Origin of the sequence: Pseudovibrio sp. Ad13, from assembly GCF_001623225.1 — a bacterium.
Lineage (GTDB): Bacteria > Pseudomonadota > Alphaproteobacteria > Rhizobiales > Stappiaceae > Pseudovibrio.
In genome coordinates, this window is the sequence record NZ_LMCC01000002.1 from 1 (window position 1) to 57,447 (window position 57,447).

Consider the following 57,447-nt stretch of genomic DNA (forward strand, 5'->3'; position numbering starts at 1 on the left):
AAATCTTTGGTGTTCTGAAAAACGTAAACTAAGTCAGCTATTCCGTAACAGCGTCTTGTTACCAAGACACTCGCGAATAACCGCCGTCCACGTTTCTCTTTCTTCTTCCGTATTCAATTGTCAATGAGCGGAGACTTTCGCCTCAATATCCAGACTTACAAGACCTCTTAAAAAACCCGTAAATCCTTCTGTTTTTGTGCCTCCAGAACCGCGCCTCAGTGGCCCGCCCCGGTGGCGTGAAGCGGGTTATAGGGATACCAGACCGACCCGTCAACACGCAAACTCCAAAAAAACAAAACAATCGGGCAAAAACTAAAATTCAAACAATTCAATAACTTCATATATCAACCCATACACCACCACCAACACCACAAAAACCCCAGAAACAAGCCAATAACAACCAGCCAAAACATCAAAAATTAACAAATCCAAAATTTACACAGACACTTGGAAAACACACCACTCAATCAGGACCGCCCAGAACCCTCAAAAGCTGGCTAAGAAAGAGCTCCGCCAAACAGCACAGCACTCCAAGAGCAACAATGAGAGATGGAAACACACAGAAGAGCCTGACGAAGATGCAAACAGAGACCCTGGCAGCAAAACTTCTGCACCCTCTACTCTGACAGCTAGCGCCAAAGTGCTGAGCAAGCCAAAGCAACCGTCATAGAGATGAGCGTCACCAATCATAGGCAACTCTTAAAGGACAGACACTAGAGAAAGGATGAGATAGCTTTTCGGCCTTACAACAATGAGCCGTGAGCCGTGAGCCGTGAGCCGTGAGCCGTGAGCCGTGAGCCGTGAGCCGTGAGCCGTGAGCCGTGAGCCCAAAAGCCAAACCAACACACAAAGCGCAACAACAAAAACCACCTTCAGCGACCTAAAAACACCACAACGCCAGATTTGAGAGGCTTTGCGTTTTTTTGCGTTCAAACCTGCAATGTTACGTTGCTATGTAAAGCCAGCAGGTCAAACAGCGGAGTAAGGCCACAAAAGACCTCACATCAAGACAGTCCAAAGAAGCAACCAGAAGCAAGGCCCAGAAGCAGACTTATTCCCCATCTGCCAACATCTATTCCCGCTCCAGAAAAACATATCCCCGAACTCAGCACGACAACACCGGCATCGGCATCGGCATCGGCATCGGACAAACCGTAAAGCCGTCACCTTAAATCAAATCAGCAAACATTTAACTCAGCACACCCAGGTCCAAGAGAACGCTCAATTCAACCCGGCACCGCACCCATCACAACAAGAAGGTTCCGTTTTAGCCCGATACTGCACGCACCACGACAAAAGCGGGTTCGCATCAGCCCTGCACTTCACCGCATCCCCTTGCTCCAACATGCAACAAGCACAAACAACATCAACACCCAAAGCAAAAGGCCAAACTCAAAGCACCTCAAGCCTTCAAATCAAACCAGCTCCAAATATCAACCCAATCTCGGCAACCAAATCACCGCCAACAAAGACTCAAGGGGAACATTACAGGAATGGACCGAGATCAAAACAAGCCTCACTATCAAAACCAACACAGACAACCCGACTATCGGTAAAGCCCGAGTTCTTTGATAATCGAATAATGAATTTGTTAAGCGCCCTGTGCACCGCTGCTGGCTAATTTACACTTCACCAAGCTGGAATGCACCATCCGGCTTTCACCTAGAAAGGAGGCAAGGGCCAATCATCGAAGTAAAAATTGCTCCAACAGGTAGCGCCCGTCATAGTCCCAATGAGACAACCGGCCAGTATGCCCCATCACTAACAACCCCATGCAATGCGCAATCGCACCAGCCGTCCATTCCGGAGACCTTCCTCCAGCACGAGCGCAGCCCTCAATCAAGTCAATCACCCCACTAACTTGCACGTTAAGAACACCATCAAGCTCACGCCCCAATCCAACCCGCTTCAATCCACTGAACACATACAAACCCAAAGCAAGTTCATCCGGGCGTTCATTATAGAAATCAAAGAATGCAAGTACACCAGCCTGAGCCTTCTCTTCTATAGACAAGCAGGTTTCAATGGCCTCGGTAACGTTGATATGCAGCTGCTCTAGCGCTTCTTGTAAAACAGCACAGTAAAGCTCTTCTTTGCCATGAAAATAAGGGTAGATCGCACCGGTCGTACATCCGGCAGTTCGGGCAATGGAGCGCATCGAAGCCCCGTCGAGACCTTCTTTTGTGAAAACATCACGTGCAGCATTCACAATGAGTGACCGGCGTGCCCCTCTCAGGTGATCTGCCCGCATTTGGCGGGCATCAACCTTCGTGCTTTCTTGATCATGTAAATCAGGCATCGTTTCTCACATTAAAGAGGCGCATTAATCGGGCGATTAGCGGTCCAATCAAATGTGCCTTGATCACGCTCGCGAACAGCCTGTTTCCAAGACACGTCTTCCGCCCGCTGTTTAAAATTCATGCCTTCAGGGCTATGGCGCGTAATACCATCAAAGAGCGTCGCTATCATTTGCGTCTGGTAAAGCCCCATGGACTCAATCGCCTGGTTGATCATGAGTTTTTGCATCATCAGCTGGTTCACCGGAATACCAGCCATCCGCTCAGCAAGCTTTTCAACTTCCTCATCAATTTGATCTAAGGGCACAGCTTTATGGATCAGACCAATTCGCTCTGCCTCTCGGCCATCAATTTTGTCGCCAGTCAACAGCATGCGTTTTGCACGTTCCGGGCCAAGCCGATAAACCCACATTGCAGTTGTAGGACATCCCCACACTCGGACCGGCATGTAACCAATATGCGCATCCTCTGCCATAACAATCATGTCAGAACACAATGCAATGTCGGAACCACCTGCAACGGCGTGGCCGTGCACTTTTGCAATGACAGGCCGATAACTGCGCCACAACGACATAAATAGATCTGTGTTTTGTTTCATGAAGGCATAATCCTTCATAGGGTCCCAAGGCATTTCCTGAACACCCGGATTACTTCCCTCCGTTTCAGCATAAGCCGTCAGGTCATATCCCGCACAAAACGCAGGCCCATTACCGCCAAGCACAATGACATGAACACCGTCATCTGAGTTCGCCCGTGCCACACAAGCCGCCAGCTCTTGCGGAATATCCATATCAATAGCATTCATCATCTCAGGCCTGTTCAGTGTAATGCGTGCGATACGGCCATCTTTTTCATAAAGTACCTTAGTCATAGTTCCCTCCCATAACGACTCAATAAAAATATAACACCGTTATATTTGAGGGAATTGGCCAATGGGAGAATCCAGCAGCCCAATCAACCTCTGGAATTTTCAGCCCTTAAAGTTGCTCTAAGTTCGGTTGAGCATTACGGCCCAACAGCAATATGGGCGTAATCCGCCGATCTGGATGAATATATGCTCTCGCCAATTCAGAAATCTCGACAAACAGCGCGCATTCTAACTTAGCTACAGGAGAGCACTAGAAAGTTATAAGAGGCGGAAACAACTGCTCCCACCTCAAAACGTCAAAACCACATCATGAAAAAGTTCGTCTAGAGCTCAAGTCGAAGCTCGGCGCCCTCATTCTTCGCCCGGGAACAGCACAGAACCAGAGTGTCTTCTTTTTCTTTCCCACTCAGCACGAAATCACGATGCTCCACTTCGGCACCTTGATATTTGGCCGTGCAGACCCCGCAGATGCCATCCGAGCATTTGGTTGGCACGGAAATTCCCTTCTCATTCAGGACATCAGCTGCGCTCTTGTCCTCCGGTATCTCAATACGCTCACCAGTTGACGCCAGTTTTACAAAAAAGCTTGTGTTGACATAATCACCCTGATCTGGAACCGAGAAATACTCTTTATGCAAGCTCTCCTCAGACCAGCCTTGAGCAGCAGCAGTCTCCAGCACTCCATCCATAAAGACATCCGGACCACACGTGTAAACATGATAGCCGTCTTCAAAGTCAGCCAGAATTGTACTCAGATCTGCCCGCGTTCCTTCACTAGAACAATGAATGAAAGCCTTATCCGCCCAAGGTGCTCGCTGAATTTCATCGATGAACCCAGCCTTATGGCGATGACGGAAACAGTAGTGCAACTCAAAAGGCTTCCCAAGCACATGCAAACGATGCGCCATTGCAATCATTGGTGTTACGCCAATTCCACCGCCAAAGAGTAGGGTTTTCTTTGCATCTTCACGCAACGGAAAATGATTGATCGGCTTGGAAATGAAAACCCGGCGTCCTTCATCGAAGATCCGGTGCATGAGCGCTGAACCGCCGCGCCCCTCTTTTTCTTCCAAAACACCAATCACATATTTACTGCTGTCTGCCGGATCGCCCGCCAGTGAGTATTGGCGCAAAAACTCAGGAGCCACAACTACATCAATATGCGCTCCGGCTTCAAACACAGGCAACGGCGAGCCGTCGTCCAGCATAAACTCGTAGCGGGATACACCTTCCGCTTCCACATCCACCTTAGACAGGCGAACTGCTAAGACCGGAGACGAACTCGCACTGACCTCATAAACAGGAGCCAGGTCATTCGACCCAGCAGCAAGGCGGGCTTTGTATTCTTCAGCTGAAATCATACCCTGATAGGCCTTGATCCCAGCTTCCCGGTCCATCATGAACGGAAATGGCCATGGATGCGGCGCAAGATTGGCTGGATACACCGCCAGCGTCTGATCTTCATATTTAAGATCGAGGTCGAGCTGCAATTCGCGCGCATTGGTCTCTTCAGCGATCACATAATTACCATCACCGCTCGCAACCAGATCCCACCACCACTTTTTGACAGGGTTTATGGATCCGTTGCCAAGCTTGTCATCCAGCTTGGCAAGAACTTTGGCAGAAGATGGCATCTTCATTGCTGTCCAGCGGAACGGAGCTTCGCTGAACAATCCTTCAAGATTCCACGGACATGTTTTCATGCAGCGACCACACAAAGACCCAGCAGGCTGGGACACACGGTAACGCGCGCACTTCTCAGAGTCTGACTTCCAGATCTCGTAGCCATTGAACATACGTTTCGGCCCAGCTGTGATCGCCCCAGATGGACACTCACGCGCACATTTATTGCAGCTTTCGCAAAAGCGTTGCAGGCCAAAATCAATTGGCTTGTCGTAGGTGAACGGCATATCCGTCGTCACCACGCCGGACTTTAAGCGCGGGCCAAGATAAGGGTTCAAAATAACCTCGCCAATACGGCTCACTTCACCAAGACCAGAAAGCAGTAACAGCGGTGGCTGAAGAACTTCACCATCAACGACAGAATGACAGCGGGCCGGATACCCCAGGCGGCGGATTTGCTCGGCAACGATACCGCCAATAATGGAGGTTCGCAGATACGCTCGCATCGACTGTGCGCCGGAGATCCAATCATCCCCGCTTGCGCCCTCCATCGTCTCATGCCCTTGATCCACCAGAATGGAGATCGCGTTTTTATGGTAGGGCGTAATTGGCTCACCGCGTGCATCGTGAGAATAGTAGGCGTGATCTGGGCAGCGGGATAGGCCAACTGCATCAGCACCAAGGAAGTAGAGTGCCGACTTTACGTTGGCCGCGTTTTTATCCGGGTCTACCGCACTCGGCGAAACTTCAGAGGCGGTCTCACCATCTTGCAGCAAGATCAGCGCGGCAAGCGCGCGGCGGGCGCAGTACCCCATCGGGTTTTTGGCGAGATACCCCCCATTTTTAGCAGCTTCCTGAAGGGGCTTACCCATGTCACCAAAAAGAGCACGCGCAAACATGTCCGTCCGTTTGGGGACACGCGGCACGCGCGGCTCATCGATAAAGGTCGTTGTCTCATCAACCCGCTTGATCTTCTCAAACGGGAACGCCCCCATGTGGTAATCGCGGTTCTCAAACGGTTTGCGATTAAAGGCATTCTTGAATGTCCCCATTCCCAGCTGCCATGCAGGGCCGTGAGAACTCCAGATATCCGCTAGTTTCCGTGGTGCAAGCGGCTGATCAGGTGTCAATTCAAGCGTGGTCGTCACAGCTGCCAGTGTAAACTCGCGGCCAACATATGGATTGGTAACGACTGTTTCACCGTCTTTCTCAAGTACTTCCACCAATCCGGCAGAAACCGCCAGCCGGTTCAGATCCACATCAGCACTGCTCGTGGTATGCGCACGCGCCTCAACACCCAACAGGCGCAGATAGTTGGCCAGAACCACAGCCACTTCAGCCGCACGAATAGCAGAACGCTGTTCACAAGTACCCACAATCCAGTCGCCACCTGGCTCATCAGCTCTCGGCTCACGCGGATGCTCCATCAGCACCACCAGCGCAGAGCCATGATGTGTCACAGGTCCGGGGGTGGATGCGGCACTGTCGCGGACATCAGCCATGGTCACGTCAATGCCAGCTGCCAGAGTCTTGGGCTGAAAGGTCTGAAGATCTTTTGCGAGCTTATCCAGATCAGGATTGCGCAGTGATCGCTCAAGAAAATGATCAGGAACCAGATCACAGGTACCCATCGTCGTGGCATCGAAGAAGTAGCCAGCAGCTTTGAGGTGATTGGCTCTCTCCTGCGGATCATCCGGGATCTCTGAGAGCTTGGCGTTGTGTGCCCCATCACGGATCGCATCCATGATCGCGCTGAAGGATGCCATCGAGTTGCTCAGGATCTCTGGATTACCGGCCTGTGAGAAAACCGTTGGCATCACCTCGGGCACACGCCTCAGATCAACCGCCTCATGCGTCCGCTTCAATCGTTCAGAAGGATATGGTCCAAGATGAACCTTTCTGTTTTTGTAGGAAAACAGACGCATATTACTCTCCCCCGGCCGGCTAGTTTGGCGATACTATTATGTCCCGGCTTTTTAGTTCTTGCAGCGGCTCAGTCCTCCCCGACCAAACCACTACGAAAATTCATCAATTAACTCTTAGGCATTGCTGAGCTCATGTCAACATTAAGCGCCTTCATCACTACGACTTGAAAGAAAACACGCAGCCAGACGACAATATAATTGCCATCAAGATGATCACAATTGAGTTTTTCACTCAAAACACCCAGAATATGAGGATATACTGCCAGCTATCTAAACCACTCCGACAGACAAATCAGCCTCAATGAAATTCATCCGCGTACGCAGTCATAACGACAGCTTGAACCCATAAAAAACCGCTCGGTAATGATGAACCGAACGGTTGCTCATGCGACAGTAAGACGGACTGCTACTTAATTTCGATCTCATATGTGTTCCCACCAGATATGACACGTCCTGCCGAATACATCCGAAATTTGGTCACGACCTTATCTGTGCCCCGAAAGTCTTTATCCGGCGAATAGTACAGGATCAAATCGTTCGTTTGTTTACCCGCACATTTGCCGGCTGTCTTTGGCAGTGCAGATCGGGACTGCACAAAACGAACGACACCATGCTCCGGTTTCTTAACAAAAGAGACTTTTGGTAAGGTCGCAGAGCTGCATGTTTCAGGAACGTAATAGCTATAAACGTTAAGTTTTGCAGTACGGTTTGCCGCAACCTGAGACCTGATCAACTCAGCATTTGCGCTGAATGAGAACACCACAAACAGGAAGACACAAATGTATTTCATCGCAATTCTCCAAAAATTTAAATCAAAATTATATAAACTAGAGAATCGACAAAGCACAATCAAACACATGTAATATTCATATTGAACACACAAGTAGATCTACTCTTTAATTTCACACCTATCCTTTACGTAAATCTACATTCATTCAAATAATCGCGGTGACATTTTAGAATATAAAATCTATTTTTATCTACAAAAGCCCATAAACTATTGATTATGCAATGCTCATGCAGATGTTTGCAGTACTTTTGCAACCAGATCATCACGCTCTAATCTTCCATCAAGACGCAATACAGGCATTTTGCATTCTTTCAGCCAGGCTTCATGCCTATGCCGGCTCCTGCCAGAAAAGTCGGGTTGCTCATACTGCGATGCCCACTGAAAGAAAGCCTCGTGCGTCTCAAACATGTCGCCACCTTCAAGAATACGATCCCCAAAACGTTCCATTTCTCGTTTTTTCAATCGCTGCAAGCGCTCGTCTTGCGGTACACTGATGAAAACAACAAGCGTGCTTTGAGAGACAAGCTCCTTCGCCCAGCCCTCACAAGCTCCACTCAAAACCCAACCACCTTCGCCCATCGCTGGTTTCATGAGCGCAACCCGCTCTTCTTGAGGCTGTTTTACTGCGAAGGGTGGTTCTGTTTGCTCCCAAAAGTAATCATCAGAATCCACATGAGGAACTGGAAGAGCATGAGCAAGTCGATGGCCAAGCGTGGTCGAACCTGCGCATGAAGCTCCGAAGACATAAATACGTTTATGCAATGCAAGAACCTTTATTGCTTAGACAATGAGGATGGAACTCGCGCAGCAAAATCACTGGCAATGCGAACAAGCTCACTTTGAGACCCAAAGCCAGCCTTTTCCGTTATTCGTGCCATATGATTGCGCGCAGTATTGTAGCTGATATGCATTTTGTCAGCTGTCTCCCGCATAGACAAGTCAACAACAAGACACAGTTCCGAAAACACTACATCTGAACACCAATCAAATCCTCAGGCACTGTCATCTCACGTTCTGTCGCGGCACCCTTGCAGCCAGGTCACTTGCAAGTCGAACCAACTCACTTTGAGAATTTACAGAAACCTTGTCGGCAATTCGCGCCATATGATTGCGTGCAGTGTTGTAGCTGATCTCCAGAGCGTGAGAAGTCTCTCCCACAGATGCCCCGCGAACCAGATACTGAAGCAACTCAGCCTCACGTTTAGAAACCCCAAAATAACGTTGAAGGTTGTCCAACTCCGCCAAGGGCTGGTCACCCGGATCCATTATCATGCAAAGGAGTGGCTGCGGCCCGCGTACAAAGGGCGCTAGATAAGCAGGCGTCTCTGAAAGCACATTGATAGGCATCACAACAAAGAACGGATTGGGCGCCGCCTCACCATTCAGGACCAGTGGCCCCAGAGGCTTACCAGAAGTCCGGCACCGTAAAATCGCATCCTCAAACAACTTTCGATGCTCATTATGGCGAGAGGAAATCTCTCCACGACGGTCAATAAAGAAGCTCTGGCTGGAACTGAAAAATACCTCTGCCTGCTTGTTAGCAAAAGCAACGTGATGCCCTTGATCCAAAATAAACGCCGCACTTGGAATACGATCTAGCCAGAAGGAGTAGGCGTCAGTCAAACCGCGTCTTTGCTCAAGATGCAACGCAACCGAAAACGCATTTTGAAAATGAGGTCTGACAGTTTCAAGAGTTTTCTCAAGCTGCATTGCATCAGGACCATCAAAATCAGATTGCACCGCTACAGAAACCATGGCCGCATCCATTCCTTGACGGTGGATCATGAAGCCGCGCACGCGATCAAACACTCCATAATCTCTGAAGACCAGATCAAAGAAATCAGTATCTCGAATTTCATCTTGGCTGATGAAATCCTCGGTATGAATTAAGGCATTCAATGGGGCAAATTTAGCGAATCGGGGCAATGGATTGCTCTGGCCCGCAGCAAGTATCTTTGCTTCCATGTCCTCTTTTGTATTGAGGAAAGTCATGTGATGATATTCAAGCGAGCTGAGTGAGACGATCTTGTAACAGAGCATGGTCTCACGAAAGGACGATGCTATAGGCTCAAACGCCTGCCCAATATCCTCACCAAGAGCGATATTGGCATAAAGCCGCTGGACCATTTCATCGTGTATGCTTTGCATCACCCCACCCGAATCGGACAAATACCCCTTCTGTCTCTACGTAAATTAAATAGTAAAATTTTCAGATATCAATAAAATTGAAGAATATTTTCTTTGAACCGCCATAAATGGAAGATTCAAACTAGAAATACCCTTGTAATATCATGGGGTATCTCAGTTATTCATGACAAATACAAATAATTGAAACTACTCTCTACCAGTATCAGCAGGTCTCAAAACCAGACGTGTGATGATGGCATCCTGTTGTTCTTCAAGAGTAAAATCCCAGCCCATCCGTCGTGCTATGCGTTCGCAAAGTGAAAGGCCGAAGCCAAAGCTTTCCTCATAAACAGAGGTAGCATCCGCTTTGGTGCCAGCTGAAACGGGGTTTTCAATCTCAAAGACCCCATTTTGATAACTAATTTTGATCTCACCCTTTTGGGCATGTTGAAACGCGTTACGGATCAGATTGCCAAACAGGATCAGCAAAGGTGCTTTAGGCAGCTCGGCCTCATCCTCACTCAAGTCCAGCACTTCTGTGAGCGGTTTATTGCCCTTCAGATAAGACAGTTCTTCAATGCACCCTACAATTAGCTTTGCTGGCACGAGCTTCTCAACTCGCGGCGGTGCAGAGCTTTCCCTGCCCAGCCAAAGCAAAGTCTCTACAATGATGCGCATGTTCAAATTAGCCCGCTGAATACGCTCCACGGGCACAGTATCCTCAGAACCACTTTCCTGGCTCTTCAGCAGCGCAATATTGCCGGCAATCACCGTAATCGGCGTCCGCAACTCATGGCTCGCATAGCGCAGGAAAGTCTGTTCACGTTCAACAAATTCAGAAATACGGGACACAGTGTATGTGAGCTTCACAGCGAGATTATTCAATTCGCGGAACCTGAAGTTGGGCGGTGTCTCACCCACATTCTCAGCATTCAATGACTGAGCCCAATTTTCCAGATTCTGGATCGGCCGGATCAACCGCTTAGATAAAATGCGCGCACTCACAAAGGTGGCGAGTAGATTGACGATCCCTACAATTGCAAAGGCAAGAAGGACCACCTGATCCTCCTCGGAGCCCTCCAGATACTCTTCTGTACTCTCAAGCGTGATGTAAAGGTTGCGGCCATCTTCCAGCGGATAGATGTACAGATAGAGATAATAGGTCTCCTTGCAGTTTCCCTCAGCATCACAGCCTCGATCTTCATCATCGTAGTACAGCTCCAGCGGCTCCAATGGCTCCTCTTTGAAACGACGAGACATTTCAGCAGGCAGCGCTTCAAGCGAAAAGGCACTCTGAATAAGGTAGGTCTCTGGCAGCGGAGCTTCAGGATTTGCCTTTACGGCCTCCTCGTAACTTTCGCCCAGATCCTCAAGTAGGTAGATGATGCTCTCATCTGAGCCAGCTACAAAGAAGATTGGCAGTAAAAACGTGTAGACCAGCAACAGCAGAATAACGCCCAGAAAGAAAGCGATACCAAGTTCACGAAATATGCTGCGTCCGCGCGCACTGGCTGCTTTCTTACTCACCATCCACTTTCTCCCTCAGGCTATAACCCCCGTTTGCATCTCGGCAGATAATTTCAGATTCGGCAGGGCGTTGGATTTGCTGACGAAGTTTGTACAAATGCACATTAAGGCTGTTGCTCTCCGGTGGTTCATCCCCCCACAATCCACGCTCCAATTGTTCTCGGCTCACCGAGGCTGGGCTATGTTTGCTCAAAATACCCAGGATCTTCCAGGCCGTCGGAGAAAGGCGCAGAACACGATCTCCACGCTTTGCAATATTTCGGGCAAAATCCACCTGCAGATCAGCAACCTCAAACAGCTTCGCCTTCGCGCTCCGCCGTCCGGAAAGCGCTCGCAGCCTCACAACCAGCTCCTCAAACGCAAAGGGTTTGACCAGATAGTCATCCGTCCCGGCTTCAAATCCAGCCAACTTGTCAGAAAGTTCATCACGCGCAGTCAGCATCAGAACTGGGCGGTCAATACCTTCCCGGCGCAGCGTTTCACAAACTGTAAGACCATCCATCTTAGGCAATGTCAGATCAAGAATGATAACGTCAAAATAACCCTGCCGCGCAAACTCAAGACCCGCCTCACCATTGTAAGCGTGATCGCAACTGATACCGTGGATTTTCAACACATCAGCAATCGTTCCAGCCAAATCCAGGTCATCTTCAACCAGCAGCGCAAGCAGGTTTTCAGTCTCATTCGTTGCCATCATTTTTCCTGCCAAACTCGCCAATCAATTCTGCCAATTGAACACATCCATACTGTAGCAGCATGCGCCTCACACCCACCCACATTGTGTTTACAACATATTCCTGTAGAGCAAGCCCAATAACCAACGAGTGAACGCTGCTGTATTTTTCACCCATGCTGCATATTTACGTAAGCCGCGAGTTACTCGTATACATGCCAGACCAACTGCAAACTCCGAGAACTCTTGAGACGTTATTATGCCGATAAAAATGAAACCCAAGTCCTATGGCCCGCTGACGGTCGCGTCGCATGAGTGTGGACAGTTCTGGGTGACCAATGAGTTCGGTCATCAATACTCGGCAGGCTACGGAGACTCCGATGAGTTCTCTGCCCCCTCAGACCTGATCATGTCTGCCCTTGGGTCGTGCATGGCAATCTCTTTGGAGATGGTAGCCAGGCAACAGAAGGTCTCACTCGGAAATGTCTACATCACCGTAAAGGCTGAAAAAGCATCCACGCTGCCTCACCGCTTTGGCAGCTTCCACTTGGAATTTGCTCTCCCTGAATTTGAGAACCGCGAGAAAGCAGAGATCCTGATCAAAGCCGCCAAAGAAATATGTACGGTTTCCAACACACTAAACGCAGAAATCCGCCTCTCACTCGTCTAAGGAAGCCTTCGCCACAGCAAAAAGCCCAAGGCAGGCTGCCTCGGGCTAAAAGTTCCACCGTACCAAGAGAATGCGTTAGATCATTCGCCGTGCACTGCCAGCAATGCGGATAGAGCTACCGGCCTCAGCAGGAATTTCTGCCGAAATGAGTGACTTCGCTCCCATATCTTCTCCCTGCACAATCCGGATTTCACCACCATGTGCCCAGCCAATATCCCGCAGGTAACCAGAAAACGCCGCAGCAGCAGCACCCGTGGCCGGGTCTTCAAACACGCCAGCTGACGCAAACGCATTGCGCACATCAAACTCTTGAAGCCCGCGAACATGAACCAGCATGATGGTCACAAGACCCTGCTCAAGCATAAACTGCTTCATGGCTTCCAAATCATAAGCCATGCCCGCCAACTTGGCTCTATCAGTCAATGCCAGCACCAGATGATCCGCACCACCATGAATACGCGCAGGTGGAATGCAAAGATCCAGATCGCCTTCACTCAAACCAAGCAGATCAAGCAGCTGGACTTTCACGTCATTTTCCAATGCGGCGCTCTTGGTCTGCGGAGATTGCAGAGCTGCTTGCAACTGCCCGTTCTCCTGCCAGCTCTCCACTGAAATCATAGTTTCATTCAACGCAAGGCGATGGACTTTCCGGCCATGCTGCTGAGCCAGAACCGCGCCCAGCGCAATCGTTGCGTGCCCGCAAAATGGCACTTCATTCTCTGGAGAGAAGTACCGCACGCGATACCCCTCTTCGTTGGCCAGAGGCACCGCAAACACGGTCTCGGAATATCCGAGATCAGCCGCAATAGACTGCATCTGCGCATCAGGAAGCATCACATCCCCCACCAGCACGCCAGCAGGATTGCCACCTTCCTCTCCATGAGAAAACGCCGAGATATGTTGAAGCGCTAAAAGATCTGTCTGCATAAGAACCTCCAATCGTCAGGATTGAAAAAATAACCAGCAACAGCTCTATGCAATATAGAAAAAGAAAGGCAAATTACACTTTCTACCCTCATAAAATAAAGCGATCAGACGAAAGCACCTGAAGAAATGAAACAGCTGGATGAAACTGCCTGCAAAATCCTTGAGATCCTGGAGCGAGACGGTAGAATCTCTATCAGTGAACTGGCCAGCCGCATCGGCCTCTCCGCCCCCAGCACCACAGAGCGTGTCCGCAAGCTGGAGCAGGACGGCATCATCACAGGCTTTACGGTAGAGATAAACCCAAAGGCACTCGGCTATAGTCTGGAAGCAATCGTCCGCATCCAACCAAGCCCCGGCAATCTGCACGTCGTAGAGCAACTCATCCTCAACGAGCCCCGCTTTACCTCCTGCGACAAGGTCACCGGAGAAGACTGCTTCGTCACCCGCATCTACCTAAAAGACGTCAGCGAACTAGACGACCTACTCGACCCCCTCCACGAAAAAGCAATGACCAACACCTCAATTGTGAAGGCTTCTCCTATTAAGAACCGAATGGTACCACTACGATGAGTGCTTACCACTCTTAAAACGCAGCTTATTCTCAGTACCGGAGAGCAGTCTACCAATATTCGCACGGTGCTTGGCAACGACCATAAACGCTATCACAATCGCGAAAATCTGGAAGTAGATCGTGTGACCAAACACCGGAATAAAAGAAAGCACAACGAACAGCAATGCAGCGCAGATCGAGCCAAGAGAGACAAAACGGGTCGCGGCCACAATAACCACGAAAGAGCCAAGGCAGCTTAGCGCTATAATCGGATCCAGCATGAACAGCACAGCAGCAGCCGTCAGCACACCTTTGCCGCCTCTGAAGCCGAAAAAGACCGGCCAGTTGTGGCCAACTATCGCCCCAGCCCCGGCAAGCAACATGCTCACACTGTCCACCGTAACACCTGAACCAGCGTATACCCCCAGATACAGACCCACCAGACAAGCAACGATGCCTTTCAGGATATCTCCGACAAGAACAAGCAGCGCAGCAGGTTTGCCAAGCACGCGCAGTGTGTTGGTGAGCCCAGCAGACTTGCTGCCATGCTCGCGGATATCCTTGCCGTACATCTTCCCAACCAGCACTGCCGTGCTGATGCTGCCCAGCAAATACCCCACCCCAAGAGCTGCAAAAAGCTTAATCAGATCAATCACGGGAATAGCCCCTAGCCCACAACGCCCTGCAGCACCAGCTTCTGGTGCACCTCGATAATCTCATCGATACTAAGACGACCATCAGGGCGATACCAGAAGCAAACACCAGTCAGCATGGCGATGATCGCATAAGCGGCAACTTCCTGATCCACTTTGGGAAACACTTCTGCCCTAACCCCATCGGACAAAATGTTCCGCAAATTGGCCTCATACTGGCTGCGTTTGGTCACCACATCAGCACGATACTCTTCACCCAGCGAACGCAGCTCCAGATTGGCGATTACAACGTCCGCCCGGCGTTCAATGTGGTAGCGAATGTGAAACGCAACAAACGCTTTGAGACGGGAAACCGGGTCGTCCCCCTTGCCCTCCAGCTTCTCCCAGTTCTCAATCAAGCTGATCATGTGCAGGTTCATCAGCGCCTGAAGCAGTTCGTCCTTACTCTCTACATAGCGATAGACTGACCCCGGCTGCACTCCCACCTCAGCTGCAAGCTGGCGAAGCGTCATCGCCTCAAAGCCCTTGGCTTCAATCAGCTTCTTTGCTGCTGCATAAATTGCAGTTTTTGTATCTGCGCCAACGGAGCCTTTGGTTCGTGCCACGATCTGAGCCTTTTCATTCTACATAAGAGACGCAGTGTTTCAGCGCATGCCCGAGCGATGCCTAGCAGTTTTCGGGAAAGAATACGCAACAGGAAATGCGCCCTAAGGGTTATTGCATAGTAACTGAGCCTCTGCTATTAATCAAACGAACGTTCGTTTAATTAATTTACGATCCACTGGGAAGCTCGTTAAAGAGCGTGGATCGCAGAGCTTCGGTAGCAGGAGGAAGCGCCGTGTTTGACGCTGTAATGAATTTTGGTCTTGGTGAAGATATTAACGCTCTGCGCGAAACCATTCGCCGGTGGGCACAAGACAAGCTCGCACCGCGCGCCGCTGAGATCGACGAGACCAACGAGTTCCCCAATGATCTCTGGAAAGAGATGGGTGACCTTGGCGTGCTTGGCATGACAGCTGACCCGGAATACGGCGGAACCGGCATGGGCTACCTCGCCCACGTTGTTGCGGTCGAGGAAATCTCCCGCGCCTCCGCATCTGTTGGCCTCTCCTACGGCGCGCACTCCAACCTGTGCGTGAACCAGATCAACCGTCACGGCACACCTGAGCAAAAGGCAAAGTATCTGCCAAAACTCTGCTCCGGTGAGCATGTCGGCTCTCTGGCCATGTCCGAGCCGGGCGCAGGCTCTGACGTTGTTTCCATGAAGCTGCGCGCTGAAAAGCGCAATGACCGTTACGTGCTCAATGGCAACAAAATGTGGATCACAAACGGCCCTGACGCCTCCACTCTGGTTGTCTATGCAAAAACGAATCCTGATGCTGGCCCAAAAGGCATGACAGCTTTCATCATCGAAAAAGGCATGAAGGGCTTCTCTACAGCGCAAAAGCTGGACAAACTCGGCATGCGCGGTTCCAACACGTGTGAGCTGGTCTTTGAAGACTGCGAAGTCCCATATGAGAACGTCCTCGGTGAAGAAGGCCGCGGTGTAAACGTGCTGATGTCCGGTCTGGATTATGAGCGCGTTGTTCTCTCCGGAGGTCCACTTGGCATCATGGCAGCAGCTATGGACATTGTGGTTCCTTACATCCACGAGCGCAAACAGTTCGGCAAAGCCATCGGTGAGTTCCAGCTGATGCAGGGCAAAATCGCAGACATGTACACCCTGATGAACGCCTCCCGTTCCTACGTGTACGCCGTCGCAAATGCGTGTGACCGCGGCGAAACCACCCGCAAGGACTCCGCTGGCTGCATCCTCTATTCTGCAGAAAACGCAACCAAACTGGCGCTGGAAGCAATCCAGTCCCTCGGCGGCAACGGTTACATCAACGAGTACCCAACCGGTCGCCTGCTGCGTGATGCGAAACTCTATGAAATCGGCGCAGGCACATCTGAAATTCGCCGTATGCTGATTGGTCGTGAGCTCTTTCAGGAAACCAAATAATGGCTGTCATCAAGTCTCAGGCTGCAACGGGTTCGGAAAGTTACAAAAACAACCGCGCCTTGCATCTCGCCGCAATGGATGAGGTGCGTACAGCAAGCCAGCAAGCCCTTTTGGGCGGGGGCGAAGGCCCTCGCGAACGGCACGTCTCCCGTGGTAAGATCCTCCCGCGTGAGCGCGTTGCCCGCCTGATCGATCCGGGTTCTCCATTTCTGGAAGTTGGCCAGTTTGCCGCCCACAACATGTATGAGGGCGCCTCGCCTTCAGCTGGCATTGTCACCGGCATTGGCCGGGTCAACGGCATTGAGTGCATGATCGTGGCCAACGATGCCACGGTGAAGGGCGGTACTTATTATCCGCTGACAGTCAAGAAGCACCTACGCGCCCAAGAAATTGCCATGGAGAACAATCTCACATGCATTTACTTGGTGGATTCTGGCGGCGCTAACCTGCCCCAGCAGGATGAAGTGTTTCCGGACAAAGAGCACTTTGGCCGCATCTTCTACAATCAAGCCAACATGTCTGCAAAAGGCATTCCGCAAATCGCGGTGGTTATGGGCTCCTGTACCGCGGGTGGCGCATATGTGCCAGCCATGTGTGATGAGACCATCATCGTGAAAGAGCAAGGCACCATTTTCCTCGCCGGTCCTCCACTGGTGAAAGCCGCCACGGGCGAAGTGGTTTCTGCTGAAGATCTGGGCGGTGGGGATGTTCACACCCGCCTCTCCGGTGTGGCAGACCACTTGGCCCGTGACGATGCTCACGCTTTGGCACTAGCCCGTCAGGCTGTGTCCAATCTCAACCGCCGCAAGCCAGACCAGCTTCAGCTGCAAACGCCGGAAGATCCGCTCTACGATCCAGAAGAAATCCTCGGCGTCGTCCCTGCGGATCTGAAAACACCATACGACGTGCGCGAAGTCATCGCCCGTGTGGTAGACGGCTCTCGCTTTGATGAATTCAAAGCCCGCTACGGCACCACGCTCGTCACCGGTTTCGCTCACATCCACGGCATGCCTGTCGGCATCATCGCCAACAACGGTATTCTGTTCTCAGAAGCCGCGCTTAAAGGCGCCCACTTTGTGGAGCTGTGCTGTCAGCGTAAAATCCCGCTGGTCTTCCTGCAAAACATCACCGGCTTCATGGTCGGGCAAAAGTATGAGGCAGGCGGCATCGCAAAAGATGGCGCTAAGCTGGTAACAGCCGTGGCATGCGCAAAGGTTCCAAAGATCACCATGCTCATTGGCGGTTCCTTCGGCGCTGGCAACTACGGCATGTGTGGCCGGGCTTACTCACCGCGCATGCTCTGGAAATGGCCAAGCTCCCGCATCTCCGTCATGGGCGGTCCGCAAGCTGCTGGCGTGCTGGCAACAGTGCGCCGTGACGGCATTGAGCGCAAAGGCGGTGAATGGTCAGCGGAAGAAGAAGCAACCTTCAAACAACCGATCATTGATCAGTTTGAAGAGCAAGGCCACCCGCTCTACGCCTCCGCACGCCTCTGGGATGACGGCATTGTCGACCCGCGCAAAACTCGTGACGTCCTGGCACTGTCCATCGCAGCAAGCCTCAACGCACCAATCGAAGACACGCCATTCGGCGTCTTCCGCATGTAAGGGGCTCGGTATGTTCAAGAAAATCCTTATTGCGAACCGTGGTGAGATTGCTTGCCGTGTTGCAAAATCCGCCAAAGCCCTCGGCATCAAGGTTGTTGCAGTCTATTCAGACGCTGACCGCGATGCCCGTCACGTGCAAATGGCTGACGAGGCTTACCGCCTTGGCCCAGCACCAGTGGCAGAGAGCTACCTCAACATTCCTGAGTTGCTCAACGCTGCCAAAACCAGCGGCGCAGACGCCATCCATCCGGGCTACGGTTTCCTTTCAGAAAACCCAGAGTTCGTGGAAGCGGTTGAAGCAGCTGGCCTTGTCTTCATCGGCCCACCAGCGGATGCAATTCGCGCCATGGGCCTGAAGGATGCCGCCAAAAAACTCATGGAAGAGTCCGGCGTTCCAGTCGTGCCGGGCTATCATGGCAGCAACCAGGACGCTGAGTTCCTAAAAAGTGAATCCGACAAGATCGGCTATCCGGTCCTCATCAAAGCCCGCGCAGGCGGCGGCGGCAAAGGCATGCGCCGTGTTGATGATCCGGCAGACTTCTTTGAAGCTCTGGAAGGCGCTCAGCGCGAAGGTCAGTCCAGCTTTGGTGACCCACGCGTCCTCATCGAGAAGTACATCCTGTCACCACGCCACATCGAGGTGCAGGTCTTCTGTGATGGTCATGGCAATGCAGTACACCTGTTCGAGCGCGACTGCTCCTTGCAGCGTCGCCACCAAAAGGTGATCGAAGAAGCCCCTGCCCCCGGCATGACCGAAGAGATGCGCAACGCTATGGGCGATGCTGCCGTCAAAGCAGCTCAAGCTGTAGGATATGAAGGCGCTGGTACGGTTGAGTTCATTGTTGATGGCTCAGAAGGTCTCCGTTCTGACCGCTTCTGGTTCATGGAAATGAACACGCGTCTTCAGGTAGAACATCCGGTCACAGAAGCCATCACCGGGCAAGATTTGGTCAACTGGCAGCTCTCCGTCGCAGCGGGTGGTGAATTGCCTCTGATGCAGGACGAGCTCACCATCTTCGGCCATGCATTTGAAGCGCGTATCTACGCTGAGGATGCTGAAGCAGGCTTCCTGCCAGCAACCGGAACGCTGAACGAGTTGAAACTGCCGGAATTGTTCGCCCGCATCGACAGCGGCGTACGCAAAGGCGATACGATCACCCCTTACTACGATCCAATGATCGCAAAGGTGATCTGCCACGGCGAAACCCGTGAAGCTGCTCTGGCGAAAATGTCTCTGGCCTTGGAAAAGAGTCAGGCAGTTGGCTGCACCACCAACATCACTTTCCTGCATCGCCTGTGTAACCACGACGGCTTTGCAAAGGGTGAGATGGACACGGGCCTTATCGACCGTGAACTGGAAGCTCTCACTAAACCGACAGCTCCAACCAAACACGCTTTCGCAATGGCTGCTCTCATCGAGCTCGGCTTTGCAACTGAAACTGCACTGGTCCATAACGATCCGTGGGCGAGCCTCACAGGTTGGCGTCATTGGACGGCAGCCCAGCAGATTGCGCATCTGTCATGGCGCGATGAAGTCACCGAAGTTGTGGCAAACCGCCATCATGATGGCAGCCTGACCATTGCTATTGATGATGAAACCTTCAATTTGCAGATCCTCTCCGTAGACAACAACCACATGCGCGTGGATTTTGCCGGTCAAATCACCTCAGCTGATTTCTTCGCAGAAGACACCAGTCTCACCCTCTTCTCCGGCGGTGTCACATGGCGCTTCGATCTGCCGGATCATCTGGCAGAGCAGGATGACAGTGCAGCCTCAGGCAACGCCATCACATCGCCAATGCCGGGCCTTGTGCGTGCTGTAAACTGTAAGCCGGGTGACGAGGTTTCTGAAGGCGATACGTTGATCGTGACCGAAGCCATGAAGATGGAACACTCTCTCAAAGCACCGCGTGACGGCGTTGTGGCTGAAGTGATGGCATCTGCGGGTGACCAAGTGGAAGAAGGCGTTATACTCCTCACGCTTGAGGAGGAGGAATAACCGTTGTTGCCATCTGCGAAATCTTACGAGGAGCTCCGAGAAAAGTTTCAGTGGGACATCCCGGAGTTCTTCAACATTGGCGTAGATATCTGTGACAAGTGGGCGGACAAAGACGCCGCCCGCGAAGCACTCATCTTCGCTGAAGAAGACGGGCCAACAACCACTTACACGTTTGGTGACTTGAAAAAGCTGAGTAACCAGCTGGCCAATCTGCTCCTATCTCAAGGCATCAGCCAAGGTGAGCGCGTCGGCATCCTACTGCCACAGGCACCTGAAACAGCCTTCTCCCATATTGCAATTCACAAGCTTGGTGGCATCTCCATTCCGCTCTTCTCGCTGTTTGGCGAAGAAGCACTGGAATATCGGCTAGAGAACTCTGGTGCGAAAGCTCTCATCACCAACAATGCAGGTGCTGAGAAGCTGGCAAAGATCCGCGACAGCCTGCCAGAGCTTGAGCTGATCCTGAACATCGAAGGCACAGACTTCGGCACTCGCTCACTCCATGCTGAAATGGCAGGGCAAAACGAAGGCTTCACACCAGTGAAGACCAAAGCCGAAGACCCCGCCATTATCATCTACACCTCCGGCACCACCGGCCAACCCAAAGGCGCGCTCCACGCGCACCGCACACTGCTCGGTCACCTGCCCGGCGTAGAGATGCCGCACAACATGTTCCCGAAAGAAGGTGACCGCTTCTGGACACCAGCAGACTGGGCATGGATCGGCGGTTTGATCGATGTTCTTCTGCCAAGCCTACATCACGGCATTCCTGTCGTTGCTTGCCGTTTCAAGAAGTTCAGCGGCGAAGCAGCCTTCCAGCTAATGCAAGACCTGAAAATCCGCAACGCCTTCATCCCGCCAACCGCGCTGAAAATGATGCGGCAGGTAGAGAACCCGAAGGACCGCTGGAACTATTCCCTCCGCTCCCTCGGCAGTGGCGGCGAAGCCCTTGGCGCAGAGCTGATCCAATGGGGTCAGGACACGTTCGGCCTGACAATCAGCGAATTCTACGGCCAGACCGAGTGCAACCTCGTTGTCTCCACCTGCGCAGAACTGATGGAAACCCGTCCTGGCGTCACCGGCAAAGCCGTGCCGGGCTTTGATGTGCAGATCGTGGACGACAAAGGCACCGTTCTCGAAGCTGGTCAGCTTGGCAACATCGGCGTTCGTGCACCAAACCCTGTCATGTTCCTCCAATACTGGAACAATCCGGAAGCCACGAAAAAGAAATTCTCTGGCGACTTCCTCATCACGGGCGACAAAGGCGTGATGGATAAAGACGGCTGGATCCAGTTTGTTGGCCGCGATGATGATGTCATCACCTCATCCGGCTACCGCATCGGCCCTGGCGAGATTGAAGACTGCCTGTTGAAACACGACAGAGTTGCCATGGCAGGTGTCATCGGCAAGCCAGACAAGTTACGCACCGAGATCGTCAAAGCCTACATTGTGCTGAAAGAAGGTGTTGAGCCATCCGATGAACTGGCCAAGGAACTTTCTGATTTTGTGAAACAGCGATTAGCTGCGCATGAATATCCACGTGAACTGGAATTTGTCGAAGCCCTGCCAATGACAACAACCGGAAAGGTTATCCGCAGAGAACTTCGTGCCCGCGCTATCGACGAGGAGGTTTGATAAGCGATGAGCAAGAAACTAAACATTTTTGAGATGGGCCCACGCGACGGCCTGCAGAACGAAAAAACGCTGATCCCGACAGCAAACAAGATCGAACTGATCAACCGCCTTTCCGAGTGCGGGTTTGAGAAGATCGAAACATCCAGCTTTGTTTCACCCAAATGGGTGCCGCAAATGGCGGATGCTGCGGAAGTCTTTGCAGGCATCACGCGCAAACCCGGCATTCGCTATACAGCGCTGACGCCAAACATCAAAGGCTACGAGCGCGCCAAAGCATCCGGGGCGGATGAAGTCGCAATCTTCGCGTCCGCATCAGAAGGCTTTTCTCAAAAGAACATCAACTGCTCTATTGAGGAAAGCTTCGAACGCTTCACTCCAATCGTGGAAGCAGCAAAAGCTGACGGCATTCCAGTCCGCGGATACGTCTCCTGCATCGTTGAGTGCCCATACGATGGCCCAACTCCAGTCCAAAACGTAGCAATGGTCTCAGAACGTCTGCTGCAGATGGGCTGCTACGAGGTTTCCCTTGGCGACACCATTGGCGCAGCCACTCCGGAAACCACGGAAGCGATGCTGGATGCAGTCCTGAGCGTCATCCCGGCTGAGCAACTCGCAGGCCATTTCCACGACACCAAAGACCTGGCTCTGGCTAACATCATGTCCAGCATAAAAATGGGCCTGCGCACGTTCGATTCAGCCATCGGCGGTCTCGGCGGTTGTCCGTATGCACCGGGCGCAAAAGGCAACGTCAGCACACTGGCCGTCGCAAAAATGGCAAAATTGCTGGACTACAACACCGGCCTCGACATTGAGAAGCTGGAACAAACGCAAGAGTTTATTCTCTCCATCAAAGAGGCGGCGGCGGCATGACCTATCAGAACCTTCGCATCGAAAAAGCGGACAACGGCATCACCACACTCTTGCTGGCACGCGCTGAAAAGCACAATGCTATGAATGCTGAGATGATGGATGAACTGGTTGCAGCAGCTGAAGAGCTGGACAACTGTGAGCAGACCCGCGCAATCATTCTGGCAGCGGACGGCGAAACCTTCTGTGCTGGCGGCGATCTCAAGTGGATGCAGGCGCAGGCAGAGAAAGACCGCATCGGCAAAATGCAGGAAGCCAATCGTCTGGCAGGCATGCTCAAACGCCTCGACAGCATGAAAAAGCCTCTGCTCGCTCGTGTTCATGGCCCTGCTTACGGCGGCGGAGTTGGCATTCTCAGCGTCTGCGATCTGGTGGTTGCTGCTGACAACACCAAATTCGCTCTGACTGAAACCCGCCTCGGCCTGATCCCGGCAACCATCGGCACTTATGTTGTACGTCGCTTGGGCGAAGGTCATGCTCGTCAGGTCTTCATGAATGCCCGCCCATTTGGTGCGCAAAGAGCACATCACCTCGGTCTTGTCTCATTGGTGACAACACCAGAGGACCTGCACGCAGTAACGCAGAAAGAAGCAGAAGCTTATTTAAATTGCGCACCGGGTGCCGTAGCAGATGCAAAAGCTCTTTGTCAGAATTTAGCGCGTATGCCTGCAGAAGATCAGATCGACTACACAGCAAATGCCCTAGCGGACAGATGGGAAACCACTGAAGCACAGGCCGGAATTTCTGCATTCTTCGCTAAAGAAACACCGCCGTGGCGTAAATAGATCTTCACCCTGTTTTTTTGACCTGCGGCATATGCACAAATGCTGAGTTTTTTCTTTACTTGCTGGATCGCTTTGTTACATAGCATTTAGCGAAAAACGAGAAAAGAATGCTGCTGGCACTACAATCCATCAGGTCAAAACAGGACTTTCATACCCTTGTATTCATTGCAGGGACTGTTTTGCTGAACGCGATTGGTGCCGGATTGATCATTCCGGTGACCCCGGCACTGGTCGCAGAACTCAGCCAAACCACCATCGCAGATGCAGCTCTCTGGGGCGGCTACATCGCAGCAAGTTACGCTGCTATGCAGTTCCTCTTCGGTCCCGCTGTTGGGGCGATATCTGACCGTTTTGGTCGACGCCCAATCCTCTTGATCTCCCTTGCTGTCCTGACAGTCGACTACCTGATCATGACCTTCGCAGGTTCGCTCTGGGTTCTGTTCATTGGCAGGCTCTTGGCTGGAGTTGCCAGCGCAACCTACGCCACCGCCTATGCAGCAGTCTCCGATATATCGCATAACGGCAAACGCGCCACCCGCTTCGGCATGGTTGGTGCGGCAATCGGTTTTGGCTTTGTCATCGGTCCGGTTATGGGCGGAACACTTGCCCTCTTCGGCGTCCGTGTACCCTTCTACATCTCTGCAGTTCTGATTGCGATGACCTTCGCTTACGGCCTGTTCTACATGCCGGAAACCCTGCCAAAATCGGCAAGAAAGGCCATTCGCTGGCGCAGAGCAAACCCTGTTGGCGCAGCCATGGATATTGCCCAGTCTCCTGTTCTGGTGTGGCTCTTCATTGCGCTCTTCCTCTTTGAAATGGCAAACTTCGTGTATCCGGCAATTTGGCCGTACTACACAATTGAAGCCTTCCACTGGACCACAGCTCAGGTAGGTCTCTCACTCGCTATCGTCGGTATTGGTTTCTCCAGCGTCAAAGGCGGTCTTATCCGCTGGATTATTCCGCGCAAGGGCGAAGCGAAAACCGTGCTTTACGGCTTCTTCTTCGCCGTAATCGCATTGCTAGGCTTCGCATTTGCGCCAAACACACTCACAGTCATTCTGCTCCTGCCACCAGCAGCGCTTGGCGCGATGATCCCACCTGCCATGATCGCCCTGATGAGCCATCACGTCTCACAAGACAAGCAGGGCCGTCTGCAAGGTGCGCTGACAAGCATCATCGGGCTCACACTTGTGCTTTCCACTTTGATGATGACACAGCTCTTCACCAGCTTCACAGCAGACAGTGCAGAGCTTTACTATCCGGGTGCACCATTCCTGCTGGCCGCATCATTCATGCTGCTTGCCATTGGTCCATTCTGGGTTGGTCTGAGAAAGATCAATATCAGCGGCTGATCACAAACACCTGAAATCAGACCCTACGCCGGAGAATGTCTCAGAAGATATTCATTTGTGGAGACAATATTGCTGCAAATGAACGACAGCGAAGCCATAATCGCTGCTTGCACAAACTCTTGCTGAGAAGACGTATCACAGGACCCCGGCTCCCGCGTCGCGCAGGCATCGTAAATAATCGTAATCGGATATCCAAGTTCTGTCGTCGCATGTGCTGCAGCTGCAATGCAATCCTTACTCATCGAACCACAGATAACCAGCTCCTCAACATTCTCATCATCTAGGATCTGCTTGAGGTTATTGTTGAGGAAGATGTTAGAGGTATACTTCGTCACGATTGGCTCGTGCGGCAACGGTTTCGCCATGTCGTGGATTTCAGCACCAATCGTGCCTTCAACCGTAAACGGTGCATCTTTCTCTTTAAAATGATGTTGGATGTGAACGATGGTTTGATCCTGAACGCGCGCATTTGTCAGCAACATCTGAATGTTCCCCGCAGCCTCGAACTGCCCTTCCAACTCACATTTCCCACCGGGAAAGAAGTCGTTCTGACAGTCAATTATCAGCAACGCCGTTCTCGTCATCTTACGCTCAACACCTCACGTGACAGACCAACTGCGTAATAGTCTAATAGATATCGATTGACGGAACTCAGCTAGAAAAACCCGCATTTTTCATAAAACCTAGGAGTAAACACCAGACCTGATAAAGCCCGCACAGAAAACCTGCTCAGTGACCCAGATATTCCTCAGTCGAAATAACCTTACCATAGGCGAACGAAAGCGCTGCCATAATCGCCCCTTGAACATATTTTGCTGGAACGATTTCCCCTTCAAACTCAAGATCACAGGTCGCACAGGCATCGTAGATAACAGTGATGGGATAACCAAGATCAACAGTCGCACGCGCCGCCGCATCAATGCACATATGAGACATGCCCCCGCAGATCACGATTTCCTCAACACCCACATCCTCTAAAATCTGCTGAAGGTTCGTGTTCAGGTAACTGTTAGCGGAATACTTGACCACCACATGCTCCCCCTCAGCGGGGCTGCAACTATCATGCAGTTCTGCCCCGATGGTTCCCTCAACAAGGAACGGAGCATACTTATCTTTAAAGAAATGCTGGATATGGACAATGCAATCGTCGTTATCGCGAGCGCTCTTAAGCAAACGCTGAATGTTCGCAGCAGATTCAACCTGACCCTCGAGTTCACACTTCCCCCCCGGGAAGAAGTCGTTCTGACAATCAATGATGATTAGGGCTTTCTTGGCCATATCCCCTCAGGAGGTTGGTCATCCAAAACGTCGATTATGCTCCATTCAACGAATGCAGGAATTCATCGGTAGAAATCACGTTGCTATGCGCAAATCTTAAAGACGCCATCATAGCAGTGTGAACATGATCCGCTGGGACGGTTACGCCATTGAACTCAAGATCCTCTGTGGCGCACGCATCGTAAATGATGGTCAGCGGGTAACCCAGATCAAGGGTCTGACGCGCAGTCGCATTCACGCAGTTCTGGCTCATAGAACCACACATGACGATCTCATCAATACCAGCCTCAACAAGGATCTGCTGCAGATTGGTGTCCTTATAGCCATTCATGTAGTTTTTAACGACAACAGGTTCCCCGTTCACGGGTCTCGCACACTCGTTAATCTCCACCCCTGGCGATCCCTCAACCAGATAAGGCTCTGTTTTATCTTTGTACATGTGTTGAAGGTGGATGACGTTTTCGTCGTTGTCTCGCACCATCTCAAGAAGACGGGCAATATTTTTTCCTGCTTCCACCTGCCCCCCTAAAGGACAGCTACCACCAGGAAAATAATCGTTCTGGCAGTCGATAATGATCAGGGCCCTTTTAGGCATAAGCACACCTCAGTCCTATTGGTCTTATTTGAGCAAACAATAAGGCCAACACGTTTAAGCATGCCGGATTTTAAAAAGCAGATTTTATAAAATCCCGAGCTATCCCTAATCAGAAGCCGGCCTCAGGAGCCGGCTTCTGAAAGCAGTCAAAGCCTGAGTTATGCAGCCAGATACTCATCTGTGCTGACAACTTTGCCATACGCAAAAGCCAGGGATGCCATGAACGCACCATGTACGTATTTCGCAGGAATAGTCTCGCCGTTGTGTTCCATATCCAATGTCGCACAAGCATCACCAATAATGGTTGCTGTGTATCCCAGATCAACCGCGGCACGAACTGTCGCATCAATGCAGTTGTGAGACATAGAGCCAACGACGACCAGATGCTCAATGCCCTGCTCATCCAGCAATTCTTTCAGGTTGGTTTCCAAAAAGCTATTTGCAAACTGCTTGGTTACGAGCGGCTCACCATCCTGAGGCAACACATCATCATGAATTTTAACACCTTCAGTGCCTGCGTTGAAGAACGGCGCATTACCTGCTTCAACCACATGCTGAATGTGAATGATCGGAGTTTTCTTGCTGCGGCTGTCTTCCAACAAACGCTTTACATTCTGAGCAGCTTCAACCTGCCCATCCAGCTCCCAGGCGCCACCGGGGAAATAGTCGTTCTGAACGTCAACAATAACCAGTGCGGATTTAGACATTTGTGCCTCCATAGATTTGCTCTTGTCGGCAACAAACCTAATCAACACCTCCAATCAGCTCGATTGGCATATACGACATAAAACATGCTATAATTGCCATATGATCAGATCAGAGACACATCATCCTATCGGCATACTGTCCTACACCGGCGCACAACTCTCAGCGGTTTATGGGCTAATCGATATGTTCCACGCTGCCAGCAAAAGCAATGCCAGCAGCATTGAGGCAACCGTGCTTCACGAAGATCAGATCAGCTCAATCGGAGCCACTACCTTCTCGGCGATAATCCTGCCTCCCTGTCTGGTCGATGATCACCCGACCGTCTCACCAGCACTCGTCCAATGGCTCAAACACCAACATGAGCATGGCGCCATTCTCTGCTCAATCTGCGTCGGCGCGATGTTGCTGGCCGAAACGGGCATTCTTGACAACAGGCCCGCCACAACCCATTGGGCAATCACCGAGGATTTTGCGAAGAAATACCCTTTGGTACAGCTCGATACTGACAAAATGATCGTCGATGAAGGCGATGTCATCACCGCAGGCGGCATCATGGCATGGACCGATCTGGGCCTCAGGCTGATTGACCACTTCATCGATCACACAACCATGCTCGAAGTCTCCCGTAGATTTCTCATCGATCCAGCCGGAAGAGAACAAAAAAACTACAGCCGCTTCTATCCCAACTTCTCACACGGTGATCAGGCGATTTTGAAGGCCCAACATTGGCTTCAGACCACCTATAAGAAAAAATTGACAGTACCCGAAATGGCAGAAAAAGCCGGACTGACAGGACGAACCTTCCAAAGACGGTTTGAAGTCGCGACAGGGCACACGCCAAACACTTATTTACAGCAACTCCGCATAACCGAAGCACGCCAGCAGCTGGAGCAAACCAAACGGTCCTTCAACGAGATCGCATGGGACGTTGGTTACGAAGACCCAACAGCTTGTCGCCGCGTATTCATCAAAACCACAGGCCTCAGCCCTGGTCAGTATCGCCAAAAATTCGGATATCAAAGCGCTGCAGCTTAATGAGGTTGGGTCAAAAACTCATCCGTCGAAACAACAGCCGCATTGGAAAAGATGAGAGAAGCCATAATTGAGGCCTGCACATCATCCACGGACACTTCACGCCCACGGAACTCCATACAGCTCGCAGCGCAGGCATCGTAAACAACAGTAACCGGATATCCGAGGTCTAAGGTCGCTCGTGCAGTCTCAACAATGCAGTACTGGGTCATGGAACCACAAATCACCAGATCATCTATTTTATGGTCTGTCAGCAACGCTCGCAGGTTCGTCCCCTCCAGAGCATTGAAATTGTACTTGGTTACGACCGCCTCATCAGCTTTCGGCCAGACCATCTTGTTGATCTCAGCACCAAAAGACCCTTCTGCCATGTAAGGCGATTTTGGATCTTTGTAGACATGCTTGATGTGTATTACGAACTCGTGGTGCTCTCTGGCGTCTTTCAAAAGCTCAACAATATTCCCGGCAGCTTCCATTTGCTTAGGCAATTCAAACTTGCCACCTGGAAAATGATCGTTCTGGCACGCGATGATGAGCAAAGCAGTGTTATGCGTCATACCCAACCCTCTACAGCGCATCCCTGCTGGACTGGTTCAGTTTCACATGGGAAACGCCTAAAAAGCCTGAGAGTCTGCTGCGTAGGAACTCTTGAACAGAGCAGACTCTAGGAAAAATTTACCAGCTGCATACTATAAGCCAAAGTATTTAATCGACGCGCACACAAACAGTCGGATTTTAGAAAACTCGGAGGGTAAACGACTAGCTATGACGCTCTGCGTGTGCCTTGATGATAAATCATGGACCACTGCCCACCTTCGAGTTTCCAGATGGAAGTCCGCTGCGTCTCATTCTCGGCAATGCTGTAAAACACCTGAATGAGCCCCTCGCTCAACTTGCGAAAGCAAAAGTTCTCAATTGTTCTGACCGGATAATCCGCCGCCTCGCTCGGAAGCTCAGCGAGGACCTGCGCACGATTATACATCCGACCACTCGCACCAATCTCAATGAAGTCTGCGTGAAGTAACAACTCAAGTTGTCTCTTATCTCCTCGAGTAGCAGGCCTCAAAAGCTGTTGCTCTAAGAAAAGAAGTTGTTCCTGCATAGGTTATCCAATAGCCTTGAGTACTCTTTTGTACGCCTTCTTCTCAGCTCTTTTGCATCCAAGTTTAAGCCCTAACCAAATTGTCCCAAACTTGAAGAAAGCAAAAAATAACACCGCAAAAAATAGCGTATTCACGTCATTTAAGATTTGCCCTTTGCTAGGATCTCCAAACACAATGATAGTTGTAATAACTCCCTCTAAAATGAGCGCTCCAACTAAGCATAATCCAGTAAGTTTGAGTAAGATAAATCCTTCAAGATATACATCGTGCCGGTTATAGATAGTTTTACCCACCCAATATCCTGCAAACACAGCAATCATGTAAGAAACATACCCAATCGAAAGCTCCAGCCCCAAGAAAGTAGCACTCAATAACCTTAAAACGGGGAGTCCGACTGTCAGCAATGCCAAAAGAGCCGTAAACCGGCCTGCATACTTCAACAAACTAATTTGCGAACCATCCATAATCACCAGTCAAATATCCTCAATCAAAAAGCTAACTTATCGTTTTTACGTGCTTTACAGCAAACCACTGGCCTACCACCAACCCCAAAGCGGCACAAAATGCCATGCCTAAAAAATGAAGCAGTAGCAATAACATCAACCCAAAAGAGACAGATAAATCAATCCCAAATCCAGAAAACAGTACGGCAACCAAACCAAATATAAAACGCGCCATGAAGTCCAAAGGGGTTTGACTAAGAGGACTAACGATCAATAGTTCTCGCTCAAATCCCGCGAAATCAAAGCCATTTCCAACAAGACCACTATTACTTACATACTGCTCAATAATATGAAGAAGAATGGTACTGTCGGTAGCTTCCTTAAAAACTAAAACAGACAAGTAAGCACATGCTGAACAAGCTAATGCCAACTTACACAAGTCCTTAGTTTTGATTTTTTGATGGTTTGAACGAAACAGATCAAATCCGATAATAATACCTGAAATCACCAACAAAATCGTAGGAAGGCTATTAGCTCTGATTGCAACACCAAACAGCTTTTGAGTGTAATGTAAAGCCAGCCAAATGCTCAAATAGAGCAAGATATACACGGTCCCATATGTGACTGCCGTTTTTTCAATTCGCCACAAAGGCCTAGCACTTGGCATGCATAAATTCCTCACTCTGAAAACAGTGCGCATAAACACATGCAATTTTAGGTTTAGTCAAGTGAACACTAAATGCACTTTGTAAATGAGCCTTTTCTAGGCCTCTATAAGTCTGACATCATTAAGTTCCATGAGAATAAAAAAAGCCCGGCGCCTCTCGACACCGGGTCTCTCAATTCTTGCAATGCTCTCAGCGTTTAGCCGCCGAAGTCGTCCAGCATGATGTCTTCACGTTCCACGCCCATATCAACCAGCATGTTGATCACGGATTGGTTCATGATTGGAGGGCCACACATGTAGTACTCGCAGTCTTCTGGCGCAGCGTGGTCCTTCAGGTACTCGTTGTAGAGCACGTTGTGAATGAACCCGGTGTAACCGTCCCAGTCATCATCTGGCTGAGGATCAGAAAGCGCCACATGCCATGTGAAGTTCGGGAACTCTTTCGCCAGCTGGTCGAAGTCCTCAACAAAGAACATCTCTTTCTTGGAACGTGCACCGTACCAGAAAGTGATCTTACGATCGCGGTTCTCAAGACGCTTCAACTGATCGAAGATGTGTGAGCGCATAGGCGCCATACCAGCACCACCACCGATGAACACCATTTCCTTGTCGGTTTCGCGAGCAAAGAACTCACCAAACGGACCGGAAATCGTCACCTTGTCACCCGGCTTCAGGTTGAAGATGAAGGAGGACATCTTACCGGCAGGAATACCCTGAGTGCCCGGAGGAGGCGACGCCACACGAACGTTCAGCATGATCATGCCTTTTTCGTCCGGGTAGTTTGCCATGGAGTAAGCGCGTTCAACTGGCTCATCCACGATGGACTCATACTGCCAGAGATTGAACTTATCCCAGTCTCCGCGGTACTGCTCTTCAATATGGAAGTCAGTGTACTTCAGCTTGTGCGCAGGGGCTTCAATCTGAATGTAACCACCAGCACGGAAGTTCACGTCTTCGCCTTCAGGCAGGTCCAGAACCAGCGACTTAATGAAGGTTGCAACGTTCTCGTTGGAGCGAACAGTACACTCCCACTTTTTCACGCCGAACACTTCTTCAGGCACTTCGATCTTCATGTCCTGCTTCACAGCAACCTGACAGGAAAGACGGTCACCGCAGCGTGCTTCACGCTTGGTGATATGGCTTTCTTCAGTCGCCAGAATAGAACCGCCACCCTCGTGCACTTTCACGCGGCACTGGGCACAGGTACCACCGCCACCACAGGCGGAAGGAACAAAGATTTTCTGATCGGCCAGAACATTGAGTAGCTTGCCACCCGCAGGAACGGAGAGCGTCTTCTCACCATTGATACTGATCTGAACATCACCGGATGCAACCAGCTTGCTGCGTGCCATCAAAATGACGATCACCAGCGCAAGCACGATCAGAGTGAAGAGCGTAATGCCCCAGGTAAAGTCTTGCATCTACTCGTCCCCTTACAGCTTCACGCCTGAGAAAGCCATGAAACCCATAGCCATCAAACCAGCAGTGATGAAGGTGATGCCAAGACCCTGCAGTCCATCAGGAACATCAGAGTATTTCAGCTTTTCACGCACACCAGCCATTGCAGTAATCGCCAGCGCCCAACCGATACCGGAGGACACACCATAAACAGATGCCTCACCCAGATTGTAGTCACGCTCCACCATGAACAAAGAACCACCCATAATCGCGCAGTTCACTGTGATCAGTGGCAGGAAGATACCCAGCGCGTTGTAAAGCGCAGGAACGTAGCGATCGAGGAACATCTCGAGGATCTGCACCACAGCAGCGATAACGCCGATGTAGGAGATCAGGCCCAGAAAGCGCAGATCAGTGCCTTCAAGTCCAGCCCATGCTAACGCATTGTCATTGAGCAGTGTGGTGTAAAGCACGTTGTTGATTGGCACAGTCAGCGCCTGCACAACAACAACGGAGATACCCAGACCCAGCGCAGTCTCAACCTTCTTGGAAACCGCAAGGAATGTACACATTCCAAGGAAGAAGGAGAGCGCGAGGTTCTCGATAAAGATCGCCTTGACGGCGAGGGAAAGAAGCCCTTCCATAATCAGTGAGCTCCCTCAGTTTCCATGATTTTATAGTCGCGCTTCTCAACCTGCGCAGGCTTCCAGGTACGGAAACCCCAGATCAGCAGACCGATCACGAAGAACGCGGACGGAGGCAGCAGCAGCAGGCCGTTTGGCACATACCAGCCACCGTTGTTCACGGTCTCAAGGATCTGCACACCAAACAGGGAACCTGAGCCAAGCAGCTCACGTACAACACCAACCAGCAGCAGGATCAGGGAGTAACCCAGACCGTTACCAATACCATCAAGGAAAGATGGGATTGGTGGGTTCTTCATAGCGTACGCTTCTGCGCGGCCCATCACGATACAGTTGGTGATGATCAGACCAACAAACACGGAGAGTGTCTTGGAAATCTCGTAGAGATACGCCTTCAGAACCTGATCAACCAGAATAACGAGAGACGCAATAATCACCATCTGCACAATAATGCGGATAGAAGATGGGATCTGGTTACGCAAAAGAGAGATGAAGAAGTTGGAGAACGCTGTCACAAGCGTCACCGCGATCGCCATCACCAGCGCAACCTTCAGGGAAGAGGTTACCGCAAGCGCGGAACAGATGCCAAGAACCTGAAGCGTGATCGGATTGTTATCGACCATCGGGTCCTTAAGCATGGACAAGTCTTTGCCAGCCATTACGCCTCTCCTTTTTTCAGATTGTCGAGGAAGGTCTTGAAGCCCTGCTCGCCCATCCAGAATTTGACGAGGTTGTCGACACCACGGGATGTCAGCGTTGCACCTGCAATCGCATCAATGTGGTGTTTGGAGCCATCAATACCCGCTGGAACCGCTTTGCCGACACCGATGTCCACGGACCCGTTGTCGCCATAAACCAGCTTGCCCGGCCATTGAGCCATCCATTTTGGATTGTCTACTTCCGCACCAAGACCTGGGGTCTCACCGTGGGAGTAAAAACGCAGGCCATACACTTCATTGCCATCAGCATTCAGTGCGATGAAACCATAAAGCGTGGACCACAGACCGTAGCCGTGCACTGGCAGAATGATACGCTCAATCTTGCCTGCATCATCGCGCAGCAGATAAACCGAAGCCAGTTTAGCCTGACGTTTGATGGATGCTGGATCATTATCCAAAGCAACGGAAAGAACCGGATCTTTCGCAGCAGCGCGCTGGTCATAGGTCGCAGCGTCGGCCGCATCAGAGAACTTGCCAGTTGCAACATCAACAAGCCGCGGTTCAAAGGCACCAAATGCCTTCTCAACGTCGACACCAGCCTCGAAAAGACCAGCAACCTTGAGGATATTGGTCTTCTTATCGAGTGTTTTGTTGATTTCCTGCTGAGGCTTAAGCAGCACCGCAGCGCCGGAAACAATCATCGAACAGATCAGACACAGAACCACAGCAACGGTAATCGTACGCGGAGCTGAGTCCAGAGGCATCGCGTTGAAGCGCGCCCAAAGACCTGTAGGAGCTGTTGTGTTTTCAGCATTAGGCATGGCGCTTCATCCTCCGTGTGATGTTCGCCTTCACAACGAAGTAGTCGATCAGCGGAGAAAAGATATTGCCGAACAGGATTGCCAACATCATGCCTTCTGGGAAGGCCGGGTTGATGACACGGATCAGAATGCACATCACGCCAATCAGGGCAGCGTAGATGTAACGGCCCGGATTTGTCATCGCAGCAGTCACAGGCTCAGTCACCATGAACACGAGGCCAAACATGAAGCCACCAGTGACAAGGTGCCAGTACCAAGGCATTGCAAACATCGGGTTGGTCTCAGAACCAATCAGGTTCAGCAACAGACTGAAACCAATCATGCCCGCCAGACAACCAAGGATGAGACGGTAGTTTGCGATACCTGTGGTCACGAGGAACACACCGCCAAGAGCAATAGCAATCGTGGAGGTTTCACCGAAGGAACCCTGAATGGTACCAACGAAAGAGCTCATCCATGTGATGCCGTTTGCAGCCAGTCCCTGCATGCCGTCAGACGCAGCAACACCCAGTGCAGTTGCACCAGAGAAGCCATCAACTGGCGTCCACACCGCATCACCAGACAATGCAGCCGGATAAGCGAAGTAGAGGAATGCACGACCAACAAGCGCCGGGTTCAGGAAGTTTTTGCCAGTCCCACCAAACACTTCCTTGCCGATCACCACACCAAACGCGATACCAAGACCAACCTGCCAAAGTGGCGTAGAAGCTGGAAGGATCAGCGTGTAGAGCATGGAGGAAACAAAGAAGCCTTCGTTCACTTCGTGCCCGCGCACAGTGGCAAACAGCACTTCGAAGATGCCGCCAACACCGAGTGTTACGATGTAAATCGGCAAGAAGTACAGCGCACCGTGCGCCATGTTGGCGAAGATGCTGTCCGGGTTAAAACCGATACCCAGCAGAGAGAGGATAAACGCTCTCCAGCCAGCAGGCTCAGTAATGCCCATTGCGGCCAGTGCAGAGTTTGTCTGCAGGCCAGTGTTGTACATGCCAAACAGGATCGCAGGGATCGTCGCCAGCACAACATACGTCATGACACGCTTCAGATCAGCGTGGTCACGAGCGTGCGGCGCAACGCTGGTCACTGTTTTTGGAGTGTAGATGAAGGTATCCACCATCTCATAGACGGCGTAAAACTTCTCGTACTTGCCACCCTTTTCAAAGAGCGGCGCAATACGATCAAACTTATCGCGCAAACTCACGGGTTAGCCCTCTTTCTCGATTTTATCAAGATTTGCACGCAGCGCAGCTCCGTATTCATTCTTGGAATGGCAGATGAAGGTGCATAGCGCCAAATCTTCTTCATCCAACTCCAAAGCGCCAAGTTTTTGCGCCATGTCAGTGTCCAGCACCATCAGGGAGCGGAGCAGCTGAGTTGGAAGAACGTCGAGCGGCATGACCTTCTCATAGGTACCCAATGGAACGATTGCGCGGATGGAACCGTTCTTGTTTGTACCAAATGGGAACTGCAGCTTGGTGCGGAAGAACCCGGAAGGATGCACATTAAGGTTGGACCACTTCGTCATGAATGGGCGAACCCAGCCAACAACGTCTTGCTTGTGGTCTTCTTCCATCAGCGTCACCTGAGTGTGATAACGGCCAAGGAAGGCAAACTGGTCGGCGGCAATAGTGCCGGAAAGGACGGACCCGGAAACGACACGAGCTGGAATACCCGGCAGTGTTTCACCAGCCAGCAGATCATTCAGATCCGCACCAATGCGAGTTGTTACGAGGCGCGGCTTGGAAGCCAGCGGACCTGCAACAGAAACAACACGGGAGACATCCAGTTCACCTGTCAGGAACAGGTTACCGATTGCGATGACATCCTGATAACCGATGGTCCAGACTGTCTTGTTTTCATTAACCGGATCGAGGAAGTGAATGTGAGTACCCGCATTACCTGCTGGGTGCTTACCTTCAAAACTTTCCATCTGCACATCAACAACGCTTGCACCCGGAAGGTTATCCTTCGGGCTGTGGCATACGAATGTGCGGCCATCGGTTAGTTTAGAGACAATCTGAAGCCCAGCTTCAAACGCGCCAGCATTCGCATTGATGATTACACCAGCATCCGCAGCAAGCGGGTTGGTGTCCATCGCAGTTACGAAAATGGAACGCGGCTGCGTTTCAAAAACCGGAACCTTGGAGTATGGGCGGGTACGGAAGCTTGTCCAAAGACCAGACTTGGCGAGTTGCTCACGAACGACAGATGCGTCCAGAGTTGCCAAAGCGCTGTTTTCAAACTTTGAGAAAGCGATCTGTTCTTCGTTACCATCATCCAGCTTGATGACGATGGTTTCCAGAACGCGACGTGCACCACGATTGACTGCTTCAATAACACCAGCACCCGGAGCAACATAGTTGATTTCAGGAGAGCGTTTGTCATTGAAAAGAGGCTGACCCTTTACGACGCGATCGCCTTCAGCAACCAACATACGCGGCATCAACCCGTTGTAATCCCCGCCATTCACTGCAACACGGCGAACCTTCGGACCCTTGTGGATCTCTTGGTTCGGAGCACCGGTGATCGGCAGATCCAATCCTTTTGTAATCTTCATCCCTTACCCTGTCAGGCTTCTTATAGGGCAAACCACTAGATGTTCACGGGAGTATCTACGGGTAAATGATGCTAAGTCATTCTGCGAGTTACAAAATGCCGCGCATGCGGATTATTGACTTTGACAAGTCGAACCGAGATAAATCCCCCCACGGACCGCAATTTCAGCAACAAAGCCCGAGCATTGCTGAACGTCACTCATCCATGGCTCCGGTTAGGAGTAACCGCCCGCATACCATTAAAGTGCGTTGCGGTCAGCTATTCCTACGGATTTATGCGGGCCAATACCCTGATATACCGCAAATTTCAATAGGGATCCGTGATATTGACGTAACGGCAACAAGGCTGTTTCGCGAAAATTTTATCTCAAATAAGTTTTCCCCTATGTTTTCACATGCACGTAGTACCACCTACCAATTTCTTCACCATCATCTATTGCTGATCTTTGCGACAGCAGTATCAAACCCTATTTAACTTGACAGAAAACCAGAATAAGCCGATTACGCGGGGAAATTAACAAACTCTGAGGCCTAAATGCGCTTCCTCATTACAGCTCTCGTACTCATCTTTGTCACAGCATGTGTACCCAATGACAAAAGTCGCGAAGAAATCATACTTCACGGCAAAACCATGGGCACTACATTCAACGTCAAAGCCATCAAAGGGTCGTCTTCTGTAACCAAACAGGAACTGCAGCAGCAGGTTGACGAGGCTCTGGTTGGCGTCAACAAGGCCATGTCCAACTGGGACAAAAACTCCGAGATCAGCCGCTTTAACCGCTCCACCAGCACTGAATGGACGCCAATCTCTCGCGATTTCAGCATCGTGATGCAGGAGTCGCTGCGCATTCATAATCTGACAGCCGGTTATTTTGACGTGACGCTGGCACCACTTATTGAGCTGTGGGGCTTTGGTACCAAGCAGGACACTCCTCCCCAGCCAAGCCCACGCGAAATCCGCAACGCTCTTGAGTCTGTCGGCATGAGCACCATGCTGGAGTTTGAGACCGATCCTCCGGCACTGCGTAAAGTCAACACGGATACCACAGTCAATCTCTCCGCAATCGCAAAAGGCTTTGGCATCGACAAAGTTGCTTCTGTTCTGGAGCAAAACGGCATTGACGAATACCTTGTCGAAATCGGCGGCGATCTGGTCACCAAAGGCAAAAACTCAAAAGACGAGCCATGGGTCGTCGGCATCGAAAAGCCAGACTCCGCAACTCGTACGGTTCAGCAAATCGTACGAGTGAGTAACAAAGGCATGGCGACATCTGGCGATTATCGCATATACAAGGAAGTGGGCGGCAAACGCTTCTCACACATTATTGATGCTGCATCCGGGCGTCCGGTAACGCATAAACTTGCATCAGTAACTGTAATTGCTGACAATGCGATGCGCGCTGATGGTCTGGCAACAGCCCTCCTTGCAATGGGAGACAAGCGCGGCATGGCTCTGGCAGAGCGTGAAGGGATTGCCGCATTTTTCATCGTTCGCGAAGGCGACCACTTTATCACCCGGTCTTCCAGCGCGTTCAGAAAATTCGAGCAGTCTGCAGAGAAATAACGGAATATCGAAATGGCAACTTTCATCATCGCGTTTATCGTGCTGGTCCTGGTCGTAGCAGGAATGGCTATTGGCGCCGTTTTCAGAAACAAGCCGATCACTGGCAGTTGCGGCGGCTTGAACGCCATTGAAGGCGCGGACCACTGCATCGTCTGCAAGCGCGAAGTTGACCCAAACAGCCCGCTTCGTGAAAAGCTGCAGCCGTGTAAGCGCAAGCAAGCGATGGAAGAGCAGAGCGCAGCTTAATCACCATCCATTTTCAAAACATTCGAGGGGCCGAAAGGCCCCTTTTGCATGCCTGCTATTTACTGTCGGTATAATCTCGCGCAACGTCCGGCCCTTCACCGCCAATCAGCTTGGCAAAGAACCCGGCGACAATCCCGAAGCCGACACCAATGGCAACAAAACCAATACCAAGAAACAGACTACCCAGTGTCGGAAACAGCCCCTGCCCGATCGACGTCAGACTATCCCCGCCAATGAGCCAGAGCAGCAAGTTCATCCATCCGCAAATGAAACCGCCAGAGAACCAGCTCGGCATGATGGACTTCAGCAGGGGCAGATAGTTTATGACCCCTATCAGCGCTACCAGACCACCAAGTGTAATGCACCACAGGATCAGGCCGAACTGAACCACAAACGAAACATTCAGGTTAAGCAACGCGATGAGATAGAGGCACAGGAGCCCAAAAGCCAGGCCAAACAACTTGGCTGTAATACCTCGTCTGATCAATGATGGCTTCGAAAACATGCTCTTGGCTCCAATAGGTTTCTCGCGGCAGACCTCTGCCATTTGAGAGCTATCATATACCAAGGCTCTTAAAACTAGTTTTCTGCAACCAGAAAGTTATCTGCTCGCCCAGCCAAAATCAAAAACGCCGAACACCAGCAACAGAAAGCTCGACAAGGCAAGCAACCCAAAAACCCAGCACCGCAGTTTCCATCTGGCGCCTTGAAGCTTCCAGGCGTCTCTGAACAGACGGCCACTCAGAATGAACACAACAAGCAGGACCACTCCAACCCATGAGGGCATTGCACCAAAGAAGTTTGAGAGCTGATCCATTTCGCCTCCGTCTGTTAATCGCCCCTCTTTAGTTCTGCCCCATGAAAAAGGCAAATAGTCTTAGCGTAAAGCTGAAATCACCGTTCAGTTCAAAAATCAAAGCACCCAATTCCTCAACAGCACTTAGGTGGCAAACACCCGATTTATCTATCACAATCACCCGTGATACTGCTCTCTTGGACCCTTAATTCTAGCCATTTTCTCGAAGCTTAGGACCTCCGAACCACGGCAAACTTACATGTACCTTTCATATCTATTTTTTATATCTCATTGACCTTTTCACGAAGTCAGACTACAAGGCCCACGAAGAAAAGAGCTCGCTTGCCATTTGCCGCCTCATGGTCCCCTTTATGGTTTCATGAGTGAGCGGAAGCGATGGGTAGGGCAACAAAGCTCTTGCTTTATAGATAATGACCCTCCTCGAAAGAAATACTAAATGACGATACCTGAAGGGGTTGCCCCAGCGCTTTCTACCGCACTAGAAAAGCGCGAATACACGTCTCTAACCCCGGTCCAGACAGCCGTTCTTGATGAAAAACTGAAAGGCAAAGACCTTTTGGTTTCTGCTCAGACAGGCTCTGGTAAAACAGTTGCATTCGGCATCGCTATTGCGCCGGAACTGCTGGGTGATGAAGAGCGTATGGGCCGTGCGAACGAACCTCTTGCATTGTGTGTTGCGCCAACCCGTGAGCTGGCTATCCAGGTTTCTAAAGAACTGGAATGGCTCTACGGCGAAGCCGGTGCTCGTATCACCACTTGTGTTGGTGGTATGGATATGCGCCGTGAACGCCGCAATCTTTCTGCAGGCGCACACATCGTAGTCGGCACCCCAGGCCGCCTGCGTGACCATATTGAACGTGGTTCCTTTGATACTTCCTCACTTCGCACAGTTGTACTGGACGAAGCAGATGAAATGCTGGACCTTGGCTTCCGTGAAGACCTCGAATTCATTCTTGGCGCTGCACCACAAGAACGCCGCACTCTGCTGTTCTCCGCAACTGTTCCTCAGCAGATTGAAAGCCTCGCAAAACGCTTCCAGCGTGATGCACAGCGCATTTCAACAGTAAGCAACCGCGAACAGCACGCTGATATTGAATATCGCGCAATGCAGGTCGCACCAAACGACCGTGAAAACGCGATCATCAACGTCCTGCGTTTCTACGAAGCTCAGAACACCATCATCTTCTGCGGCACCCGCGAAATGGTGAAGCACCTGTCTGCACGCCTCGGCAACCGTGGCTTCGCAGTTGTTGCTCTCTCCGGTGAGCTGAGCCAGGCTGAGCGTAACCACGCTCTTGGCGCTATGCGTAATGGCCGGGCCCGCGTTTGTGTGGCAACCGATGTTGCTGCACGCGGCATTGACTTGCCAAACCTGGATCTCGTGATCCACGCAGACCTGCCAAACAACGCAGACACCCTGTTGCACCGTTCTGGCCGTACTGGTCGTGCAGGCCGTAAGGGCGTTTGTACTCTGGTTGTCCCACACACCCGCCGTCGCACAGCAACACGCCTTCTCGGCTTTGCAAAAGTGAAAGCGGAATGGGCTCCAGCGCCAACAGCCGATGAAATTCGCAACAAAGACCGTGAGCGCATCCTTGCGTCCTCCGATCTGCAGGAAGCACCGAGCGAAGAAGATCTGCCAATGGTGAAGGAACTTCTTGAGAAGTTCACCGCTGAGCAAATCGCAGCTGCTTACATGCGCCAGATCCATCAGGGTCTGCCTGCACCGGAAGAACTGCTGGCAACAAGCACCAATTTCGATAGTGAGCGTGAGCGCAAGCCACGCAAAGACTTCGACAACGGTGTTTGGTTCCGCCTCAACGTCGGTCGCAAACACAACGCTGAACCGCGTTGGTTGCTGCCAATGATCTGCCGCGCAGGTCACATCACCAAAAAAGACATCGGCTCCATCCGCATCTTTGATGCAGACGCCCGTTTCGAACTCGACGCAAAACTTGCTGACAAGTTCCTGGAAACTGTCAAAGAAAACGGCACTGGTGAAAAATCAATCACCATCACCCGTATCGAAGGCAATCCAGAGCGCAGCAGCAGTGGTCGCCCAGGTGGCAATCGCAACAACCGCGGTGGCGGTGGTGGCGGCGGTTACCGTGGTGAAGGCGGACGCGGCGGTGAAGGCCGTGGTCGTGGTCGTCGTGAAGGCGGCGGTGGCGGTGGCTACCGTGGTGGCGAAGGTCGTGGCCGTGGTGGTGAAGGCCGTGGTCGTGGCGAAGGTAAGCCAGGTGGCGGCAAAAGCTTCCGCGATAACCGCGGCGGCGAATAAGCCTCACAGACATCGTATCTCCGAAAAGTGGAAACCGGTTTTCGGATAAAGATACGCCCAAACAAAAGCTAATGCAGTTCATCTGCTTAAACGTGAACTGCTTTAGCAAGAATTGAAAAACGGGCCTTCGGGTCCGTTTTTTTATGCCTGATGTCTACCTCTCCCCACAAACACCAATAGCACCACATGGCCATCCATGCAGTGGTGAAGCTTTGGTCCCCGTTAAACGGGTGGAGCAAGGCGAGCAGACGTTGCCTGCGCTACTTGTTAAATTAGTTTCTTCGGCATCAGCTACTCGCCTCGCCCGGGCCTTTTATCATGAACGCGCGGGCTCCCTCTCGGACAGACGTGACTGACACGTCCCCGTGTCAATGACACGTTCCCATGTCACTGACAGGTTTCCCTGTCATCGACAATTTCTTGTCACCACCGGACGCCCTCCGGAACGACCCCAAACTCCCTATACCACTGTGGCCTCAAAAGGGTATGGCGCTTCACCGGACCTCCCGACAAGATACGTTACTTCTCATCGGTAGCCCAACCCCGCCCACGCCGCGGAATGGACGGTCCACTCCTGCCCGATTGCGTGGGCACAAAACTAAGATAAATCTAGAAACAGCAAGGGGAATAAGTTTTTGCTCAACCACAGCCTCCAGCCATAAAGTGCGCCTTTCTTGACTCGTACGCACATGTGACGTACAAAAGCACAAAGACGACACAGGCCAAAGGAGGCACGCGATGCTTGGATTCAACGATGAAACCGAAGAGATCAAAGGCCGCAACACGGAGCGGATGAACTTCCGCACCAAGGCCCCCATCAAGGCGGCTATACAGCATGCTGCAGCATTGTCGGGCGTGGACGACTCCACCTTTACGATGAGCGCCGCCCTGCGAGAAGCAGAACGCGTGATTGAAGCCCATGAGCACACCCGCCTCGAAGTGGTCGACCATGCAGCCTTCACTGCTGCTCTGGAAACACCACCAGATCCAAATGAAGCACTCGTCACCGCAGCAAAACGCTACAAGACACGAGTGACCAGCCGTTGACGGACGTAAGCGTTCAGGAAAAGTCATCATCTGCGGATGGGGCTGAACCGCAGTTTTTCATTGAAGCTTTCGATCCTGAGAAGCATGACAGAGCGCGCTTTTCTTGTGGCGTTGAACAGGTCGACAACTATTTTAAAAAGACAGCCAACAAACTCAGGAATGCGGGCAACACGTCAATATACGTGATGGTCAGCTCCAATGGAGACACAGCAGGTTTCTATGCCATGAATGCCCATGCAGTTCATTATCAGGACCTTCCGGGCAAATATAAACGGACAGCGCCGCGTCATGGTTCAATTCCTGCCGTTTATATCTCCATGATCGGCAGAGACATCCGCTACCGGGGACAAAAGATTGGAGAAGACCTTCTGATCGATGCCTTATGCCGTGCTTCTCGCGCATCTCAATCTGGCTATGCAGCTGCTGTAATCATGCTTGATGTACTCGACTGCGGAAACCCGGAGAAAGTCGCCAGCAGAAAAGCAATCTATGAGAGACTTCAGTTTCAAAGCCTCCAATCTAACCCCCTGCGCATGTTCATGCCCATGAAAACTGCAGATATCCTCCGTCAAGAACTTGGTACCTAAAGCGTATCACTGGAAAACAGCCACTCAAAAACGCTGGCCTGCGGACACACTTCGCCCGGCCGCAGACCAGCAGGACACTCATGAAGGGCTGTGCAAGGGTAGTTGAGGCAGCCCTTGGAGTGCCGTTCACAGTGATCTAATCAAGAGACACAATATTGGTTTCGACCGGTGGTGGAGAGGCGACGCTGCGTGTCGCGTGACCGGAAAATCCTTTAGGGAAGGACGTGCCGGACAACGCATCGGTTAAAGTTCCGCAGGTCTTATCAAGTGCCTCTAGGCGGTTACATAAAGCGTAGTGCAAAGTGAATAAAACGTCTCGTTCACAACTGTTCTTCATCCGCTCGCTCAGCACCATATGCTGCACATAAGCAAGGTTCTGGAGATCAGAAACAGCAACGTTTATTTCGTCAAATTCATTCTGATGAGTATTTGTGGCGCCACAGGCGCATGCAGTGTCGTCCATAATCAAAGCCTTTCTGACTTGGCTGTTGAATGAACCGCACGACATTGAGCTTTCGACGGCCCGCTGGCGAGCGGGAGGTTCGAAACCTGAGTCAGACAGGCGAGTTTATTCCCCCCCGAAGGAGGTGTTGTATTCACCGCCCTCCCGCTCATAGCAAAGGGTTTGCGCCTTTGGAAAAAAAGCACAAAAAATCCGCTAGTTAACGGGAGCGGTTACCGCTGACAAAGAGGTTTCGAAGCCTCGTTGTCAGGATGACCGTAGATGTATGTGGTGTCAATGGGGGTTTCTAAAGCTGACAATTAAGTGTGACTGGATTGCAAACTCGGGTACTCCACAAAACAGCAATTGCTAAGTACTTAACCCGATAGCGGTACCCACACACTAAATCACCTTAATATATCTCACCTGAAACATAAATTAGATTAATTAATTCAAGCAATTGACTCCAGATAACGATTGCAGCCATCAACACCACCTATTTACTATTAGATTCAGATTTTATTATTTTATGAGGGCAATATGTTTAATCCTGCAGATAACCTAAAATCTGGAGACAAAGCTCGTCTTTTTCCGGTTCTTTCTGAAAATTCCAAAGAAGGACGAGCACTATCTATTCTTCTTTCATGCCTTCAAAACATACCTGAGTTTGGGCAAGCAATGCTGGCTGACCTTGGTATACGGATTGGTGCTCGCACGAAGATTGAGACTTACACTGAAGTCGTTTTTTCCGACGCAAAAAACGAGAGTAGACTTAGACCAGACGGGCTGATCGTCGTCAAAACTGGTTCTAAAATCTGGACGGCTCTGGTAGAGGCCAAGATCGGCAACGCTGATCTGGATGCTTCACAAATCGAGAGCTATATGGACATTGCGAAAGCCAACAAGATCGATGCGGTAATAACAATTTCCAACCAGTTTGCTCCGTTACCATCTCACCATCCGCTCACTGTTTCAGCCGCAACCAGAAAGAAAGCTGAACTTTATCATTGGTCATGGATGTATGTACTCACAGAAGCTTCATTGCTACTCCAAGGCGATATGATTGAAGATCTTGAGCGAAGGATTATCATCAACGAGTTTGTGCGTTTCCTTACTCATACCAGCGCTGGAATTAAAAGCTTCACGCAAATGCCTGCTGCATGGACAACAATTGTCTCAGCAGTCCAAGCAGGCGGAGCAATTTCTCAAAACTCAGAGGATGCAAAAGAAGTCATCGGAGCTTGGCACCAAGAAGCCAGAGACTTGAGTTTGATCTTAAGTCGGCAACTTGGTCGCGATGTGAATATTAAGACAACAAGAGCCCACGCTATTGATCACCAAGCACGGATTAAATCTGATATTCAGAATCTCTCTGTTGAAATGCGTTTGGAAACCACGCTTTCTGTTCCTAACGCCGCAGCCCCAGTAGAGATTTGCGCCGATCTTCAGACGAAATCCATCAGTGTTTATATGCGCCTAAAAGCACCTGAAGACAAAAAATCGACGAAAGCACGTACAAACTGGCTGCTCAGACAATTGCAATCAGCTGAACCGGCAAATCTACACATTCGTCATTTCTGGCCCGGTCGCGGGCCATATGCTCAGCACTCTCTCGCTGACCTGAGGCAAGACCCAAGCCTCGCATTCACAGAAAAACCAAACGCAATTGCCTCCAGTTTTGAGGTGGTGATGGTCTGTGACCTTAGCGGCAAATTTGCCCAACGGAAAAACTTTATCAGCGAGCTGGAAAGAATAGTTCCTGAGTTTTATGAGCAAGCCGGACAGAACCTCAAAGCTTGGCAACCACCAGCGCCGCGATTGAAAGAGAATAAAACAGAAGCAGACAATGTTAGCCCTCAAGCACTCGCTGAAGCTGCCGATAGCGCAGAATTTGAAACGACAGAATAGACCATTAAGCAGTTAAAACGCTTAGCTAACTTCTGGTTCAAAAAAGCCACCTCCGTCTGGATCCCGCATCAAGTGCGGGAAGGCGGCGGTGGGTGACTAGCTTTTGCTCCGCGAAGACCTAAGCCTCACTGACAATGAAACACCAGCACCCAGAGCGACACCAACCAGCCACTCTGGATACCCATCACAGCCAGCAAAACACCAGCACCTTAGTAGCCCAGTGCGCAGCCGTCTTTGCGTGGGTCAGAGCCGCCAATCAGACCGCCGCCGTTGGCTCGGTCAAACATGATCGCCTGTCCACCGCCGATTGGGGAAGTCACAATGGACACCTCATGGCCTAAAGCTTGCAGTGTTTCAACCGTCTCCGCTGAGACACTGGTTTCAGCTTGCAAAGACAAGGACTTCTCGTCGATGAACATACGTGGGCAATCAATGGCTTCCTGCATGTTCATACCGTAGTCCAGATGGTTGGAAAGCACATGGGCATGGCCACACGGCTGGTATCCACCGCCCATCACACCAAAGCTCATATAAGGCAGACCGTCCTTTAGAACCATCGCCGGAATGATAGTGTGCATTGGCCGCTTGCCGCCAGCAATCTGGTTTGGATGCCCCTCTTCCAACGTGAAGCACGCCCCACGGTTTTGCAAAAGCACACCGGATTTCGGTGTCGCGATACCAGACCCGAAGCCGTGATAAATGGAGTTGATGAGCGAAATGGCCAGACCATCCTCATCAACCACACTCAGATAAACCGTATCAGACTTCGGTGAGAGCACCTCTTCCGACTGCCTCGGCAACACAGCATCCGTGCGGATCAACTTGGCAAGACCGTCGATGTAGTCGCTATCCAGAAACGCCTGCGGGTCAAACTCCATCGCCTCTGGATCAGCAAGAAAACGATCACGGCCAGAATACGCAATCTTGGCAATCTCCATCTCCAGATGGAACCGCTCTGGCCCCATTGGGTCCAGATCAGCCCAGTCAAACCGCTTCATCAGCTCCAGCATGATAAGAGCTACAATGCCCTGCCCGTTAGGTGGCAATTCAGCAACCGTCACACCGCGATAGTCCGTGGTGACTGGCGTCAGATCAACGGCCTCATGCGCGGCCAGATCGTCCGCTGTCAGGTATCCACCCTTCGCCTGCACTACTGTTGCAATCTCTTCAGCAATCGGGCCGTTGTAGAACGCATCCGCTCCACTCTTTGCAACAGCTTCCAGTGTCTCAGCCAAGGGAAGGTTACGCATCATTTCGCCAACAACAGGCGCACGACCATCCTTCAAAAACAGCTCAGATGCACCTTCATCACGCTTGAGAAAGTCAACAGCACCTTTCCAGTCCGCAGCCACACGCGGGCAGACTGAATGCCCGTCACGCGCATAACCAATCGCCCGTTTCAGAACCTTGTCGAATGAAAACCGTCCATGGTCTTTGAGCAGCTTCTCCCACCCGCGCAAGGCGCCCGGAACAGTCACGGCGTGAATTGAATCCACGGCAACATCAAGCAAACCATCCGCTATCAGCTTATCTGCACTCACATTTTCAGCAGCGCGCCCAGATGAATTCATGCCCGAGAGCGTCCCATCCGGCTGCGCAACAATTGCAAAGCAGTCGCCGCCAATGCCCGTCATATGCGGTTCAACAACAGAATGAACAGCCATAGCGGCCACAGCAGCATCAACGGCAGTGCCGCCCTCTCGCAAAATTTCGAGCGCTGCATTGGTTGCTAATGGATGGGATGTCGCTGCCATTGCATGTGGTGCATAAACAGCGGAGCGACCCGGAACCTGAAAATCTCTAAACACGAAAAATCCCTCTTTGTAATTACCAGTGAATCTCCGGTCCCCTAACGAAGAATTCCCCGCATCATCATCCTCTGCTAAAACAGGGTGATTCAGCAAAACCTATCAGGAAATACTTATGGTGCAATTCAATCTTGATCACGCCCGGACAATCATCTCAGCAGCACAGGCTAAAGGAAGCGAGCTTGGCCTCAAACCGCTCACCGTCGCTGTGCTGGATGCAGGCGGCCACCTCGTCGCGCTCGAACGTCAGGATGGCTCATCAATATTGCGCCCACAAATCGCAATGGGCAAAGCCTATGGCGCCGTAGCAGTTGGTGCAGGTTCCCGCTGGCTCAACGACAACGCCCAAAGCCGCCCTCACTTTGTGCAGGCCCTCAACGGCGTTGCAGGCGGTGGCATTGTCCCGGTTCCGGGCGGCGTTCTGGTCCGCAACACTGACGGCGAAATTCTAGGCGCAGTCGGCATCACCGGTGACACATCCGAAAACGACGAAGCTTCAGCCATTGCAGGCATTGAAGCAGCAGGTTTCACGGCTGACGCAGGCTGACACAACTTTACCGCAGTTGCTGGACTATATTGCGCCAAGCAACTGCACCACTATCACGGTTCACTTCATTTCAGATTGGTACCCATGCCTATTCGCTTTGTTATTTTTGATATGGACAACGTCCTTTACGATTATGACCACCCCTACCGTCTGAATGTCCTCGCTGACATGACCGGCAAACCAGCCGAAGAGATCGATCATATCGTCTTTAAGGGACCAGAAGAAAACGCTGCCGAAGCCGGCACGCCGCACACTGCAGCAGAATACCTCTCGCAGTATCAACGACTTCTGGGCCATCCTATTTCACGTGAAACGTGGGTCAAAATTCGCCGGGACATGATGACCGAATGGCCGGACATGCTCTCCCATGTAGAAGCAATCAAACAAAACCACGAAGTCGCCCTGCTCACCAACAACGGCATGATGCTGAAAGACGCGCTCTATGAAGTCGCTCCGGCACTTGAGCCAATCTTTGGTGACCGCGGCCATGCCTCCGCTGAATTCGGAACCCGCAAACCAGACCCGAACATCTACCTGACAGTCTGTGAGAAGTACGGCTTCCAACCAGAAGAATCCCTGTTCGTGGATGACCGCCTCGACAATGTGGAAGGTGCCCGCGAAGCAGGCCTGACCGCTTACCAGTTCACCACAGAACCAGCATTCGCCAGTTACATTCGCACACTGGGACTGATCAATGAGCAGGTTCCGGCGAATTAGAAACATCCCACTAACCGGATATTCAGCAGACCAGCAATCTGTTCGCCTCAAAGACGGTTTCTCTCCGTAAACTTGTGCAATTGCAACACACGCAAGTTGAGATGGAGAGAAGTCTGTACCTACGTCTGACCATAAGCTCAGCGATGCTGGCGGTCTTCATCGCACTCGCCATCTTGCCATCCATCGCTTTCGCAGGATCATCACTGGCATGGCCGCGGGGCTTGATGATTGTGGCACTGGTTTACTTCGCGCAAGTCGGCGTAGGCTTATGGCTCGCCCGCATAAATCCCTGGTTGTTCAAAGAACGCACCTCGTTCCCCTCCAAGGCCCTGAAGGGAGACAAACGCGCCACTCTCATTCTGTTCGGAGTGATCTTCGTCTACTTCCTGCTCGCTGCTCTGGACGCTCACCTCTGGCATATCCTGCCTCAAACGGGAGACGTGAAACCAATCCTCAGAGGCCTGTTCCTCTTCCTGTGCGGTGTCATTCTCATCGTCTGGACCTTCAGCAAAAGCCCCTTCGCCAAGCCAACACCTCAAATAGACCTGAGCGAGCAGCAATGCGTTGAAAGCTGCGGACCGTACGCACTGGTCCGCCACCCCATGTATCTCGGTCTCATGTTCTGCATCGCAGGCCTTTCCATGATACTGGGCTCAAAACTCTTCGCCTTCCTCGCAATCCCGCTCATCATCCTCGGCTTCCTGCCGCTGATGAGAACTGAAGAAAAAACCCTCACCAGCAACTGCGAAGGTTACACAACCTATACTGAGAAGGTCCCTTGCCGCTTATTCCCGTGGATCTATTAAAAAAGCCGAAGGCATCCCTCCGGCTTCCATAACTCAGCAGCAATGTGCGTGTATCAGGCGTCTTTTTTGGCTGCTGCCAAAGCTGCGATCTGCTTTTGCATTTCTGCAAGCTGCTCTTTCAGGTCGGAAATATCGCCGCTGCTGGCCTGCGTTTCTGCAGGTTTAGGCGCAGCTTCCTTTTCAGGCGCCTGAGCTTGCCCCGGCATATCCGCAGGGTTTGCCCCATCAAACGGCAGGAACATCTTCATCGCGCGGTCAAACATATCTGCATTGCGCTTCACCTGATCTTCCAGAACCTCAAAGGCAGAGGAGCCAAAGTTCTGGTTCATCTGGCTGCGCAGCTTCTCTTGCTCTCGTGTAAGAGAGGACATGGAGAATTCCAGATAGCTTGGCACGAGGTTTTGCATGCTGTCACCGTAAAACCGGATCAGCTGGCGCAGGAAGGTAATTGGAAGAAGGTTCTGCCCCTTGCTTTCCTGCTCAAAGATAATCTGCGTCAGAACAGTCCGGGTGATGTCATCACCGGATTTGGCGTCAATGACGACGAAGTCATCTTCATCCTTCACCATCACCGCAAGATCCTCGAGAGTCACATAGGTGCTGGTTCCAGTATTGTAGAGCCGCCGGTTGGCGTACTTCTTGATGATAGTGGCTTCGTTTGTCTTAGCCATCAGATTTGAGTACCTCAATGCGCTATTATGGCTGATCTGGAACACTATCCCAATTTGCTCCGGCCAGCTCCCCCCTGATCCCATATTTTTTACATACGAGATTAACTAGTAAGCCGCAGAGTAAGCTAAATCCCACCTTTCACGCTAGCGGTTTCATTGGTCTACTATGGTCTTAATTGGAATTATCGAATTCATCTGGCTTTCCCCCCTACAAATTGAATAGTCTGCCCATTAGGTATTCTACGAGTTCGAAGGATCTCTTATGCTGCATTGCACCAGCATGGCTGCCCGCCCTGGTGATTTGCGTGCGAATAAGAAGTCCCGCATTGCACAAATATTGGAGAATTGCACATGACCTCGCCTAATGATGTTGTAATTGTAAGCGCGACACGTACCCCAATCGGATCCTTCAACGGGTCCTACGCCAACACCCCAGCTCAAGACCTCGGCACCGCGGTTATCAAGTCAGCACTTGATCAGGCGAAAGTAGAAGCAAACGACGTCAACGAAGTTATCTTCGGCCACGTGCTCACTTCTGGTCTCGGTCAGAACCCGGCACGTCAGGCAGCGATCAACGCTGGCATGGCAGATGATTCGACCGCTATCGTCATCAACCAGGTTTGCGGGTCAGGCCTGCGCGCTGTCGCTATGGGCATGCAGCAGATCCAGTCTGGCGATGCAGATATCATCGTTGCAGGCGGTCAGGAAAACATGACCCTGTCCCCACACTGCCAGAGCTTGCGTGCCGGCGTGAAAATGGGCGACTACTCCATGACTGACACCATGCTGAAGGACGGTCTGATTGATGCGTTCCAAGGCTATCACATGGGTATCACTGCAGAAAACATCGCAGAAAAGTACCAGATCACCCGTGAAGCTCAGGACGAGTTCGCTGTCTCCTCTCAGAACAAAGCAGAAGCTGCTCTGAAAGCTGGCAAGTTCAAAGACGAAATCACTCCAATCACCGTAAAAGAGCGCAGAACTGAGCGCGTGGTGGAAGATGATGAATTCATCCGCATGGGTGCTGAAATCTCCGCAATGCAGAAACTGCGCCCGGCATTCAAAAAAGAAGGCACCGTAACCGCAGCCAACGCATCCGGCATCAACGATGGTGCAGCAGCTCTTGTTTTGATGAGCGCAGACGCTGCTGAAAAGCGTGGCCTGAAACCGTTGGCAACCATCAAGTCATGGGCAACTGCTGGTGTTGATCCTGCATACATGGGTCTTGGCCCAATCCCTGCTTCCAAAAAAGCACTCGAAAAAGCTGGCTGGGCTATTGATGACCTCGATCTCATCGAAGCAAACGAAGCCTTCGCAGCGCAGGCTCTTGCCGTTGGTCAGGAACTGGGAATCGACTCAGACAAGCTCAACGTCAACGGCGGCGCAATCGCTCTTGGCCACCCAATCGGTGCATCCGGCGCACGTGTACTTGTAACACTTCTGCATGAAATGAAGCGCGAAGAGAAGAAAAAAGGCCTGGCAACCCTATGCATTGGTGGAGGTATGGGTATCGCACTGTGTGTTGAGAGAAAATAACCTCAACATTGGTAGTAATGTCACCTAATTGGAATAATTGAGCTTTATGGTCCCTGCGTAAAGTTCAAGTCAATTCCCTAACTAATGACGGAGTTGTCTTTGCTCCGTCATTATTATTACCTGTAGTAGTGGGTTCCAATATTTTATTCCTAAGGCGGGGAGTATATCGATGAGCAGGGTAGCAATTGTAACCGGAGGAACGCGTGGCATCGGCGCAGCGATTTCCAAAGGATTGAAGGATGCAGGATACACAGTTGCCGCAACATATGCAGGCAACACGGAAGCGGCTGATAAATTCAGCGCAGAAACCGGCATCAGTGTTTACAAATGGGATGTAGCGGACCCTAAGGCCTGTGAAGCAGGTATTGCTCAAGTGGCAGAAGAGCTCGGCCCGGTCGAAGTTCTCGTAAACAACGCGGGCATCACCCGCGATGGCTGGTTCCACAAGATGGATTATGACCAGTGGACCGCCGTGATGAAAACTAATCTCGACTCAATGTTCACAATGAGCCGCCCGGTTCTGGATGGCATGCGCGAGCGTGGTATTGGCCGCATCATCAACATTTCTTCCATCAATGGACAGAAAGGCCAGATCGGCCAGACCAACTACTCCGCAGCAAAAGCAGGCGTGATCGGCTTCACAAAAGCACTGGCGCAGGAAACAGCGCGCAAGGGCATCACCGTGAACTGCATCTGCCCAGGCTATATCGACACTGACATGGTCGCTGCTGTCCCTGAGAAGGTTCTGGAAGGCATCATCGGCCAGATCCCGGTGGGTCGTCTCGGTAAGGCAGAAGAGATCGCAGGCATGGTCTGCTACCTCGCCTCCACAGCCGCAGCCTTCGTCACCGGCTCCGTCATGACCATCAACGGCGCTCAATACGTCGCAAACGGTTAATACGCAGAACAGCCGACACCGTAAGCTTCAAAGCCGCAGTTCAACCAGCTGCGGCTTTTTGCTGCCATGCCACATTATCAATATTGATAATTCATTGTTTCCTGAATGCTACCAAAGCTCGCAAGTTTTCCTTTGTAGATTCAACCAGATATTCCGCCTCTCAGTTTCATACTTGCTTCGTCAATCTCAAAATGAAGTGAGACAAAGCAATGAAACCTCTACACCTCGCCGCCGCCACACTAATCGGCCTCGGATGCAGCGCATTATCCATGAGTGCAGCAGCAGATGAATACTGTGTGCCTTTCGAGAATGGCGGTTCAATCTGTGGCGTAACCTCGGAAAAAGACTCCTACAGCCTCTTCAAAGGCATCGAGTACGCCACGCAAAAGCGCTGGGACCCCTCAACAATCGTATCAAACTACGATCCCAAAACTCCGGCAAGCGAGTTTGGAAAGTCTTGTATTCAGATGGGATATGACTCGAGCAAAGATCCTGATCAAAGCGAAGATTGTTTATTCCTGAACATCTGGACGCCTAAAACAGAAAACGTCTCTAAACAAGGCCTGCCAGTAATGGTGTTCATTCATGGCGGCGCATTCATTGCTGGCAAAAGCAACGACATGTACCCACCAGAAAAGAACGAATTCCTGCTTTACGACGGAGCAACGTTCGCCGCTGAACAGGATGTCATCCTCGTCACCTTCAATTACCGCTTAGGTGCTCTGGGCTTCATGCAACTAAGTTTCTCTGATCAAGGTGAAGTTCCAGTTGGTGGCAATTATGGCCTTCAAGACCAAATGACTGCACTTCAATGGGTACAAGACAATATCAAAAAATTTGGTGGAGACCCTGACAAGGTGACACTCTTTGGAGAAAGTGCTGGCGCAATGTCCGCCGGGCTTCACCTGTGGGGCACCTCAAAAACTCAAGATCTTTTCAACGCTGTGATTATGGAAAGTAACCCGATAGGTTACCGCTACCGCAACAACGAGGATGGTGCCAAGCAGGCAAAAATGTTCCTCGGCTGTCTGGCTGCTATTAAAAAAAAGATAAAAATAAACATGGACTGCAACTTAATTTGGGCTGAGCAGAGTGCAGACCTAAGTGACTACACCTTAGATGACATCAGCAAAGCGCAAACGCTATACGCGAAGTACAACTTCAGCCACCTGGATCTTAGCGGCATAGTCGGATTACCTGGCGCGCTTCCATTCACGCCGATAATCGACGGCAAGTTCCTGACGCAACAACCAGCAGACCAATTAAGAACCGGCAGTACAAAACCACTCATTTTTGGTTTCAATCAGAACGAAGGCATCTATTTTGCTCAAAAAGCTGAGCCACTAACCAAAATTATTTTTTATCAAAACCTTGTCAAGAATCTGTTCAACTGTGCTTCAGTCAAAGACAAGGATTGTACTGAAACAATCCTCGGAACTGCGGAGTACAGTCCAAAAACCGTTTTCACCCAAGAGCAAAGAAGGGGCCTAGCAAACGATAAGGTAACAGCCCTCTCAAACCTCATAAATGACTTTGCATTTTCCTGCGCGAACATGGACGTGAAGCCCAAATCAGATCAGACAAACATCTGGGCCTATTTCTTCAACCAACCAGATCAAGTTCAGATTTTACCGGGCTCAGGCAGCAATGCATGCGGTCCGCAAAACCAGTGGGACAACTCGTGCCATGCTGCTGAGCTTCCTTTCGTCTTCAACTCCCTGCCCCCAGCAACCTCCGATGCAAACCAGAAGCTGGCAATGACCATGAACACAGCATGGGCCACATTTGCCAAAAACTTCGACACAACAGGGCCGGGACAAGATTGGAAAAAATGGCAAGCCCCCAGTGCAAGCTCTCAAGAGCTACCGCTCCTGAATATTCTAAATGACAATGACAGCCCTTTATCAGAAAATATCTTCGAAACAAGAAACTGCAAAAATTGGCTCGGACAATGGCGCCCCAGAACACTTGACTACAACGCCGCAATGCAGGTTTTCCGCGAGAATATCAAATAACTGCATTAGATCACCGGCCGCAAGCAAAAACCGCCTCTCTGCGGGGCGGTTTTAGTCTGGTTACTGCCTGTGTTTATCCTACCCGACACCGCAAAAAGAAAAAGCCGCCCCGAGGGACGGCCTTTTCAAAATCAACTCGCGCTGATCGCTTCAGACTTAAGCGTCGTCTTTAGCCTGAAGGATCTGACGACCCCGGTACATACCACTCTTCAGGTCAACATGGTGCGGGCGACGAAGTTCGCCGGAATCCTTGTCTTCCACGTAAGCTGGTTGTGCCAGAGCATCAGTAGAACGGCGAAAGCCGCGCTTCATACGCGATACTTTTTTCTTAGGAACAGCCATTGTAGCTCTCTCTCTCGTCACATGCGCACGCGCCACTCAAGCGCGGCGTTAACGTGCGAAATACACAATCTCTCAGATTGGCGGGGGTTATACAGGCAAACAGAAGGATTTGCCAGTCCTTATACGAAAATAATTTCGCACTACCTCTCCGGCGCCGAAATACAGTTAAGCACTTCGCCGGCCACCTGAGCTCGGCTACGGTTTATACCGGCAAGCCTGCGATGTCCAGAGCTAGGTTTTGCGGGATTCCTGGCAATTGGGTTTGGGAGCGCTGTAGCCAGCAAAGAGGCCTGAGTCGCAGAAAGTTTTGCAGCACTTTTCCCAAAGAAAGTTCGCGATGCAGCTTCCACTCCAAAGATCCCCGGACCCCACTCCGCAACGTTCAGATAGATCTCCAAAACCCGCCGTTTCGACAGCACCGTATCGATGAGCATCGCCAGAGGAACCTCCAGCACTTTGCGCAGATAATCCCTGTCATTCCAGAGGAACAGGTTCTTCGCAAGCTGCATGGTGATGGTGCTCGCCCCTCGAGGGCGCTTGCCTTCAAACAACTTCCAGGCCTGCCCACGCACAGCAGGCCAGTCGACACCGCCATGAGTGCAGAAGGTAGCATCCTCGGAGACAACCACAGAACTTTGTAAATTAATGGAAATTTCTTCCATAGGCACCCATTCACGCCAAACGGGTTGACCAGTCACAACGCGAAACAGCATCAAACTGGAATAAGGAGGAACCACAGAATACAGCAGGGTCAGCACCACCGGCAAAGCCACAAGCACCCCGAGTGTGCGCAACACCCAACGCCTGATCCTGCGCTTTAATGGCTCTGGTTTCTCCTTTGAACGCGCTTTTTTCAAGCACTCTTCTCCGATACATCTTGAGGAACCGAGACGTCTCTTTGAGTTTCAACCATAAAGCGTTCCAGAGCCTTGCAAAGTAATTTTGCATTTCCTTCAAAAGAAGATTTACGCCTCCAGACCATTCCAATCGTCCGGCGCGCATTCTTGTCGGCAATCTTGATCAGCTTCAAAGAGGTCCCGCGGTCGATATCTGCATCTACTGCAATACGTGGCACCAAAGTGACGCCGATGCCGTTATCCACCATTTGCACAAGTGTTGATAAAGATGTGGCTTGTACATCTTCATTTGCCGTCAGCATGCGCCCTCCCGTCGCGGCAAGCACATGGTTTCGCAAACAGTGCCCATCTTCCAGCAGCAGCAGCACCTCATCCGCAAGATCTTCCATCCTCACTTCATGGACTTCAGCCAGCGCATGCGCACTCGGCACGGCCAGATAAAAAGCGTCGCTTCCGATCTCAGCAGATTCAAACCCCGTCGTGTCATAGGGCAGCGCCATCAGCGCCGCATCAATCCGCCCTTCCCGCAAAGCAATTATCAAATTACGCGACAGATCTTCACGAAGGAACAATTGCAACTCAGGATAAAGCTCCCTGAGCTGCGGCAGAAAGCGTGGTAGCAAGAATGGCGCAACGGATGGAATCACCCCCAACCGGAACCGGCCACACAACGGCTTGTTCTGTGCACGAGCCCCCTGCACAAGGTCCTCTGCATCACGCAACAGCAAAGATGCCCTCTCAAGCACCTTCTCTCCCGCTTCAGTCAGAACGAGCGTGCGACCAGAGCGGTCCAGCAGCTCACACCCAAGAATGCCTTCCAACTGCTTGATCGAGGCAGAAAGCGTTGATTGTGTGATGAAACAAGCCTCTGCCGCCTTCGAAAAAGACAGGTGTTTGGCCAGCGATTTGAAGTACTGAAGCTGTTTTAATGTGGGTAACATTGTGCGACCAGATGACACAGATCAAAGCTCATAGATTAGAATTTCTCTAAGTTTTGGCGGAATTTGGCCAATCCCGAGACAACTTAGCATGCCCATCGAAAAAATCGATGGACTTCTTCGTTATTATCGTTTTGACCGATCAAATCAAGAGTTGCATAAAGACCCCAACGAAGACGTATTTTCTAAGTCTTCATGAGAATCACTAATCGACGCGCTCTGGCGTCATTCCATATTTAGGAGAGTACCATGCTCGGTATCGGCGAAAAGCTTCCAGAATTTGAAGTAGTTGGCGTAAAGCCTGGTTTCAACAACCACGAAGAAAACGGTGAAAGCGCATTTGAAGCAATCACTGAAAAAAGCTTTGAAGGTAAGTGGAAAGTAATCTTCTTCTACCCAAAGGACTTCACTTTCGTATGCCCAACCGAAATCGCTGAATTCGCTCGCCTTGCAAGTGAGTTTGAAGACCGTGACGCAGTTGTACTCGGTGGTTCTTCCGACAACGAATTCTGTAAGCTGGCATGGCGCCGTGACCACGCAGACCTCGACAAGCTGCCAATCTGGGCATTCGCTGACACCAACGGTTCCCTGATCGATGGCCTTGGCGTTCGTTCCCCAGACGGCGTTGCATACCGCTACA

Annotated in this window: 57 protein-coding genes (1 of these 57 only partly in view); 23 read left to right on the top strand and 34 right to left on the bottom strand. The window is 51.2% G+C overall.

The window, feature by feature from the left end; translation table 11 throughout:
• Positions 1-1,684: 1,684 nt before the first annotated feature.
• The 9 genes from PsAD13_RS00795 to PsAD13_RS00835 form a co-directional block, all read right to left on the bottom strand.
• A complete protein-coding gene (locus PsAD13_RS00795; RefSeq protein WP_063317033.1) occupies positions 1,685-2,299 on the bottom strand; it encodes a TetR/AcrR family transcriptional regulator in 615 nt (204 codons plus the stop codon).
• Between the two features lie 11 nt (positions 2,300-2,310).
• Entirely contained in the window at positions 2,311-3,168 is an 858-nt protein-coding gene (locus PsAD13_RS00800) for a crotonase/enoyl-CoA hydratase family protein (protein WP_063317034.1), read from the bottom strand.
• 320 nt (positions 3,169-3,488) lie between these two features.
• Positions 3,489-6,713, bottom strand: coding sequence for a 2Fe-2S iron-sulfur cluster-binding protein (locus PsAD13_RS00805; protein WP_063317035.1), 3,225 nt, complete (start codon positions 6,711-6,713; stop codon positions 3,489-3,491).
• A 406-nt stretch (positions 6,714-7,119) separates the two neighbouring features.
• Complete coding sequence (locus tag PsAD13_RS00810) at positions 7,120-7,503, bottom strand: hypothetical protein (protein WP_063291507.1); 384 nt, start codon at positions 7,501-7,503, stop codon at positions 7,120-7,122.
• A 225-nt stretch (positions 7,504-7,728) separates the two neighbouring features.
• Positions 7,729-8,265, bottom strand: coding sequence for an adenylate kinase (locus PsAD13_RS00815; RefSeq protein WP_063291506.1), 537 nt, complete (start codon positions 8,263-8,265; stop codon positions 7,729-7,731).
• Positions 8,266-8,276: 11 nt separating this feature from the next.
• Entirely contained in the window at positions 8,277-8,471 is a 195-nt protein-coding gene (locus PsAD13_RS00820) for a LuxR C-terminal-related transcriptional regulator (protein WP_063317036.1), read from the bottom strand.
• Positions 8,472-8,505: 34 nt separating this feature from the next.
• Positions 8,506-9,651, bottom strand: coding sequence for a helix-turn-helix transcriptional regulator (locus PsAD13_RS00825; RefSeq protein ID WP_063317037.1), 1,146 nt, complete (start codon positions 9,649-9,651; stop codon positions 8,506-8,508).
• A gap of 186 nt (positions 9,652-9,837) precedes the next feature.
• On the bottom strand, positions 9,838-11,160 hold the full coding sequence (locus PsAD13_RS00830; RefSeq protein WP_063317038.1) for a HAMP domain-containing sensor histidine kinase: 1,323 nt from the start codon (positions 11,158-11,160) through the stop codon (positions 9,838-9,840).
• A complete protein-coding gene (locus tag PsAD13_RS00835; RefSeq protein ID WP_082827085.1) occupies positions 11,150-11,854 on the bottom strand; it encodes a response regulator transcription factor in 705 nt (234 codons plus the stop codon). The genes PsAD13_RS00830 and PsAD13_RS00835 overlap by 11 nt, the downstream gene beginning before the upstream one ends.
• A 235-nt stretch (positions 11,855-12,089) precedes the next feature.
• Between PsAD13_RS00835 and PsAD13_RS00840 the strand changes: the two genes are divergently transcribed.
• Entirely contained in the window at positions 12,090-12,500 is a 411-nt protein-coding gene (locus PsAD13_RS00840) for an OsmC family protein (protein ID WP_063304508.1), read from the top strand.
• Between the two features lie 75 nt (positions 12,501-12,575).
• On the opposite strand, the gene PsAD13_RS00845 is transcribed toward PsAD13_RS00840, so the two are convergent.
• Positions 12,576-13,427 carry a PhzF family phenazine biosynthesis protein gene (locus tag PsAD13_RS00845; RefSeq protein WP_063304507.1) on the bottom strand — a complete coding sequence of 284 codons (852 nt, stop codon included), beginning with the start codon at positions 13,425-13,427 and terminating at the stop codon, positions 12,576-12,578.
• 126 nt (positions 13,428-13,553) lie between these two features.
• Between PsAD13_RS00845 and PsAD13_RS00850 the strand changes: the two genes are divergently transcribed.
• On the top strand, positions 13,554-13,997 hold the full coding sequence (locus PsAD13_RS00850) for an Lrp/AsnC family transcriptional regulator (RefSeq protein ID WP_063290444.1): 444 nt from the start codon (positions 13,554-13,556) through the stop codon (positions 13,995-13,997).
• Here the strand turns inward: PsAD13_RS00850 and plsY are convergent.
• On the bottom strand, positions 13,989-14,633 hold the full coding sequence (gene plsY, locus PsAD13_RS00855) for a glycerol-3-phosphate 1-O-acyltransferase PlsY (protein WP_063317039.1): 645 nt from the start codon (positions 14,631-14,633) through the stop codon (positions 13,989-13,991). The genes PsAD13_RS00850 and plsY overlap by 9 nt on opposite strands.
• A gap of 11 nt (positions 14,634-14,644) precedes the next feature.
• Complete coding sequence (locus PsAD13_RS00860; protein WP_063317040.1) at positions 14,645-15,235, bottom strand: TetR/AcrR family transcriptional regulator; 591 nt, start codon at positions 15,233-15,235, stop codon at positions 14,645-14,647.
• A 248-nt stretch (positions 15,236-15,483) separates the two neighbouring features.
• Here PsAD13_RS00860 and PsAD13_RS00865 point away from each other — a divergent pair, with 248 nt between their 5' ends.
• From PsAD13_RS00865 to PsAD13_RS00895, 7 genes are all read left to right on the top strand, one after another.
• Positions 15,484-16,632, top strand: coding sequence for an isovaleryl-CoA dehydrogenase (locus PsAD13_RS00865; protein ID WP_193777022.1), 1,149 nt, complete (start codon positions 15,484-15,486; stop codon positions 16,630-16,632).
• Positions 16,632-18,239 (top strand): carboxyl transferase domain-containing protein, encoded by a 1,608-nt coding sequence (locus PsAD13_RS00870; protein ID WP_063317042.1) that lies wholly within the window; start codon positions 16,632-16,634, stop codon positions 18,237-18,239. Before PsAD13_RS00865 ends, PsAD13_RS00870 begins: the two co-directional genes overlap by 1 nt.
• 10 nt (positions 18,240-18,249) lie before the next feature.
• The gene (locus PsAD13_RS00875; protein ID WP_063317043.1) at positions 18,250-20,238 is read left to right on the top strand and encodes an acetyl/propionyl/methylcrotonyl-CoA carboxylase subunit alpha; all 1,989 of its coding nucleotides are present in this window, start codon (positions 18,250-18,252) and stop codon (positions 20,236-20,238) included.
• 3 nt (positions 20,239-20,241) lie between these two features.
• A complete protein-coding gene (locus PsAD13_RS00880; protein ID WP_063317044.1) occupies positions 20,242-21,873 on the top strand; it encodes an acyl-CoA synthetase in 1,632 nt (543 codons plus the stop codon).
• 6 nt (positions 21,874-21,879) lie between these two features.
• Entirely contained in the window at positions 21,880-22,743 is an 864-nt protein-coding gene (locus PsAD13_RS00885; RefSeq protein ID WP_063317045.1) for a hydroxymethylglutaryl-CoA lyase, read from the top strand.
• Positions 22,740-23,525, top strand: a complete 786-nt coding sequence (locus tag PsAD13_RS00890; protein WP_063291494.1) for an enoyl-CoA hydratase-related protein — start codon at positions 22,740-22,742, stop codon at positions 23,523-23,525. Before PsAD13_RS00885 ends, PsAD13_RS00890 begins: the two co-directional genes overlap by 4 nt.
• 107 nt (positions 23,526-23,632) lie before the next feature.
• Positions 23,633-24,877: an MFS transporter gene (locus PsAD13_RS00895; protein WP_063291493.1), complete on the top strand. Its 1,245-nt coding sequence runs from the start codon at positions 23,633-23,635 to the stop codon at positions 24,875-24,877.
• 23 nt (positions 24,878-24,900) lie between these two features.
• Here PsAD13_RS00895 and PsAD13_RS00900 read toward each other — a convergent pair whose 3' ends face one another.
• The 4 genes from PsAD13_RS00900 to PsAD13_RS00915 form a co-directional block, all read right to left on the bottom strand.
• Entirely contained in the window at positions 24,901-25,461 is a 561-nt protein-coding gene (locus PsAD13_RS00900; protein WP_063304498.1) for an isochorismatase family protein, read from the bottom strand.
• A 145-nt stretch (positions 25,462-25,606) separates the two neighbouring features.
• Positions 25,607-26,155 carry a cysteine hydrolase family protein gene (locus PsAD13_RS00905; protein ID WP_057465430.1) on the bottom strand — a complete coding sequence of 183 codons (549 nt, stop codon included), beginning with the start codon at positions 26,153-26,155 and terminating at the stop codon, positions 25,607-25,609.
• A gap of 34 nt (positions 26,156-26,189) precedes the next feature.
• The gene (locus PsAD13_RS00910) at positions 26,190-26,750 is read right to left on the bottom strand and encodes a cysteine hydrolase family protein (RefSeq protein WP_063290454.1); all 561 of its coding nucleotides are present in this window, start codon (positions 26,748-26,750) and stop codon (positions 26,190-26,192) included.
• Between the two features lie 158 nt (positions 26,751-26,908).
• A complete protein-coding gene (locus tag PsAD13_RS00915; RefSeq protein WP_057465432.1) occupies positions 26,909-27,457 on the bottom strand; it encodes a cysteine hydrolase family protein in 549 nt (182 codons plus the stop codon).
• A 100-nt stretch (positions 27,458-27,557) separates the two neighbouring features.
• Here PsAD13_RS00915 and PsAD13_RS00920 point away from each other — a divergent pair, with 100 nt between their 5' ends.
• Positions 27,558-28,493 (top strand): GlxA family transcriptional regulator, encoded by a 936-nt coding sequence (locus PsAD13_RS00920; protein WP_063290456.1) that lies wholly within the window; start codon positions 27,558-27,560, stop codon positions 28,491-28,493.
• Here the strand turns inward: PsAD13_RS00920 and PsAD13_RS00925 are convergent.
• The 10 genes from PsAD13_RS00925 to PsAD13_RS00970 all read right to left on the bottom strand — a co-directional run bounded on the left by PsAD13_RS00925 (position 28,490) and on the right by PsAD13_RS00970 (position 36,782).
• Positions 28,490-29,047 (bottom strand): isochorismatase family protein, encoded by a 558-nt coding sequence (locus PsAD13_RS00925; RefSeq protein WP_063308321.1) that lies wholly within the window; start codon positions 29,045-29,047, stop codon positions 28,490-28,492. The two genes, PsAD13_RS00920 and PsAD13_RS00925, sit on opposite strands and share 4 nt — an antisense overlap.
• A 206-nt stretch (positions 29,048-29,253) precedes the next feature.
• Positions 29,254-29,592, bottom strand: a complete 339-nt coding sequence (locus PsAD13_RS00930) for a nuclear transport factor 2 family protein (RefSeq protein ID WP_063317046.1) — start codon at positions 29,590-29,592, stop codon at positions 29,254-29,256.
• A 3-nt stretch (positions 29,593-29,595) separates the two neighbouring features.
• Positions 29,596-30,057 (bottom strand): ABZJ_00895 family protein, encoded by a 462-nt coding sequence (locus tag PsAD13_RS00935; protein WP_063317047.1) that lies wholly within the window; start codon positions 30,055-30,057, stop codon positions 29,596-29,598.
• A 31-nt stretch (positions 30,058-30,088) separates the two neighbouring features.
• Positions 30,089-30,703 (bottom strand): hypothetical protein, encoded by a 615-nt coding sequence (locus PsAD13_RS00940; RefSeq protein ID WP_063317048.1) that lies wholly within the window; start codon positions 30,701-30,703, stop codon positions 30,089-30,091.
• 197 nt (positions 30,704-30,900) lie between these two features.
• Complete coding sequence (gene nqrF, locus PsAD13_RS00945) at positions 30,901-32,124, bottom strand: NADH:ubiquinone reductase (Na(+)-transporting) subunit F (protein WP_063290459.1); 1,224 nt, start codon at positions 32,122-32,124, stop codon at positions 30,901-30,903.
• A 12-nt stretch (positions 32,125-32,136) separates the two neighbouring features.
• Complete coding sequence (nqrE, locus tag PsAD13_RS00950; RefSeq protein WP_057465438.1) at positions 32,137-32,745, bottom strand: NADH:ubiquinone reductase (Na(+)-transporting) subunit E; 609 nt, start codon at positions 32,743-32,745, stop codon at positions 32,137-32,139.
• A gap of 2 nt (positions 32,746-32,747) precedes the next feature.
• Positions 32,748-33,404 carry an NADH:ubiquinone reductase (Na(+)-transporting) subunit D gene (locus PsAD13_RS00955; protein ID WP_057465439.1) on the bottom strand — a complete coding sequence of 219 codons (657 nt, stop codon included), beginning with the start codon at positions 33,402-33,404 and terminating at the stop codon, positions 32,748-32,750.
• The gene (locus PsAD13_RS00960) at positions 33,404-34,225 is read right to left on the bottom strand and encodes a Na(+)-translocating NADH-quinone reductase subunit C (protein ID WP_063317049.1); all 822 of its coding nucleotides are present in this window, start codon (positions 34,223-34,225) and stop codon (positions 33,404-33,406) included. Before PsAD13_RS00960 ends, PsAD13_RS00955 begins: the two co-directional genes overlap by 1 nt.
• Positions 34,218-35,426 carry an NADH:ubiquinone reductase (Na(+)-transporting) subunit B gene (locus PsAD13_RS00965; RefSeq protein ID WP_063290461.1) on the bottom strand — a complete coding sequence of 403 codons (1,209 nt, stop codon included), beginning with the start codon at positions 35,424-35,426 and terminating at the stop codon, positions 34,218-34,220. Before PsAD13_RS00965 ends, PsAD13_RS00960 begins: the two co-directional genes overlap by 8 nt.
• 3 nt (positions 35,427-35,429) lie before the next feature.
• A complete protein-coding gene (locus tag PsAD13_RS00970) occupies positions 35,430-36,782 on the bottom strand; it encodes a Na(+)-translocating NADH-quinone reductase subunit A (protein ID WP_063317050.1) in 1,353 nt (450 codons plus the stop codon).
• Positions 36,783-37,315: 533 nt separating this feature from the next.
• Between PsAD13_RS00970 and PsAD13_RS00975 the strand changes: the two genes are divergently transcribed.
• Positions 37,316-38,344: an FAD:protein FMN transferase gene (locus tag PsAD13_RS00975; RefSeq protein ID WP_057465443.1), complete on the top strand. Its 1,029-nt coding sequence runs from the start codon at positions 37,316-37,318 to the stop codon at positions 38,342-38,344.
• 12 nt (positions 38,345-38,356) lie between these two features.
• Positions 38,357-38,590, top strand: a complete 234-nt coding sequence (gene nqrM / locus PsAD13_RS00980; RefSeq protein WP_057465444.1) for a (Na+)-NQR maturation NqrM — start codon at positions 38,357-38,359, stop codon at positions 38,588-38,590.
• 55 nt (positions 38,591-38,645) lie between these two features.
• Here nqrM and PsAD13_RS00985 read toward each other — a convergent pair whose 3' ends face one another.
• On the bottom strand, positions 38,646-39,095 hold the full coding sequence (locus PsAD13_RS00985) for a hypothetical protein (protein ID WP_108820489.1): 450 nt from the start codon (positions 39,093-39,095) through the stop codon (positions 38,646-38,648).
• Between the two features lie 96 nt (positions 39,096-39,191).
• Positions 39,192-39,407, bottom strand: a complete 216-nt coding sequence (locus PsAD13_RS00990) for a hypothetical protein (RefSeq protein ID WP_063291484.1) — start codon at positions 39,405-39,407, stop codon at positions 39,192-39,194.
• A gap of 436 nt (positions 39,408-39,843) precedes the next feature.
• Here PsAD13_RS00990 and PsAD13_RS00995 point away from each other — a divergent pair, with 436 nt between their 5' ends.
• The 3 genes from PsAD13_RS00995 (at position 39,844) to PsAD13_RS01005 (ending at position 43,322) form a co-directional block, all read left to right on the top strand.
• Positions 39,844-41,688 (top strand): DEAD/DEAH box helicase, encoded by a 1,845-nt coding sequence (locus PsAD13_RS00995; protein ID WP_063304489.1) that lies wholly within the window; start codon positions 39,844-39,846, stop codon positions 41,686-41,688.
• Positions 41,689-42,426: 738 nt separating this feature from the next.
• Complete coding sequence (locus PsAD13_RS01000; protein ID WP_063317051.1) at positions 42,427-42,735, top strand: DUF1778 domain-containing protein; 309 nt, start codon at positions 42,427-42,429, stop codon at positions 42,733-42,735.
• Positions 42,732-43,322, top strand: coding sequence for a GNAT family N-acetyltransferase (locus PsAD13_RS01005; protein ID WP_244275082.1), 591 nt, complete (start codon positions 42,732-42,734; stop codon positions 43,320-43,322). Before PsAD13_RS01000 ends, PsAD13_RS01005 begins: the two co-directional genes overlap by 4 nt.
• Before the next feature lie 136 nt (positions 43,323-43,458).
• Here PsAD13_RS01005 and PsAD13_RS01010 read toward each other — a convergent pair whose 3' ends face one another.
• Entirely contained in the window at positions 43,459-43,785 is a 327-nt protein-coding gene (locus tag PsAD13_RS01010; RefSeq protein ID WP_063317052.1) for a hypothetical protein, read from the bottom strand.
• 861 nt (positions 43,786-44,646) lie between these two features.
• Here PsAD13_RS01010 and PsAD13_RS01015 point away from each other — a divergent pair.
• A complete protein-coding gene (locus tag PsAD13_RS01015; protein WP_153039909.1) occupies positions 44,647-45,672 on the top strand; it encodes a hypothetical protein in 1,026 nt (341 codons plus the stop codon).
• A gap of 209 nt (positions 45,673-45,881) precedes the next feature.
• Here PsAD13_RS01015 and ggt read toward each other — a convergent pair whose 3' ends face one another.
• Entirely contained in the window at positions 45,882-47,480 is a 1,599-nt protein-coding gene (gene ggt, locus PsAD13_RS01020) for a gamma-glutamyltransferase (RefSeq protein WP_063317054.1), read from the bottom strand.
• Positions 47,481-47,595: 115 nt separating this feature from the next.
• On the opposite strand from ggt, the gene PsAD13_RS01025 reads away from it, so the two are divergent.
• From PsAD13_RS01025 to PsAD13_RS01035, 3 genes are all read left to right on the top strand, one after another.
• Positions 47,596-48,027 (top strand): heme-binding protein, encoded by a 432-nt coding sequence (locus tag PsAD13_RS01025; RefSeq protein WP_057464711.1) that lies wholly within the window; start codon positions 47,596-47,598, stop codon positions 48,025-48,027.
• Between the two features lie 84 nt (positions 48,028-48,111).
• The gene (locus tag PsAD13_RS01030; RefSeq protein ID WP_063317055.1) at positions 48,112-48,744 is read left to right on the top strand and encodes an HAD family phosphatase; all 633 of its coding nucleotides are present in this window, start codon (positions 48,112-48,114) and stop codon (positions 48,742-48,744) included.
• A gap of 101 nt (positions 48,745-48,845) precedes the next feature.
• On the top strand, positions 48,846-49,550 hold the full coding sequence (locus PsAD13_RS01035; RefSeq protein ID WP_208980650.1) for an isoprenylcysteine carboxylmethyltransferase family protein: 705 nt from the start codon (positions 48,846-48,848) through the stop codon (positions 49,548-49,550).
• 53 nt (positions 49,551-49,603) lie between these two features.
• Here PsAD13_RS01035 and phaR read toward each other — a convergent pair whose 3' ends face one another.
• Positions 49,604-50,221 carry a polyhydroxyalkanoate synthesis repressor PhaR gene (phaR, locus tag PsAD13_RS01040; RefSeq protein ID WP_063286140.1) on the bottom strand — a complete coding sequence of 206 codons (618 nt, stop codon included), beginning with the start codon at positions 50,219-50,221 and terminating at the stop codon, positions 49,604-49,606.
• A 351-nt stretch (positions 50,222-50,572) separates the two neighbouring features.
• Here phaR and PsAD13_RS01045 point away from each other — a divergent pair, with 351 nt between their 5' ends.
• The 3 genes from PsAD13_RS01045 to PsAD13_RS01055 all read left to right on the top strand — a co-directional run bounded on the left by PsAD13_RS01045 (position 50,573) and on the right by PsAD13_RS01055 (position 54,670).
• The gene (locus PsAD13_RS01045; protein WP_063286141.1) at positions 50,573-51,757 is read left to right on the top strand and encodes an acetyl-CoA C-acetyltransferase; all 1,185 of its coding nucleotides are present in this window, start codon (positions 50,573-50,575) and stop codon (positions 51,755-51,757) included.
• 169 nt (positions 51,758-51,926) lie between these two features.
• On the top strand, positions 51,927-52,655 hold the full coding sequence (gene phbB / locus PsAD13_RS01050) for an acetoacetyl-CoA reductase (RefSeq protein ID WP_057464706.1): 729 nt from the start codon (positions 51,927-51,929) through the stop codon (positions 52,653-52,655).
• A 209-nt stretch (positions 52,656-52,864) separates the two neighbouring features.
• Entirely contained in the window at positions 52,865-54,670 is a 1,806-nt protein-coding gene (locus PsAD13_RS01055; RefSeq protein ID WP_084404608.1) for a carboxylesterase family protein, read from the top strand.
• A gap of 156 nt (positions 54,671-54,826) precedes the next feature.
• On the opposite strand, the gene rpmF is transcribed toward PsAD13_RS01055, so the two are convergent.
• The 3 genes from rpmF to PsAD13_RS01070 form a co-directional block, all read right to left on the bottom strand.
• Complete coding sequence (gene rpmF / locus PsAD13_RS01060; RefSeq protein ID WP_057464705.1) at positions 54,827-55,012, bottom strand: 50S ribosomal protein L32; 186 nt, start codon at positions 55,010-55,012, stop codon at positions 54,827-54,829.
• A 140-nt stretch (positions 55,013-55,152) separates the two neighbouring features.
• On the bottom strand, positions 55,153-55,869 hold the full coding sequence (gene mtgA / locus PsAD13_RS01065; protein ID WP_063317057.1) for a monofunctional biosynthetic peptidoglycan transglycosylase: 717 nt from the start codon (positions 55,867-55,869) through the stop codon (positions 55,153-55,155).
• Positions 55,866-56,810, bottom strand: coding sequence for a hydrogen peroxide-inducible genes activator (locus PsAD13_RS01070; RefSeq protein ID WP_063317058.1), 945 nt, complete (start codon positions 56,808-56,810; stop codon positions 55,866-55,868). Before PsAD13_RS01070 ends, mtgA begins: the two co-directional genes overlap by 4 nt.
• A gap of 246 nt (positions 56,811-57,056) precedes the next feature.
• Here PsAD13_RS01070 and PsAD13_RS01075 point away from each other — a divergent pair, with 246 nt between their 5' ends.
• A protein-coding gene (locus tag PsAD13_RS01075) for a peroxiredoxin (RefSeq protein ID WP_057464703.1) crosses the window boundary here: on the top strand, positions 57,057-57,447 show its 5' portion. It continues 161 nt past the right edge of the window; only the first 391 of its 552 coding nucleotides appear in the window; the start codon lies at positions 57,057-57,059; its stop codon lies beyond the right edge, outside the window.

Excerpts from the sequence above, each read along its gene's own strand:
- PsAD13_RS00795 (WP_063317033.1), bottom strand. The coding sequence starts at position 2,299 with ATGCCTGATTTACATGATCAAGAAAGCACGAAGGTTGATGCCCGCCAA.
- PsAD13_RS00800 (WP_063317034.1), bottom strand. The coding sequence starts at position 3,168 with ATGACTAAGGTACTTTATGAAAAAGATGGCCGTATCGCACGCATTACA.
- PsAD13_RS00805 (WP_063317035.1), bottom strand. The coding sequence starts at position 6,713 with ATGCGTCTGTTTTCCTACAAAAACAGAAAGGTTCATCTTGGACCATAT.
- PsAD13_RS00810 (WP_063291507.1), bottom strand. The coding sequence starts at position 7,503 with ATGAAATACATTTGTGTCTTCCTGTTTGTGGTGTTCTCATTCAGCGCA.
- PsAD13_RS00825 (WP_063317037.1), bottom strand. The coding sequence starts at position 9,651 with ATGCAAAGCATACACGATGAAATGGTCCAGCGGCTTTATGCCAATATC.
- PsAD13_RS00830 (WP_063317038.1), bottom strand. The coding sequence starts at position 11,160 with ATGGTGAGTAAGAAAGCAGCCAGTGCGCGCGGACGCAGCATATTTCGT.
- PsAD13_RS00835 (WP_082827085.1), bottom strand. The coding sequence starts at position 11,854 with ATGATGGCAACGAATGAGACTGAAAACCTGCTTGCGCTGCTGGTTGAA.
- PsAD13_RS00840 (WP_063304508.1), top strand. The coding sequence starts at position 12,090 with ATGCCGATAAAAATGAAACCCAAGTCCTATGGCCCGCTGACGGTCGCG.
- PsAD13_RS00845 (WP_063304507.1), bottom strand. The coding sequence starts at position 13,427 with ATGCAGACAGATCTTTTAGCGCTTCAACATATCTCGGCGTTTTCTCAT.
- PsAD13_RS00850 (WP_063290444.1), top strand. The coding sequence starts at position 13,554 with ATGAAACAGCTGGATGAAACTGCCTGCAAAATCCTTGAGATCCTGGAG.
- PsAD13_RS00865 (WP_193777022.1), top strand. The coding sequence starts at position 15,484 with ATGAATTTTGGTCTTGGTGAAGATATTAACGCTCTGCGCGAAACCATT.
- PsAD13_RS00870 (WP_063317042.1), top strand. The coding sequence starts at position 16,632 with ATGGCTGTCATCAAGTCTCAGGCTGCAACGGGTTCGGAAAGTTACAAA.
- PsAD13_RS00875 (WP_063317043.1), top strand. The coding sequence starts at position 18,250 with ATGTTCAAGAAAATCCTTATTGCGAACCGTGGTGAGATTGCTTGCCGT.
- PsAD13_RS00885 (WP_063317045.1), top strand. The coding sequence starts at position 21,880 with ATGAGCAAGAAACTAAACATTTTTGAGATGGGCCCACGCGACGGCCTG.
- PsAD13_RS00890 (WP_063291494.1), top strand. The coding sequence starts at position 22,740 with ATGACCTATCAGAACCTTCGCATCGAAAAAGCGGACAACGGCATCACC.
- PsAD13_RS00895 (WP_063291493.1), top strand. The coding sequence starts at position 23,633 with ATGCTGCTGGCACTACAATCCATCAGGTCAAAACAGGACTTTCATACC.
- PsAD13_RS00900 (WP_063304498.1), bottom strand. The coding sequence starts at position 25,461 with ATGACGAGAACGGCGTTGCTGATAATTGACTGTCAGAACGACTTCTTT.
- PsAD13_RS00905 (WP_057465430.1), bottom strand. The coding sequence starts at position 26,155 with ATGGCCAAGAAAGCCCTAATCATCATTGATTGTCAGAACGACTTCTTC.
- PsAD13_RS00910 (WP_063290454.1), bottom strand. The coding sequence starts at position 26,750 with ATGCCTAAAAGGGCCCTGATCATTATCGACTGCCAGAACGATTATTTT.
- PsAD13_RS00915 (WP_057465432.1), bottom strand. The coding sequence starts at position 27,457 with ATGTCTAAATCCGCACTGGTTATTGTTGACGTTCAGAACGACTATTTC.
- PsAD13_RS00920 (WP_063290456.1), top strand. The coding sequence starts at position 27,558 with ATGATCAGATCAGAGACACATCATCCTATCGGCATACTGTCCTACACC.
- PsAD13_RS00925 (WP_063308321.1), bottom strand. The coding sequence starts at position 29,047 with ATGACGCATAACACTGCTTTGCTCATCATCGCGTGCCAGAACGATCAT.
- PsAD13_RS00930 (WP_063317046.1), bottom strand. The coding sequence starts at position 29,592 with ATGCAGGAACAACTTCTTTTCTTAGAGCAACAGCTTTTGAGGCCTGCT.
- PsAD13_RS00935 (WP_063317047.1), bottom strand. The coding sequence starts at position 30,057 with ATGGATGGTTCGCAAATTAGTTTGTTGAAGTATGCAGGCCGGTTTACG.
- PsAD13_RS00940 (WP_063317048.1), bottom strand. The coding sequence starts at position 30,703 with ATGCCAAGTGCTAGGCCTTTGTGGCGAATTGAAAAAACGGCAGTCACA.
- nqrF (WP_063290459.1), bottom strand. The coding sequence starts at position 32,124 with ATGCAAGACTTTACCTGGGGCATTACGCTCTTCACTCTGATCGTGCTT.
- nqrE (WP_057465438.1), bottom strand. The coding sequence starts at position 32,745 with ATGGAAGGGCTTCTTTCCCTCGCCGTCAAGGCGATCTTTATCGAGAAC.
- PsAD13_RS00955 (WP_057465439.1), bottom strand. The coding sequence starts at position 33,404 with ATGGCTGGCAAAGACTTGTCCATGCTTAAGGACCCGATGGTCGATAAC.
- PsAD13_RS00960 (WP_063317049.1), bottom strand. The coding sequence starts at position 34,225 with ATGCCTAATGCTGAAAACACAACAGCTCCTACAGGTCTTTGGGCGCGC.
- PsAD13_RS00970 (WP_063317050.1), bottom strand. The coding sequence starts at position 36,782 with ATGAAGATTACAAAAGGATTGGATCTGCCGATCACCGGTGCTCCGAAC.
- PsAD13_RS00975 (WP_057465443.1), top strand. The coding sequence starts at position 37,316 with ATGCGCTTCCTCATTACAGCTCTCGTACTCATCTTTGTCACAGCATGT.
- nqrM (WP_057465444.1), top strand. The coding sequence starts at position 38,357 with ATGGCAACTTTCATCATCGCGTTTATCGTGCTGGTCCTGGTCGTAGCA.
- PsAD13_RS00985 (WP_108820489.1), bottom strand. The coding sequence starts at position 39,095 with ATGTTTTCGAAGCCATCATTGATCAGACGAGGTATTACAGCCAAGTTG.
- PsAD13_RS00990 (WP_063291484.1), bottom strand. The coding sequence starts at position 39,407 with ATGGATCAGCTCTCAAACTTCTTTGGTGCAATGCCCTCATGGGTTGGA.
- PsAD13_RS00995 (WP_063304489.1), top strand. The coding sequence starts at position 39,844 with ATGACGATACCTGAAGGGGTTGCCCCAGCGCTTTCTACCGCACTAGAA.
- PsAD13_RS01000 (WP_063317051.1), top strand. The coding sequence starts at position 42,427 with ATGCTTGGATTCAACGATGAAACCGAAGAGATCAAAGGCCGCAACACG.
- PsAD13_RS01010 (WP_063317052.1), bottom strand. The coding sequence starts at position 43,785 with ATGGACGACACTGCATGCGCCTGTGGCGCCACAAATACTCATCAGAAT.
- PsAD13_RS01015 (WP_153039909.1), top strand. The coding sequence starts at position 44,647 with ATGGACATTGCGAAAGCCAACAAGATCGATGCGGTAATAACAATTTCC.
- PsAD13_RS01025 (WP_057464711.1), top strand. The coding sequence starts at position 47,596 with ATGGTGCAATTCAATCTTGATCACGCCCGGACAATCATCTCAGCAGCA.
- PsAD13_RS01030 (WP_063317055.1), top strand. The coding sequence starts at position 48,112 with ATGCCTATTCGCTTTGTTATTTTTGATATGGACAACGTCCTTTACGAT.
- PsAD13_RS01035 (WP_208980650.1), top strand. The coding sequence starts at position 48,846 with ATGGAGAGAAGTCTGTACCTACGTCTGACCATAAGCTCAGCGATGCTG.
- phaR (WP_063286140.1), bottom strand. The coding sequence starts at position 50,221 with ATGGCTAAGACAAACGAAGCCACTATCATCAAGAAGTACGCCAACCGG.
- PsAD13_RS01045 (WP_063286141.1), top strand. The coding sequence starts at position 50,573 with ATGACCTCGCCTAATGATGTTGTAATTGTAAGCGCGACACGTACCCCA.
- phbB (WP_057464706.1), top strand. The coding sequence starts at position 51,927 with ATGAGCAGGGTAGCAATTGTAACCGGAGGAACGCGTGGCATCGGCGCA.
- PsAD13_RS01055 (WP_084404608.1), top strand. The coding sequence starts at position 52,865 with ATGAAACCTCTACACCTCGCCGCCGCCACACTAATCGGCCTCGGATGC.
- rpmF (WP_057464705.1), bottom strand. The coding sequence starts at position 55,012 with ATGGCTGTTCCTAAGAAAAAAGTATCGCGTATGAAGCGCGGCTTTCGC.
- PsAD13_RS01070 (WP_063317058.1), bottom strand. The coding sequence starts at position 56,810 with ATGTTACCCACATTAAAACAGCTTCAGTACTTCAAATCGCTGGCCAAA.